The following is a 57,039-nucleotide window of genomic DNA, read 5'->3' as shown; positions in this document are numbered from 1 at the left end:
ACCAGAAGTGGGGTATCCACTCCACCTACAGCGACAACCTGCTGATGCTGACGCTGTCACGCGGGGGGCCGATTGTCTGGATGAGCGAAGCGGACGCCAAAGATCTGGGTATCGAAGATAACGACTGGATCGAAGTGTTCAACGGCAACGGTGCCCTGACGGCACGTGCGGTGGTGAGCCAGCGTGTACCAGCCGGGATGACCATGATGTACCACGCGCAGGAACGTATCGTTAACCTGCCGGGTTCAGAGATCACCGAGCAGCGCGGCGGTATTCACAACTCTGTGACCCGTATTACGCCGAAACCGACGCATATGATCGGCGGCTATGCCCAGCTGGCCTACGGCTTTAACTACTACGGCACTGTAGGATCAAACCGCGATGAGTTCGTGGTGGTACGTAAGATGAAGAATATTAACTGGTTAGATGGCGAAGGTAATGACCAGGTACAGGAGAGCGTAAAATGAAAATTCGTTCACAAGTCGGCATGGTGCTGAATCTGGATAAATGCATCGGCTGTCATACCTGCTCAGTCACCTGTAAAAACGTCTGGACCAGCCGTGAAGGTATGGAGTACGCCTGGTTCAACAACGTGGAAAGTAAGCCGGGCACCGGCTTCCCGACCGACTGGGAAAACCAGGAGAAGTGGAAGGGCGGCTGGATCCGTAAAATCAACGGCAAACTGCAACCGCGCATGGGTAACCGTGCGATGCTGCTCGGTAAAATCTTTGCTAACCCGCATCTGCCGGGCATCGACGATTACTACGAGCCGTTTGATTACGACTATCAGAACCTGCACAACGCGCCGGAAAGCAAACACCAGCCGATCGCCCGTCCTCGCTCGCTGATCACCGGTAAGCGCATGGACAAAATTACCAGCGGTCCAAACTGGGAGGAAATTCTGGGCGGCGAGTTCGAAAAACGCGCCAAAGACCAGAACTTCGAGAACATGCAGAAGGCGATGTACGGCCAGTTCGAAAACACATTCATGATGTATCTGCCGCGCCTGTGCGAACACTGCCTTAACCCGGCGTGCGTGGCGACCTGCCCAAGCGGCGCCATCTACAAGCGTGAAGAAGATGGCATTGTGCTGATCGACCAGGACAAGTGCCGCGGCTGGCGTATGTGCATCACCGGCTGCCCGTACAAAAAAATCTACTTTAACTGGAAGAGCGGTAAGTCTGAGAAGTGTATCTTCTGCTACCCGCGTATCGAAGCCGGTATGCCGACCGTCTGCTCTGAGAGCTGCGTAGGGCGTATCCGCTACCTCGGCGTGCTGCTGTACGACGCGGATGCGATTGAAAATGCCGCAAGCACTGAGAACGAGAAAGATCTGTATCAGCGTCAGCTGGACGTCTTCCTCGATCCGAACGATCCGAAGGTGATCGAGCAGGCGCTGAAAGACGGTATTCCGCAGAGCGTGATTGACGCCGCACAGCAGTCCCCGGTGTACAAAATGGCGATGGACTGGAAGCTGGCGCTGCCGCTGCACCCGGAATACCGCACGTTGCCGATGGTCTGGTACGTGCCGCCTCTGTCTCCTATTCAGTCTGCGGCTGACGCAGGTGAACTGGGCAGCAACGGCATTCTGCCGGACGTGGAAAGCCTGCGTATTCCGGTTCAGTATCTGGCCAACCTGCTCACCGCAGGGGATACCCAGCCGGTGCTGCTGGCGCTGAAACGTATGCTGGCGATGCGTCACTTCAAACGTGCGGAAACCGTTGACGGCGTTAACGATACCCGCGCGCTGGAAGAGGTCGGCCTGACCGAAGCGCAGGCGCAGGAGATGTACCGCTATCTGGCAATCGCTAACTACGAAGATCGTTTCGTGGTGCCGAGCAGTCACCGCGAGCTGGCTCGCGAGGCCTTCCCGGAGAAAAGTGGGTGTGGCTTTACCTTTGGCGACGGTTGCCACGGGTCAGACAGCAAATTCAACCTGTTCAACAGCCGCCGCATCGACGCGATGGATGTGACCAGCAAAACGGAGCCGCACCAATGATTGAACTCGTCATTGTTTCGCGTCTGCTCGAGTACCCTGATGCTGCGCTTGTGCAGCATCAGCAGGAACTCTTTGATGCACTCGCGTCATCTGAAAACCTGGATAAAGAGGATGCCCAGACGCTGGGCATTTTCCTCCGCGACCTGCTGGCGCGCGATCTTCTTGATGCGCAGGCGGACTACAGCCAGCTGTTTGACCGTGGTCGTGCCACGTCTCTATTGCTGTTCGAACACGTTCACGGTGAATCCCGCGACCGTGGTCAGGCGATGGTGGATCTGATGGCCCAGTACGAGCAGCACGGTTTGCAACTCGACAGCCGCGAGCTGCCGGATCACCTGCCTCTGTACCTGGAATATCTGGCGCAGCTGCCGAAAGAGGAAGCGCTGGGCGGGTTGCAGGACATCGCTCCCATTCTGGCGTTGCTCGGCGCGCGTCTCCAGCAACGTGAGAGCAATTATGCTGTCCTGTTCGATCTGCTGGTGAAACTGGCTAACGCCTCGGTTGACAGTCAAAAAGTGGCGGAAAAAATTGCGGATGAAGCCCGTGACGACACCCCACAAGCACTGGATGCCGTCTGGGAAGAAGAGCAGGTGAAATTCTTTGCTGACCAGAGCTGTGGCGAATCTGAAATCTCCGCGCATCAGCGTCGTTTTGCCGGAGCGGTGGCTCCGCAATATTTGAATATCTCTAACGGAGGACAGCACTAATGCACTTCCTGAATATGTTCTTCTTTGACATTTACCCGTATATCGCGGGCACCGTGTTCCTGGTGGGAAGCTGGCTGCGTTATGACTATGGCCAGTACACCTGGCGTGCTGCCTCCAGCCAGATGCTGGATCGTAAAGGGATGAACCTGGCGTCAAACCTGTTCCACATCGGGATTTTGGGTATTTTCGCCGGTCATTTCCTGGGGATGCTGACGCCGCACTGGATGTACGAAGCGTGGCTGCCGATTGAAGTGAAGCAGAAGATGGCGATGCTCGCCGGTGGCGCCTGCGGCGTGATGACCCTGGTGGGTGGGCTGCTGCTGCTGAAACGTCGTCTGTTCAGCCCACGCGTGCGGGCTACCACGACCGGAGCGGACATCCTGATCCTCTCCCTGCTGATGGTGCAGTGTGCGCTGGGTCTGCTGACCATTCCATTCTCTGCGCAGCATATGGACGGCAGCGAGATGATGAAGCTGGTGGGATGGGCGCAGTCTGTCGTGACCTTCCGCGGTGGTGCCTCTGAGCATCTGGACGGCGTGGCGTTCATCTTCCGCGTTCACCTGGTGCTGGGTATGACCCTGTTTGTGCTGTTCCCGTTCTCTCGCCTGGTGCACATCTGGAGTGCGCCGGTGGAGTACCTGACGCGCAAATATCAGGTTGTGCGTGCCCGTCGGTGATTCGCTGTATTAATACAACCCCGCATTTGCGGGGTTTTTTTTGTCCCCGATCCAGGGGGGCGTGCGGATGCCGGGTGGCGGCTGCGCCTTACCCGGCCTACGGAATTCACTATGCTCGGATCGAACCCTGGTCGAAGCTTCTCATCTTTCCCCGCATGGGAGAACCATGGGGCATTGTGCTTTTGGAGAGTGCTAAAGAATCTGGAAGTGATGGTGGTGGGGGAAGGATTCGAACCTTCGAAGTCGATGACGGCAGATTTACAGTCTGCTCCCTTTGGCCGCTCGGGAACCCCACCAGGGGTAATTCATATTTTGAGGTAAAGCTGGAGATGGTGGTGGGGGAAGGATTCGAACCTTCGAAGTCGATGACGGCAGATTTACAGTCTGCTCCCTTTGGCCGCTCGGGAACCCCACCACGGGGTAATGCTTTTAACTGGCCTGCTTCCTGTTGGAAGCGGGGCGCATCATATCAAATGAGACGCCCCTGTAAAGCATTCCTTTAGGGAAATGAAGCTGTTTGCCTGCTTTTTATCCGTAAAGGCGTAAAGCTAATCAATTCATTTTCCGAAGGATTAAAGAATAATCGTTCTGTTGCCGTACACAAAGACGCGCTGAGCAAGTACCTGATAAAGCGCACGGCTCAGTACGTTCTTCTCAACGTCACGGCCAGCTCGCATCATATCTTCTGCCGTGTAGGTGTGATCCACGTGGATCACGTCCTGCATGATGATTGGGCCTTCGTCCAGATTATCATTCACGTAGTGCGCGGTTGCGCCAATGATCTTCACCCCACGCTCGTACGCCTGGTGGTACGGACGCGCGCCAATAAAGGCTGGCAGGAAGGAGTGGTGGATGTTGATAATTTTGTTCGGGAAGCGCGCCACGAAGGATGGCGTCAGCACGCGCATGTATTTTGCCAGCACCACGTAGTCCGGGTTATGTGCTTCAATCGCAGCAGCCATCAGGTTGTCGTGCTCTTCGCGGGTATGACCTTCATGGCTGACCAGTTCAAACGGAATGTCGAAACGTTCAACCAGCGTACGCAGCGTCTCGTGGTTGCCAATGACGGCGGCAATTTCGACGTCCAGGCCACCGTAGTTGGCTTTCATCAGCAGATCGCCCAGGCAGTGCGCCTCTTTGGTGACCAGAATGACAATGCGGCGACGACCCGCCGGGTTTAGCTCGCGCACCGAGCCTTCCGGCAGGGCGCTGTCCAGATCGGCAAGCAGGGTTGTGTCGTTGAAAATACCTTCCAGCTCGGTACGCATAAAGAAGCGACCGGTACGGTGGTCAACGAACTCGTTGTTCTGCACGATATTCAGTTCATGCTTGTAGCAAATGTTGGTAATTCGTGCGATCAGTCCTTTTTGATCGGGACAGATAGTGCGCAGAACTTTACGTTGTAATGATTGCATCGCCGGGAAATCCTGTTTATGTATTTGCGAAGTCTGAGTTGTCAGGCATTACTGCCGCAACACTTTTTAAATTTTTTTCCTGAACGACAGGGGCAGGGATCGTTACGACCGAATTGCGGACGTGTGCCGTCAATATAATACCATTGCCCGCTGTCCTTTAAGAACCGTGAGCGTTCAATGATGGCGCCGGGTTTGTTTTGTTCGCTAAAGCGGGCGACAAAACTGACATAGCCCTCGTTGGCATCGCGGCCGGGAGCGGCATCAAAGACGGTAAGGCCCAGCCAGACGGTGTTGGCAAATCCGGCTTCAATCTCTTGTCGAAAATCGGCAGCATCACAGGACGGATGCCAGGTTTTAATCAGGTAGTCTGCGTTTTTGATCACAAAAGCAGTATACCGCGAGCGCATAAGGTGTGACGGGTCTGGTGCAACCTGCTCGCCAGAAAGATATCGCTGGCAACATAGGCTATACTCCAGAGCGCTACCACAGGGGCAGAGTTGAGACACGATTCTCTTCCTGGAACAAAAAATAAGGCGTTAAACGCTTAAGGTAGCAATATGTTAACTGAGCAGGTGCGTTGACGCTATGTCGGGAATCCAGGGGAAGTAAAACAGGGCTAATGAGAAAGGTAAAAATTGGACTGGCGTTGGGCTCAGGTGCAGCCCGGGGTTGGTCACATATTGGCGTTATCAATACCTTAAACCAGATGGGGATTGACGTTGATATTGTCGCAGGATGTTCTATCGGGTCGCTGGTCGGATCCGCGTACGCCTGCGGTAAGCTCCCGCAGCTTGAAAGCTGGGTGCGCTCCTTTAGTTACTGGGATGTACTGCGCCTGATGGATCTCTCCTGGCAGCGTGGCGGCCTGCTGCGCGGCGAACGCGTATTCAATCAGTTTCGTAAGATAATGCCCCTCGCTGACTTCAGCCACTGCCAAATGCCTTTCGGTGCCGTTGCAACCAACCTCAGTACGGGCAGGGAGTTATGGCTCACCGAAGGGGATATTCATCTCGCCGTTCGCGCATCCTGTAGCATGCCTGGGTTAATGGCACCTGTGCCTCATAATGGCTACTGGCTCGTTGATGGTGGCGTGGTGAATCCTGTCCCCATCTCTCTGACGCGCGCCATGGGGGCAGATATCGTCATTGCAGTGGATTTGCAACACGACGCTCATCTTATGCAGCAGGATTTGATGCCAGTTAATCTTCAGAGCGATGATGCGGAAGAAGAGAAACTTGCCTGGCATGCGCGTTTACGCGGCAGAATAGGGCGCCTGACTGCCCGTCGCACGGTGACCGCGCCGAACGCCATTGAAATCATGACGACCTCCATTCAAATTCTTGAGAATCGCCTGAAGCGAAACCGTATGGCTGGCGATCCTCCGGATATTCTTATTCAGCCCTATTGTCCACAAATCTCTACCCTTGATTTCCACCGGGCTGAGGCCGCCATAGCAGCGGGCTCGTTAGCCGTCGAAAAGAAAATAGATGAACTGTTGCCTTTTGTGCGTACAGCACGTTAAGCACTTTTTTGATTACTTCAGCAAAATCTGACAGGCGATAGTACCAATAGCATGCCACTATTGAGTAACTGTCAGCCAGGGGAGGAACCATGACACAGCCATTGGCCGGAAAACATATTTTGATAGTAGAAGACGAGCCCGTTTTCCGATCGCTACTGGATTCGTGGTTATCCTCACTGGGTGCAACCACGTCCCTTGCCGAAGATGGCGTCGAGGCACTGGAAAAAATGGCCAGCATGGCGCCTGATTTGATGATCTGCGATCTCGAGATGCCGCGCATGGACGGATTAATGCTGGTGGAAAACCTGCGTAACGAAGGTTATCAGACACCGATACTGGTGATCTCGGCAACCGAAAATATGGCGGATATTGCTAAGGCGTTGCGTTTGGGTGTGCAGGATATCCTGCTCAAACCGGTTAAAGATTTAAACCGACTGCGTGAAACGGTGTTGGCCTGCCTGTATCCCAATATGTTTAATTCCCGGGTGGAAGAAGAAGAACGTCTTTTCCAGGACTGGGATGCTTTAGTCAGTAATCCGCTCGCGGCCGCGAAGCTGCTTCAGGAACTTCAGCCGCCGGTGCAGCAAAATATCTCTCATTGCAGAGTAAATTATCGCCAGCTGGTAGCGGCTGACCAGCCTGGACTGGTGCTGGATATTGCGCCGCTATCAGATTCCGACCTCGCTTTTTATTGCCTGGATGTTACCCGAGCGGGAGATAACGGCGTTCTGGCGGCCTTATTACTCCGTGCGCTGTTTAATGGATTGCTACAGGAACAATTATCCCATCAGGGGCAACGACTTCCTGAGTTAGGCAGTTTACTAAAACAGGTCAACCAACTTTTTCGCCAGGCCAATTTGCCGGGGCAGTTCCCGCTTCTGGTTGGCTATTATCACAGCGGGTTGAATAACCTTATTCTGGTCTCTGCTGGATTAAATGCCACGCTGAATACCGGCGAACACCATATACAGGTGAGTAACGGTGTGCCGTTGGGAACGTTGGGTAATACTTACCTTAATCAAATTAGCCATCGCTGCACCTCCTGGCAGTGCCAAATTTGGGGTGCCGGTGGGCGGTTACGCTTAATGTTGTCCACAGAGTAAGCAGTCAGATTTTATTTTTCAGATTGCTTTACCTGTGTTTTTGCTGACAGTGCTACTATCGCTGCAAGTTTCATGCGTATTTGTCTTAATTGATCGGCAACGCGTTCTTTTCAGACCCGTATTAGTGGCTGAGACTGTATACTCAACGCGTTATTCAATGCATAAAAGTTCAAAACTTGAACAGTTCAGGAGAATTTCAATGGCTGCCCTAAATTCGAAAGTCAGAAAGGCCGTTATCCCGGTGGCGGGATTGGGTACCAGGATGTTGCCAGCGACGAAGGCAATCCCAAAAGAGATGCTGCCTCTGGTTGATAAGCCATTAATCCAGTATGTCGTGAATGAGTGTATTGCGGCAGGTATCACCGAAATTGTACTGGTGACGCATTCATCTAAAAACTCTATCGAAAACCATTTCGATACCAGTTTCGAACTCGAAGCAATGCTGGAAAAACGCGTAAAGCGCCAGCTGCTGGAGGAAGTGCAGTCTATTTGCCCTCCACACGTTACCATTATGCAGGTTCGTCAGGGCCTGGCGAAGGGCCTGGGGCACGCAGTATTGTGTGCACATCCGGTAGTGGGTGATGAGCCGGTCGCGGTTATTCTGCCAGACGTGATCCTTGATGAGTATGAGTCCGATCTTTCCCAGGAAAACCTGGCGGAAATGATTAAACGCTTCGACGAAACCGGCAGCAGCCAGATTATGGTTGAGCCAGTCGACGATGTGACTGCTTACGGTGTGGTTGACTGCAAAGGTGTTGCCCTGCAACCTGGTGAAAGCGTACCGATGGTTGGCGTTGTTGAAAAACCTAAAGCGGACGTCGCGCCGTCTAACCTTGCTGTCGTTGGCCGTTACGTACTGAGTGCTGAAATCTGGGCGCTGCTGGCCAAAACGCCTCCGGGTGCGGGCGATGAAATCCAGCTGACGGATGCTATCGATATGCTGATAGAGAAAGAGACCGTGGAAGCCTACCATATGAAAGGTAAGAGCCATGACTGCGGTAATAAGCTCGGTTATATGCAGGCATTCGTCGAATATGGCATTCGCCATAACAGCCTGGGTGAAGAATTTAAAGCCTGGCTCAAAGGTAGCGTGGGTATTAAGTAATAAACTCACGGACCAGTGAACAAGACCGGTGTGGCGATGCCCACCGGTTTTTTTATGCCTGTCGATCCGTAATTGGCTGGAGATTGTCAAGGACGTTAAATAGTGAGCCAGGCAATATGACAGAATGTAAGGAGATGTTTGGGGAATATTATGGGCATAAAAAATCCCGCATTAAGCGGGATTTTTCAGAATCTTTCCAGATTAATCCTTGATCAGGAAGTCATCCAGTTGTTTACCTTGTTCGTCCATAGCTTTCTTGATTACAGCAGGAGTACGACCCTGGCCGGTCCAGGTTTTCTCTTCGCCGTTCTCGTCGATGTAGCTATATTTAGCAGGACGTGCTGCGCGTTTTGCTTTGGTACCGGTTTTAGCCGCAGCCATGCTGTTCAGCAATTCGTTTGGATCGATACCATCGGCAATCAGCATTTCGCGATACTGTTGCAGTTTACGTGTACGTTCTTCGATTTCAGCCGCTGCTGCGCTTTCTTCTTCACGACGTTCGTTAACGACAACTTCTAATTTTTCGAGCATCTCTTCAAGCGTTTCGAGGGTACATTCTCTTGCCTGCGCACGAAGAGTACGGATGTTGTTCAGAATTTTAAGTGCTTCGCTCATTGTAGTAATCTCAAACTTATAATGGGGGTGGGTTTGTTGTCCTAATAATAGAGCGTTAATTTCACTTGTGCAATAGGTTGGAATGTAAGGAATTCAAAAAATACAAAATTAATGACGCTATTATTAATTACGCTAACTAAAATTTCATTGTTTGCTGGGGCGATGAGATATCGTTTCAAACGGCAAAAGCGCGTCATTTGCATGTTTGTTTTGTGACTTTTACCTCAGGAATTATAGTTGCGGTTGATAAATATCAGCCTTTCGTATTACTCCGGCTAAGCGCAGCGAACAGAAGAATAGTTAATAAATAGTGAATTTTAAAGATTGCAGAAGCCACTATAAAAAGAAGTGTTATCTCCGGTGTCGAGCTCGCCTTATTGTCCGTGCTAAAAGCCTTTACTGTCTGTTTTAACGCATTATTTTGCGCTATCAACGAAGAGTTTATTGGTGCAGAACAGCCTGGAGCACGCAGCCCGCCGCTGATGACAATACAAAATATGGTACAATGATCCATCGGGAATATTACACATTGATTAGGGTTCTTCGGCCAATGGCACAACTTTATTTCTACTATTCGGCAATGAATGCAGGGAAATCGACGGCGTTACTGCAATCCTCATACAATTATCAGGAGCGGGGGATGCGTACCGTTGTTTATACCGCCGAAATCGACGATCGCTTTGGGGCAGGGAAGGTAAGCTCAAGAATAGGGCTCTCGTCGCCTGCAAGGCTGTTTAACCCTGAAACGGACCTGCTTGAGGACATTCGTGCCCAGCATGCCTCTAAGCCTATCCATTGCGTGCTGGTAGATGAAAGCCAGTTCCTGACCCGTGAGCAGGTCCATGCGCTTTCAGAGGTCGTTGATGAGCTGGATATTCCCGTTCTTTGCTATGGATTACGCACTGACTTTCGCGGTGAGTTATTTGCCGGTAGCCAGTATCTGCTCGCCTGGTCGGATAAGCTGGTTGAGCTGAAAACTATCTGCTTTTGTGGCCGCAAGGCAAGTATGGTTCTTCGCCTGGACCAGTCGGGTAAGCCTTATGCTGATGGCGAGCAGGTTGTGATAGGGGGCAATGAACGTTATGTCTCGGTCTGCCGCAAGCATTATAAAGAGGCGCTGGCTGTAGGCTCGCTGACGGCGTTACAGGGCGACAATCGCAAATAAAAAAATGTCTTACGGATCCTCAGATATAAAAAAACCCGCCAGCGGCGGGTTTTTTTCACACTGTCAATCAAGCATTTTTCTTCGCTTTCTTGTCAGCCTTTACAACTGCGGGGATGTCAACTTTTACGGCAGCGACATCGCTTTCAGTGAAGTTACGACCGTAATAGGTATCCAGCAGGATCTGTTTCAGTTCGGAAATCAGTGGGTAGCGCGGGTTAGCACCAGTACACTGGTCATCGAATGCATCTTCAGACAGCTTATCTACGTGAGCGAGGAAGTCAGCTTCCTGAACGCCTGCTTCGCGGATAGATTTAGGAATACCCAGTTCAGCCTTCAGGCTTTCCAGCCATGCCAGCAGTTTCTCGATCTTCGCTGCAGTACGGTCGCCTGGTGCGCTCAGACCCAGGTGATCTGCGATTTCAGCGTAGCGACGACGAGCTTGCGGACGGTCGTACTGGCTGAATGCAGTCTGCTTGGTTGGGTTGTCGTTGGCGTTATAGCGGATAACGTTGCTGATCAACAGGGCGTTCGCCAGACCGTGAGGAATGTGGAACTGTGAACCCAGCTTGTGCGCCATGGAGTGACAGACACCCAGGAAGGCGTTAGCAAATGCAATGCCCGCGATGGTTGCCGCACTGTGTACACGTTCACGTGCTACAGGGTTTTTCGAACCTTCGTTGTAAGAAGCTGGCAGGTTTTCTTTCAGCAGTTTCAGTGCCTGTAAAGCCTGACCGTCAGAGAACTCAGAAGCCAGTACGGAAACGTAAGCTTCCAGGGCGTGAGTTACCGCATCCAGACCACCGAACGCACACAGTGATTTCGGCATTTCCATGACCAGGTTGGCGTCAACGATAGCCATATCTGGCGTCAGTGCGTAGTCAGCCAGCGGATATTTCTGACCCGTTGCGTCATCAGTCACAACAGCAAATGGCGTCACTTCTGAACCGGTACCGGAAGTGGTGGTGACGGCGATCATTTTCGCTTTCACGCCCATTTTCGGGAACTTGTAGATACGTTTACGGATATCCATAAAGCGCAGCGCCAGTTCTTCGAAGTGGGTTTCCGGATGCTCGTACATGACCCACATAATTTTCGCGGCGTCCATTGGGGAACCGCCACCCAGTGCGATGATCACATCAGGTTTGAAGGAGTTAGCCAGTTCAGCGCCTTTACGTACAACGCTCAGGGTTGGGTCAGCTTCAACTTCAAAGAAGACTTCAGTTTCGACGCCAGAAGCTTTCAGAACAGAGGTGATCTGGTCTGCATAGCCATTGTTGAACAGGAAACGGTCAGTCACGATGAGCGCACGTTTGTGGCCATCAGTAATCACTTCGTCCAGCGCGATTGGCAGAGAGCCGCGGCGGAAGTAGATAGATTTCGGAAGTTTGTGCCACAACATGTTTTCAGCTCGCTTAGCAACGGTTTTCTTGTTGATCAGGTGTTTTGGACCAACGTTTTCAGAGATGGAGTTACCACCCCAGGAACCACAACCCAGAGTCAGGGAAGGTGCGAGTTTGAAGTTATACAGATCACCGATACCACCCTGAGAAGCAGGGGTGTTGATCAGGATACGTGCCGTCTTCATCTTCTGACCGAAGTAAGCAACACGCTCTGGCTGGTTATCCTGGTCGGTGTACAGGCAAGAGGTGTGGCCGATACCGCCCATCGCCACCAGCTTCTCTGCTTTTTCTACCGCGTCATCGAAATCTTTCGCACGGTACATTGCCAGTGTCGGGGATAGTTTTTCGTGAGCAAACGGCTCACTTTCATCAACGACTTTCACTTCACCAATCAGAATCTTGGTGGTAGCAGGGACGCTAAAGCCGGCGAGTTCAGCGATTTTATACGCTGGCTGACCTACGATAGCTGCGTTCAGTGCACCATTTTTCAGAATCACGTCCTGAACGGCTTTCAGTTCTTTACCTTGCAACAGGTAGCCGCCGTGGCTGGCGAAACGTTCACGAACGGCGTCGTATACCGAATCAACCACGACAACAGACTGTTCAGATGCACAGATAACGCCGTTATCGAAGGTTTTCGACATCAGCACAGAGGCAACTGCACGCTTGATATCTGCCGTTTCGTCGATCACAACAGGAGTATTACCTGCGCCTACGCCGATGGCTGGTTTACCGGAGCTGTATGCTGCTTTAACCATACCAGGACCGCCGGTCGCCAGGATTAGGTTAATGTCCGGGTGATGCATCAGGGCATTGGACAGTTCAACAGAAGGTTGGTCGATCCAACCGATCAGATCTTTTGGCGCACCCGCAGCAATGGCAGCCTGAAGCACGATATCCGCTGCTTTGTTGGTGGCGTCTTTCGCACGTGGGTGCGGGGAGAAAATGATTGCGTTACGTGTTTTCAGACTGATAAGAGATTTGAAGATGGCGGTAGAGGTTGGGTTAGTGGTTGGAACGATACCGCAAATAATGCCGATGGGTTCAGCGATAGTGATGGTGCCAAAAGTGTCGTCTTCTGACAGCACACCGCAGGTTTTCTCATCTTTATAGGCGTTGTAGATATACTCTGAAGCAAAGTGGTTTTTGATCACTTTATCTTCAACGATACCCATACCGGATTCGGCAACGGCCATTTTAGCGAGAGGGATTCGAGCATCTGCAGCAGCCAGAGCGGCCGCGCGGAAGATTTTATCAACCTGTTCTTGGGTGAAATTGGCATATTCACGCTGGGCTTTTTTCACGCGCTCGACGAGGGCGTTCAGTTCAGCGATATTGGTAACAGCCATAATGCTCTCCTGATAATGTTTAAACTCTTTTAGTAAACCAGCGCTCGATACGTCTGACAGTATAGTCAGAGCCGATCCCACTTGCGTAACACACAGTAAAACAAAGGATTACTCACTGCTTCCGCTCACTAATTTACTAAAAGAGCCTTACCTTAGCATCATACCTTTTTGATAGGTGATCTCCCTGGCGGCGTAACCAAGATTACTCACTTCTGAGTACGAAAATTATGATCAAGATCAATTTTGTCCTAAGCTGATACCTTTCAGCAGGGTTATTTTGTGCTAATTATTCCAGTGTTAAATAATTAAGTAACTATTGGAAGTGGCGCTATCATTGATTATACAAATGTTTAACATCATGAATTGATAACGTTTTAGAACAGATTTCTGGTGAAGTGTGCGGCTAAAAAGCGTATCTTCAGCGCGGATTTATCATTACACGCTGTCTCTCCCTGACCATGCTCAATTGCGGAGCTTAATGTGATTCAAACGCTCTTTGATTTCCCTACATATTTCAAGTTTTTTATTGGCTTGTTTGCCCTGGTCAACCCGGTAGGGATTATCCCTGTCTTCATCAGTATGACCAGTTATCAGACAGCTGCCGCGCGAAATAAAACCAACCTGACGGCAAACCTGTCGGTGGCGATTATCTTGCTTACGTCTCTTTATCTGGGGGACGCCATTCTTCAGGTCTTCGGCATCTCGATTGATTCGTTCCGAATAGCAGGCGGGATCCTGGTGGTGACGATTGCCATGTCGATGATCAGCGGCAAGCTGGGGGAGGATAAACAGAACAAGCAGGAAAAATCAGAGACAGCTATCCGCGAGAGCATCGGCGTGGTGCCACTGGCACTGCCGCTGATGGCGGGCCCGGGGGCAATCAGCTCTACCATTGTATGGGGAACACGCTATCACAGCCTGATGCACCTGATTGGCTTCTCTGTCGCCATTGCCCTGTTCGCACTTTGCTGCTGGGGCGTATTTCGTATGGCGCCATGGCTGGTTCGCTTGCTGGGACAAACGGGCATCAACGTGATTACCCGTATCATGGGTCTGTTGTTAATGGCGTTAGGCATCGAATTTATCGTTACCGGTATAAAAAGTATATTCCCCGGATTAGTACACTGACTTTCGTTTGAAAGAGCGGAGCCAGCGGCTCCGTTTTTTTACGTGAATATCAGCAAATCATATAAATAAAGTTGAAATACGCACCAGCCATAATAAGTTCTACTAATAACCCTCTTTTGTTGATTTTCAAGAGGTTGTTTATTTTCAGTTTGCTTCTCTGCCCATAAATCCTTCAAACGCTCTGTTATTTTACTCACATGATACTCTGGGGCTTGCTGACAGATAACCGAAATGATATTAGTAATTTCGACGCTGACCCAGACGAATGTGCTAAATAATAACCAGATGTTAAATTTTCGTGAAAAATCGTTCGAATTTGTCATGTCATCGCACCAGTCACGAGAGAACTCTACAACTGAATGTATTGTAAGGGTTTTACTTGTTTTTGGCGTGAAAGGTGGTCGGCGGCATAGCTACGCCTGACTCCGTAAAAGAGAAATGCTTAACAAATTTGCAAAATGTATTGGCGAGAGTTGGCACCATTTGGTACTTTCCGGCCTTATATTTTGCGGCATTAAACAAGTTGATGAGAACTATTTTCATATAGACCTCACTTAAGCTTTCCAGCACACCTCACTGACAGGGGAGAGGTGTAAAGAATCGACGCAAGATCGCCGTACGAGCGGTCAGTAATAATGAAGTCGATGATAGCAAGAAGTAAAAAAAGAACCTGACAGCAGCAAAAAAAACTCCTGCGCTGTACAGGCCCCAACAGGGGATTACACAACTGGCGAAGGCCAGTCATAATAATGAGTGGAGTATCAACACAATGTCCATCATCACAAAAAAAAGTCTGGTAGCGGCGGGGATTTTAACTGCGCTAATCGCGGGCAACGCTGCAATGGCTGCGGACGTTCCTGCTGGTGTTCAGCTGGCTGAGAAGCAAACGCTGGTACGTAATAACGGTGCGGAAGTGCAGTCTCTTGATCCGCACAAAATTGAAGGTGTTCCAGAGTCTAACGTTAACCGCGATCTGTTTGAAGGTCTGCTGGTGACTGACGTAGACGGCCACCCGGCTCCGGGCGTGGCGGAAAAATGGGACAACAAAGATTTTAAAGTCTGGACCTTCCATCTGCGTAAAGATGCCAAATGGTCTGACGGTACGCCGGTTACCGCCGAAGATTTCGTCTATAGCTGGCAGCGTCTGGCGGATCCGAATACCGCCTCCCCGTACGCGAGTTACCTCCAGTATGGCCATATCGCCAATATTGATGACATCATCACGGGTAAAAAGCCAGTAACCGACCTGGGCGTAAAAGCCATCGATGCCAACACTTTTGAAGTGACGTTGAGCGAACCTGTTCCGTACTTCTATAAGTTGCTGGTTCACCCGTCCGTTTCTCCGGTACCAAAATCCGCGGTAGAAAAATTTGGTGAAAAATGGACGCAGCCTGCGAATATCGTGACCAACGGTGCATATAAGCTGAAGGACTGGGTCGTTAACGAGCGTATGGTGCTGGAGCGCAACCCGCAGTATTGGGATAATGCCAAGACGGTTATCAATCAGGTCACCTACCTGCCAATCTCTTCTGAGGTAACGGACGTAAACCGCTACCGCAGCGGCGAAATCGACATGACCTATAACAACATGCCGATTGAACTGTTTCAGAAGCTGAAAAAAGAGATCCCGAAAGAAGTTCACGTCGATCCGTATCTGTGCACCTACTATTATGAAATTAACAACCAGAAAGCACCGTTCACCGACGTACGTGTTCGTACCGCACTGAAGCTGGCTCTGGATCGCGACATTATCGTGAATAAAGTGAAGAATCAGGGCGACCTGCCGGCTTACAGCTACACCCCGCCTTACACCGACGGTATGAAGCTGGTTGAACCTGAATGGTTCAAATGGTCCCAGGAAAAACGTAACGAAGAAGCGAAAAAGCTGCTGGCTGAAGCGGGCTATACCGCCGACAAGCCGCTGACGTTTAGTCTGCTGTACAACACCTCCGATCTGCATAAAAAACTGGCTATTGCCGTCGCGTCAATCTGGAAGAAAAATCTCGGCGTGAACGTGAAGCTGGAAAATCAGGAATGGAAAACCTTCCTCGATACGCGCCATCAGGGAACCTTTGACGTGGCACGTGCAGGATGGTGTGCGGACTATAACGAACCGACCTCATTCCTGAACACCATGCTCAGCGACAGTTCGAACAATACCGCACACTATAAGAGCCCGGCGTTTGATAAGCTGATTGGCGATACCCTGAAAGTGGCAGATGACGCCCAGCGCGCCGATCTGTACGCGAAATCAGAACAACAGCTCGATAAAGACTCTGCGATCGTTCCGGTTTACTACTACGTTAACGCCCGCCTCGTGAAACCATGGGTAGGGGGTTATACCGGTAAAGACCCGTTGGATAATATTTCCGTTAAGAATCTTTATATTATCAAGCATTAATGGCAATACGTGGGGCGAGCGAGCTTGCCCCACTGTGTCTATTTTGTAACATTCATCAGGCACACGCCAGAAGGTACGGGCAATGTTGAAATTTATCCTGCGTCGCTGTCTTGAAGCGATTCCAACGTTATTTATTCTAATTACAATTTCCTTCTTTATGATGCGTCTTGCGCCGGGCAGTCCTTTTACCGGTGAACGCACGCTTCCGCCAGAAGTTATGGCCAACATCGAAGCGAAATATCATTTAAACGATCCTATCACTACGCAGTACTTCAACTATCTGAAGCAACTTGCACACGGTGATTTTGGTCCGTCATTCAAATATAAAGACTATTCCGTTAACGACCTGGTGGCGTCCAGCTTCCCAGTATCGGCTAAATTAGGGGCTGCTGCATTTATCCTGGCCGTTGTTCTCGGTGTCACTGCGGGCGTTATCGCCGCACTAAAACAAAATACCCGATGGGATTACGCCGTAATGGGGGTCGCAATGACCGGGGTGGTTATCCCCAGCTTCGTTGTCGCGCCGTTGCTGGTCATGATATTCGCGATAACCCTTAAATGGCTGCCCGGGGGCGGCTGGAATGGCGGGGCGCTGAAGTTCATGATATTGCCGATGGTGGCATTATCTCTGGCCTACATTGCCAGTATCGCCCGTATTACGCGTGGTTCAATGATTGAAGTCCTGCATTCGAACTTTATCCGTACCGCCCGAGCGAAAGGGTTGCCGATGCGCCGGATTATTTTCCGTCACGCTCTCAAGCCTGCACTGTTACCGGTGCTCTCCTATATGGGTCCTGCTTTCGTCGGCATTATTACGGGTTCAATGGTGATTGAAACCATTTATGGCCTGCCAGGCATCGGGCAGTTGTTTGTTAACGGGGCGCTTAACCGTGACTATTCGCTGGTGCTGAGCCTGACGATCCTCGTGGGCGCGCTGACCATTCTGTTTAATGCCGTTGTCGATGTGCTGTATGCCGTTATCGATCCGAAAATCCGTTACTAACTGGAGCACGCCATGATGTTGAGTAAGAAAAACAGCGAGGCGCTGGAAAACTTCAGTGAAAAGCTGGAGGTCGAAGGTCGTAGCCTTTGGCAGGACGCCCGCCGTCGTTTTATGCATAACCGTGCCGCCGTTGCCAGCCTGGTCGTGCTGGTGCTTATCGCGCTTTTCGTAACCCTTGCGCCAATGCTCTCTCAGTTCACCTATTTCGATACGGACTGGGGCATGATGTCCAGCGCGCCGGATATGGAATCCGGGCACTATTTCGGTACCGACTCCTCCGGGCGTGATTTGCTGGTGCGTGTGGCGATTGGCGGCCGTATCTCCCTGATGGTTGGCATCGCAGCGGCGCTGGTGGCGGTAATTGTCGGCACGCTTTACGGTTCGCTTTCCGGTTACCTCGGCGGGAAAGTGGACTCCGTGATGATGCGTATGCTTGAAATCCTGAACTCCTTCCCGTTCATGTTCTTCGTCATTCTGCTGGTGACCTTCTTTGGTCAAAATATCCTGCTGATCTTCGTGGCGATAGGGATGGTGTCCTGGCTGGATATGGCGCGTATTGTGCGCGGCCAGACGCTGAGCCTTAAACGTAAGGAGTTTATCGAAGCCGCACAGGTTGGTGGCGTTTCTACCGCCAATATTGTGGTGCGTCATATCGTTCCTAACGTGCTGGGCGTAGTGGTGGTATACGCCTCCCTGCTGGTGCCAAGTATGATCTTGTTTGAATCATTCCTGAGCTTCCTGGGATTAGGTACGCAAGAGCCGTTGAGTAGCTGGGGCGCTCTGTTAAGTGACGGCGCAAACTCCATGGAAGTGTCACCGTGGTTACTGCTGTATCCGGCGGGCTTCCTGGTTGTAACCCTGTTCTGTTTCAACTTTATCGGCGATGGCCTGCGTGATGCCCTCGACCCGAAAGACCGTTAAGGAGCGCCGTCATGACCATTATTGAAACGGCAACCGCGCCACAGGCGCAACAGCGGACCAGCGCACTGCTGGACGTTAAAGACCTCCGCGTGACGTTTAAAACCCCCGACGGTGATGTGACTGCCGTTAACGATCTCAACTTCGACCTGCGTGCCGGTGAAACGCTGGGCATTGTGGGCGAATCCGGTTCCGGTAAATCCCAGACCGCATTCGCGCTGATGGGCCTGCTGGCGTCAAACGGCGTGATCGGCGGTTCGGCGACGTTTAACGGGAAAGAGATCCTGAACTTGCCGGAACATGAGCTGAACAAGCTGCGCGCCGAGCAGATTTCAATGATTTTCCAGGACCCGATGACGTCCCTGAACCCCTATATGCGGGTGGGTGAACAGCTGATGGAAGTGCTGATGCTCCACAAGGGGCTGGGCAAAGCCGAAGCGTTTGAAGAGTCCGTCAAAATGCTGGATGCGGTGAAAATGCCTGAGGCACGCAAGCGCATGCGCATGTATCCGCACGAATTCTCCGGCGGTATGCGTCAGCGCGTCATGATCGCGATGGCATTGCTTTGTCGGCCAAAACTGCTGATCGCTGATGAACCAACCACCGCTCTCGACGTGACCGTCCAGGCGCAGATCATGACGTTGCTGAACGAGCTGAAGCGCGAGTTCAACACCGCCATCATTATGATCACCCACGATTTAGGCGTCGTTGCCGGGATCTGCGACAAAGTGTTAGTCATGTATGCAGGCCGCACGATGGAATACGGTAATGCTCGCGATGTGTTCTACCAGCCAGCCCATCCGTACTCTATCGGGCTGCTGAATGCCGTACCGCGCCTCGATGCGGAAGGGGAGTCGCTGCTGACTATCCCGGGCAACCCGCCAAACCTGCTGCGTTTGCCAAAAGGCTGCCCGTTCCAGCCACGCTGTCCGCATGCGATGGAAATCTGTAACAGCGCACCGCCGCTGGAAGCGTTTGCCCCAGGCCGTCTACGCGCCTGCTTTAAGCCGCTGGAGGAGCTGGTATGAACGCAATCGACGAAAAAAGAAATGTGCTGCTCGAAATCGCTGACCTGAAGGTCCATTTCGATATCAAAGACGGTAAACAGTGGTTCTGGCAGCCTGCCAAAACCCTGAAAGCGGTGGATGGAGTCACGCTACGCCTGTACGAAGGGGAGACCCTGGGCGTGGTGGGCGAATCCGGCTGCGGCAAGTCGACGTTTGCGCGTGCGATCATCGGCCTGGTGAAAGCCACCGACGGGAAAGTGGCCTGGCTTGGCAAAGATCTGCTGGGGATGAAGCCGGATGAATGGCGCAATGTGCGCAGTGATATCCAGATGATTTTCCAGGATCCTCTGGCGTCCCTGAACCCGCGTATGACCATTGGCGAAATCATTGCCGAGCCGCTGCGCACCTATCATCCGAAGATGCCGCGCCAGGAAGTTCGCGATCGGGTGAAAGCGATGATGCTGAAGGTGGGTCTGTTGCCTAACCTCATCAACCGCTACCCTCACGAGTTTTCCGGCGGTCAGTGCCAGCGTATCGGTATCGCACGCGCGTTGATCCTTGAACCGAAACTGATTATCTGTGATGAGCCGGTTTCGGCGCTGGACGTTTCCATCCAGGCCCAGGTGGTTAACCTGCTACAGAAACTGCAACGGGAAATGGGGCTGTCGCTGATCTTCATCGCCCACGATCTGGCGGTGGTAAAACACATTTCAGACCGTGTGCTGGTCATGTATCTGGGCCACGCCGTGGAACTGGGCACGTATGATGAGGTGTACCATAATCCGCTGCACCCTTATACCAAAGCGCTGATGTCTGCGGTTCCCGTTCCGGATCCCGATCTGGAAAAAAATAAAACCATTCAGCTTCTGGAAGGTGAACTGCCTTCGCCAATCAACCCGCCTTCAGGCTGCGTATTCCGTACGCGATGCCCAATAGCCGGGCCGGAATGTGCAAAAACACGGCCGGTTCTGGAGGGCAGTTTCCGACATGCGGTTTCCTGCCTGAAAGTAGACCCGTTATAATCGCAAGGGCTGACATGATGTCAGCCCTTATTTTTTAGAGGTTAATGTGTCGCGATTATTCACGTCGGCCCGTCAGCGGCTTTATCACCTTTTATTTGATCCAGAAACGGTTTCCGGTCGCCGTTTCGAGGGTCTGTGTGGCTTATTTGCGCTGATTAGCGTCATTATTATCTTTATCGAATCCGGTGCCGGAACGCAGTACCACATGACGTATGAGGAGTGGCACGTTTTTGTCTGGCTGGAATTGATCGTCACGCTGGTGTTTACCGCAGAGTATATGCTGAGGGTCATTAGCTGGCCAAATCCGGCGAAATACGTTTTCAGCTTCTGGGGATTTATTGATTTAGCCACTATCCTGCCGCTGTATGTCATGTGGCTGTGGCCTGAGATCAGCCTGAATTATGTGTTTGCCTGGCGCGCAATGCGGGCGATTCGTGTGTTACGAATTCTGAAGCTGCTGCGCTTTATGCCGTCGCTGAGGGTTTTTTGGGTCGCCATTGTCAGCGCCCGCCACCAGCTTATTCTCTTCTATTCGTTTATTGCTATCGTGATGATCGTTTTTGGCTCCCTGATGTATTTAATCGAAGGGCCAAAATACGGGTTTACCACGCTTAATGCGTCGGTTTACTGGGCTATCGTCACGGTGACCACCGTGGGCTATGGCGATATTACCCCGCATACGCCGCTCGGACGTATTGTGGCATCGATTCTTATCCTGATCGGTTATTCGGTAATAGCGATACCGACGGGGCTAATTACCACCCATATGAGCAGCGCCTTCCAGAACAGCAAGCAGCAACGCAAATGTCCGAATTGTCAGCAGGGAAATCATGAACCCGGGGCGCGGTTTTGTCACCGCTGTGGAAATGCTTTGCCGGATTAAATAAAAAAGGCTGCGCGGGCAGCCTTTTTTATTATTCGCGCCAGAGAATATGGCACAGCTTATGGTCTTTCTCGCGGCACAGCAGGACGCGGGCAAAGATGTCGTTAATTTCTCCGCCGTCTTCATCTGCCAGGCCAATTACCACCTCAGCGAAGAAGTCCGGGTTGAGATCAAAATCGACGTGTTCGGCCCAGTCTTCAGACGGATCGAACAGCTCAGCACCGCCACGCTCTTCAAATTGCAGGTTGAAAAGAATGACGTCAGCAGGGTCGAGATTATCGACCGCCAGCTCGAGAAAAATATCGTAGGCCTGTTCGAGCGTTTCGTCTTCGGTCAGGCGATTGTTCAGATCCATTTCCATGATGACTACCTGTTAAACATCGTTGGGCACGTTTTACAGCAACGGACTAAAGAAGTAAAACAGTCGTTCGGCAATTCGCTGCCACAGCGGACGTTTCGCCCACAGTCTGGCGTCCAGCAGGCGTGAGCGGGAGATATAATCATCCTGAACCGCCGCCAGATCGCCGCCGAAACCGGCGTCATCAATGACCAGCGTAATTTCAAAATTCAGCCACAGACTGCGCATATCGAGGTTGACGGTACCCACCAGGCTCAGCTCTCCGTCTACCAGCACGCTCTTGGTGTGTAACAGACCGCCTTCGAACTGATAGATTTTAACGCCCGCGGCCAGCAGCTCACTAAAGAACGCGCGACTTGCCCACCCGACCAGCAGCGAATCGTTCTTGCGCGGCATAATAATGCTCACATCCACTCCGCGCTGTGCCGCTGTACAGATGGCGTGCAGAAGGTCGTCGCTGGGGACGAAATAGGGCGTGGTCATGATCAGATATTCCCGCGCTGAGTACGCGGCGGTAAGCAGTGCCTGGTGGATCAGATCTTCCGGGAAGCCAGGACCGGAGGCGATAGTGTGGATAGTGTGCCCGCTGGCTTCCTCAAACGGCATGATATTGCCATCCGGCGGCGGGGGAAGAATGCGTTTACCGGTTTCAATTTCCCAGTCGCACGAATAGACGATGCCCATAGAGGTTGCCACCGGGCCTTCCATGCGAGCCATCAAATCGATCCATTGCCCCACGCCGGAATCCTGTTTAAAGAAGCGGGGGTCGACCATGTTCATGCTGCCGGTGTAGGCGATATAGTTATCGATCAGGACCATTTTCCGGTGCTGACGAAGATCCATGCGGCGCAGAAAGACGCGCATAAGATTCACTTTCAGCGCCTCGACCACCTCGATACCGGCGTTGCGCATCATGCCTGCCCACGGGCTACGGAAAAAGGCCACGCTGCCGGCGGAGTCCAGCATCAGGCGGCAGTGGATACCGCGACGTGCAGCGGCCATCAGCGATTCGGCGACCTGGTCCGCCATGCCGCCCGGCTGCCAGATATAAAACACCATCTCGATATTATGCCGGGCGAGCTGGATATCACGGATCAGCGCCTGCATCACGTCATCGGAAGAGGTCATCAGTTGCAGCTGATTGCCTTTTACCCCAGCAATGCCCTGGCGGCGTTCGCACAGCTTGAACAAAGATGCGGCCACGCTGCTGTTCTCTTCGGCGAAGATATGCTTGCAGGCTTTAAGGTCGGCAAGCCATTTTGCCGTGGAGGGCCACATGGCACGGGCGCGTTCGGCCCGGCGTTTACCCAGATGAAGTTCACCGAAAGAGAGATAGGCGATGATGCCCACCAGCGGCAGAATGTAGATAATCAGAAGCCAGGCCATGGCGGAAGGTACCGCTCTGCGTTTCATCAGAATGCGCAACGTCACCCCGGCAATTAACAGCCAGTATCCTAAAATGACCAGCCAACTCACCACGGTGTAGAAGGTTGTCATAAATAAAAAATCCTTTTGAAAGCGTATTGTTATGAGTTTACGCATCAGGATTCATCTGGCAAATAAAAACGGCAGATAAAAGCGCTGGTTTGCCGCCTGCTTAAGCATATAATGGCATCTCTGTTAGAGAAAGAGTTGTAGACATGAAGCGCAGTAGAACTGAAGTAGGGCGCTGGCGCATGTTGCGACAGGTGAGTCGTCGTAAGGCTCGTTGGCTGGAAGCACAATCCCGCCGCAATATGCGTATCCACGCCATCAGAAAATGTGGCCTGAACAGACACCGTAACGCGCTGCTGTTCGCGGTCCAGGATATCTGAAAAGCATGAGGGGCACCGTAAAGGTGCCCATTAAACATCCAGACTATCAATTTTTGCAGTCTCCTCCCGTCTGCTTTCCACGATATACTACGTCCCCATAACGTCATGATATTAAAAGATGAATCCTTATCTCTGGATTTTTATTGCACTTTTGGCGCTGGATGCGCTCAGGGAAGGTTTAGGACTTTCGTCATTTTCCTCATTGGCAGATTATGTTTTTGCGTGGGGAATACATTGGCTTTATTAAAGGAAAAAAGGATGAACGTAAAAGTGATGGCAGCACTCTTCGGGATTGCAGTATTAAGCGGTTGTGCCAGTAGCAAAACCTCACCCGAACGGCACGCGTTTTATTTCGTGTCGCATCAGTCCAGCTTTACTGGCGGCAATTACACCTCCAGCGTGCAGAAAAATTATCACCTGAACGTAGCGCAGTTCCGCGAGCTTTATGCCCGGGGCAAAGCTGACCGTGCGGAAGGGCGGACTCAGGCTGAAGCCAGTGAATACGCGCAAAGCATTCGCGATCAGCTGAAAGAAAATGCGAAGTCGCAGGAATTGTACGCAGGCAACGCGAAGGATAAATGGTCTTCGGACATGGACAGTAAAGACGCCATATTATTTGGTAACGAACTGGCCGCGACTTATCTTGATGGCTATAACGGCGTACAATAGCGCAACTGATTCAGGGGATACCGTTATTACCGGTATCCCCGCTGTTTTTGAGCAAAAGGAGTGAGACGTGTTTGCGGAGTTTGGTGTACTGAATTTCTGGACCTATGTTGTCGGCGCATTTTTTATCGTGCTGGTTCCAGGACCGAACACTTTGTTTGTGCTGAAAACAGGGATTGGCCACGGCGTTAAGAAAGGCTATCTGGCAGCCACCGGTGTGTTTATTGGTGATGCCATGCTGATGTTTCTGGCGTGGGCGGGCGTCGCCGCGTTGATCCAGACCACTCCGGTATTATTTAATATTGTCCGCTATCTTGGGGCGTTTTATCTGCTGTGGCTCGGCGGAAAAATGCTCTGGTCCGTTATGACACGTCAAAAAAATGCGCACGAAAGTAGCGCCGAACCGGCAAGCGCGATCCTTAAGCGTTCGCTGGTGCTGAGCCTGACGAACCCGAAAGCGATTCTCTTTTACGTATCGTTCTTCGTGCAGTTCATTGATGTCAATGCGAAGAATACCGGCACGTCGTTCCTGATCCTCGCCACCACACTTGAGCTGATCAGCTTCATGTACATGAGCTTCCTGATTTTCTCAGGCGCGTTTGTCACGCGTTACCTGAAAACCAAAAAGAAACTGGCGAAGCTGGGGAACGGGTTGATAGGCCTGCTGTTTGTTGGATTTGCGGCGAGGCTGGCGTCGCTGCACTGAATGAAGAAAAGGCTCCCGAGGGAGCCTTTCATTTCAGAACACTTTTTTATACGGACGAACCGTGACTTTCTCGTAAACGCCGGCTGCGACGTACGGGTCTGCTTCTGCCCAGGCCTGCGCGGCTTCCAGAGATTCAAACTCGGCAATCACCGTGGAGCCGGTAAAACCCGCTGCTCCCGGATCGTTGCTGTCAACGGCAGGCATCGGGCCTGCGGTCAGCAACCGACCTTCATCCTGTAGCAGCTGTAAACGCGCCAGATGGGCAGGGCGAACGGAAAGACGTTTTTCCAGAGAATCAGGTACATCTTCAGCGTAAATCACATAAAGCACGGCAAAGCTCCTTAACCGGTAAAAGTGACATTTACGTTATGTGAAAGCACAAATGACTGCAATGTAAAGATAATAACAATGTTAAAACCCTGATCTGGATGCCCCTTTTTTGCCCTCTTATACGCTTAAATTGCGCCAGGACAAAGTGTCTTATTGAATATGATTGCTATTTGCATTTAAAATCGAGGTTCGGTTTTTTTAACGTTGATGATTATGACTTCGATGACCCTTGATTTACCTCGCCGCTTTCCATGGCCGACGCTGCTTTCCGTCGTTATTCACGGTGCTGTCGTGGCGGGTCTGCTCTATACCTCGGTTCATCAGGTTATTGAAATGCCAGCGCCAGCGCAGCCAATTTCTGTGACCATGGTATCGCCCGCGGATCTTGAACCGCCGCAGGTTGCGCCGCCGCCGCCACAGCCCGTTGTTGAACCCGAGCCGGAACCCGAGCCGATTCCTGAACCGCCAAAAGAAGCGCCGGTGGTGATCCATAAGCCAGAGCCGAAACCTAAGCCGAAGCCAAAACCCAAGCCGGTCAAAAAGGTGGAAGAGCGTCCGAAACGCGAAGTGCGTCCGGTTGAGCCACGCACCACGCAGCCGGTTGAAAATGCCGCCCCGTCACGTCCGCTGATGAGTAACACCACGACCGCGACAAAACCGACGGTAACGGCGCCAGCGGGCCCGCGCGCGCTGAGCCGTAACCAGCCGCAGTATCCGGCACGTGCTCAGGCGTTACGTATTGAAGGGCGTGTACGGGTAAAATTTGACGTTACGGCTGATGGACGTGTGGATAACGTGGAAATCCTGTCCGCACAGCCGGCGAATATGTTTGAACGCGAAGTTAAATCGGCCATGCGCAGGTGGCGTTATGAAGCCGGTAAACCCGGCAATGGGTTGATTGTAAATATTGTCTTCCGCCTGAACGGCGGGGCACAGATGGAATAAAAGAAGCCTCCGCAAGGAGGCTTTTTTTTACCTGAGGATCAGCTCCGTGGGAGCTGGCGGGGCTTACCGTCGCTATCCACTGCCACGTAGATGAACAGGGCCTCCGTCGCCTTATAGCGCTGACCAATCGGTTCAGAAGAGACTTTTTTCACCCATACTTCAATGTTAATGGAGATAGACGTATTGCCGCGTTTTACGCAGCGTGCGTAACAGCACACCACGTCCCCCACCGCGACAGGGCGCAGGAAGGTCATGCCATCGACCCGGACGGTTACCACGCGCCCGTGTGCAATCTCTTTTGCCAGGATTGCACCGCCCATATCCATCTGCGACATTAACCAGCCGCCAAAAATATCGCCATTGGCATTCGTATCCGCAGGCATTGCCAGTGTGCGTAAAACCAGTTCGCCCTGTGGGGCGTCATTTGTTGTCATTGTTTTTAAACTCGTAACTGAAGACTTCAGGCGGGATGCTACTATGATTTCTGGCTGGAGAGAATAGGGTTAGCGCCCGCAGCGCGGGCGCCTGAAGGTCAGAAGGACATGGTTACGCCAGCGTAATAGGCGCGGCCCGGTTCGTTATAGGTAGATGCACCGTAATTTTCACGGTAAATCTGCTTGTCAAAGAGGTTGCTGATGCCGGCATTCAGGCGCAGGTTTTTGGTCAGCTGATAGTTACTGCCGATACCCACGATGGAATACGCGCCGATCTCTCTGTTGGACATCGCATTTTCCTCTTTGCGGATTTCAGCGTTTTCTCTGGGCTTCTGGCGGCCGTACATCGTCCAGCTTACGTTGGCTGAAAGCTTGCTGTTAACCTCCCAGTCCAGCATGGTGTTGACGGTATATTTGGGGATAATCGACAGCGGATTACCGGTGTCTTTACTTTCAGACTGAATCATATACGTCGCATTAGTACGCCAGGTTAGCGTGTCGCGAATAACAGGGACGGTTAGGTTGCCTTCCAGACCTTCAACAACGGCCTTACCGCCGTTCTCCCATTGCAGGATATTTGCGCCGCTGCTTGTCTGCCCCAGCACATCCGTTCCTGAAACGATCTTGTTTTTGTAATCATTGCGGAACCAGGTAATTCCAGCCTCGTAGCCTTCCAGGGCAAAGGCCAGGCCGATCTCTTTGTTCACGCTGATTTCCGGATCCAGATCCGGGTTACCTAACAGATAACAGCTTCCTTCGGAAACGTTATTCGGGCAGCCATTGCCGCGGGTGGAAAGCAGATAGCCTTCGCTGGATTGATACAAGTTTGGCGCTTTAAATACCCGAGCGATACCCGCTTTAACCTTGAACATATCACCCAAATCCTGAGAGAGGTTCAGGCTCGGACTCCAGTTGCTGCCAAATTGATTGTGATAATCAAAGCGGAGCCCTGGGATCAGGTTGGTGCCCTGACGCGCTTCAATATTGTCCTCAAGATAGATGCCGGTGAGGTCAGCGCTGTTTTTGCTGTTGCGCTCAGAAGCCGTGCCGGGAACGCCGTTAATCACTTCTCCCGACACATTTGTCGACTGCATTGAGGCCGGATCGTTCAGTTCATCACGGTTCCATTCTGCACCCACGGTTAGCGTCTGTTCGACCAGCCAGAAGAAAGGAATGTTCAGTTCACCCGTTGAACGGTATGACTCCAGCCGGCTGGTATCGTATTTATCGCTATTGATCATCCCTTCAACTTTGCCCGTAGAGCCTTCTTCCAGTCGGGTGTTGTTGGTCTTTTCATAATAAACCCCGAACTTTGACTGACCCCAGTCCCAGATGCCGTTGTGCGTAATGCCATAAGACTGGCGGTACATTCGGTTGGTTTCGTGTCCATACAGGGACGACACCAGACCGTCAGGGCTGACGTTGCTGTTGCTGTATTGAGTATCACCCGCGTAGATATTGCCCTGGCGGCTGTAGCTGTAGTCGAAATCGATAATCTGCTCTGGCGTGAGTTTCCAGGAGAGCAGGGCATTAATGTCCTTGTTACGTACGCCCTCTCGCCCGGCGGCGTAAGAGCCGTTTTGCGCGGTGTTGATGTCCTGAGCATCTGCGTCGGTTTTGTTGATGTTCCCGTACAGGCGCATCGTTAACGCATCGCCCGCGAGGGGGCCGCTCAGATCAAAATTAGCGCGTTTCGTCGCCCCCTCTTTATCATTTTCAGGCTGGTTAGTGTACAGGGAGAGGGAGCCGTGCCAGTCGTTGGACGGGCGTTTGGTAATGATGTTGACGACGCCGCCGGCAGCCCCCGAACCATAGCGGGCGGCAGCTGGTCCCCGGAGCACTTCAATACGCTCAACCATCTCTGGCGGAACCCAGTTGGTGTCCTCGCGGGTGTCGCGCTCCCCGCGCCAGCTGTAGCGCACCGAGTTACGTGACGTCACCGGCACACCGTCAATCAGAATCAGCGTGTTCTCTGGCCCCATACCGCGGATGTCGATCTGACGGTTGTTACCACGACTGCCTGTCGCGCTGTTTCCGGTGAGGTTAACCCCGGGCATTTTGCGAATAATTTCCGAAAGATCGTTAACCGGTGGATCCTTTTCTATGTCCTTTGCCGTGATGATGGAAACCCCCGGCTGTTGCTTTAGGGCCTCTTCAGCGGTTGCCTGAACGACCATTGTTTCACCATCGGCGAGAGGATCTTCCGCTGCATGCGCGCTCTGGTATAGCGTTGAAAGAATGGCGAGCGTAAGTGTAGCCGGGGCAAATCTTATTATGTTATTCATCAACTCATTTCCATTTGTTAAAAATGCGATGAAGAATATTAATGATAGTGATTCTCATTACAATAAAGCGACAGCAATCTCCATAAAATCTTCATGATTCAGACATTTTCGCAAGAAGATTGTGGAGAAAAGAGAAGGCGGGAAAAGAGGCCAGACCGCGTGACGATCTGGCCAGAAGGATCAGTGCTTGTCATCCTGAGGAATAATACTTTGAAGCGTTCTGTTTTATCGTGTTTTATTTTGCTTGAAAATATCCACGTCAAAACCGCGCTGTTGCTCACTTCTTTGTTTATAACGCTTTAACGTGTTTTATTTTGTATGGTTGCAATTTATGTGTTTTGTGTACACTGCTGAGTACACGGCTCAGGGGTGTACATGATGCTCACAGATACAAAACTTCGCAAAGCGCTCGGAATGAAGTGGTCAACAAAAACTGGCCACCGCGTTAGAGTTTTTCCAGTATCGGTTTTCTGATTCGTTTGGCGGTAACCCACCATTATATTCGTGCGGTCTTAGTGCGCTGTAATATCCAACGATATAGTCCGTTATTGCGTGAGCTGCATCGCTGAAGCTTACATAGCCCGTCGCCGGCACCCATTCGTTCTTCAGACTCCTGAAGAAGCGCTCCATTGGGCTGTTATCCCAGCAGTTTCCACGCCGACTCATACTCTGCCTGATCCGGTATCGCCACAGTAACTGCCGGAACTGCCTGCTCGTATAATGGCTGCCTTGATCGCTGTGGAACATCACCCCGACGGGCTTACCACGGGTTTCCCATGCCATTTCCAGTGCTTTCATGGTGAGCCTGCTGTCCGGCGAGAACGACATGGCCCAGCCCACTGGTTTTCTTGCGAACAGGTCGAGAACAACGGCGAGGTACGCCCAGCGCTTACCCGTCCAGATATAGGTCACATCACCGCACCACACCTGATTTGGTTCCGTTACGGCGAACTGTCGCTCAAGATGATTCGGGATAGCAACGTGCTCATGACCGCCACGCTTATACCGGTGAGTCGGCTGCTGGCAACTGACCAGCCCCAGCTCTTTCATGAGTCTGCCAGCAAGCCAGCGCCCCATCTGGTAGCCTCTCTGGGTTGCCATTGTGGCGATGCTTCTTGCTCCGGCAGAGCCGTGGCTGATGCCATGCAGTTCAAGTACCTGACTGCGTAATACAGCCCGTCTGCCGTCTGGCTTTTCAGGACGGTTTTTCCAGTATTTGTAGCTGCTGCGATGAACCCCGAACACATGGCAGAGAGTGGCCACAGGATAACGCGCCCTGAGTTTCCCGATTATCGAGAACTGTTCAGGGAGTCTGACATCAAGAGCGCGGTAGCCTTTTTTAATATTTCATTTTCCATTTCAATACGTTGTAGCTTTTTCCTGAGCTCACGGATTTCAATTTGTTCCGGGGTAATGGGGGAGGCTTTTGGTGTTTTGCCCTGCCGTTCATCACGTAATTGTTTCACCCATCGCGTCATTGTGGAAAGGCCGACATCCATAGCGCTGGCTGCATCTGCCACGGTGTAGTTCTGGTCAACGACCAGTTGAGCGGATTCGCGTTTAAACTCTGCGCTGAAATTTCTTTTTTTCATTATGACACCTGTGTTGTTCTGAGGTGAGCATATCACCTCTGTTCAGGTGGCCAAATTCAGTAAACCACTTCAAAACTCCCGCGCACGCTTTCACAGGCCAATACCGCGCTGACAAACTCATTCCTGTCGATGATCGACTCTGTTAACCAGGCAACAGGTGCGAGTAACGGCCTGGTGGCAGTCATCGATTCAATGACTGCTGCACTCGACCGGCTGGTGGGTAAAGCGGCGTCGGCAGATGCTCAGATATCGGATCTGAACAGCACCGCTGAAATGTTTACCCGCCGCGCGCGCACCTGGTCATGGCTTGGGCTTGATGGCTGGGAGGCGCAAAACAAAGCGCTGGCCGGGCTGAGTAATAAAGCCGCCATGCTGGTTGGCGACCTGGCCGCTGTGTCCAAAGCATCACAGACCGCGGCTAACACAAAGCCGATCGAGATTAAAACTACCGCCTCAGCTACAGGCAGCAAAGCGAAAGGCGGAAAGTCTGCGGCACAGAAAGAAGCTGAGCAATACGCCAAAGCTCAAGAATCTGTTAACCAAAAACTGGATGAACTGAGGCAGAAGGCCGATCTGTCAGCTGGCAGTGTCGGTGAGCTGTCCAGAGCTCAGGCCGTGCTTAATGCACAGCAATCACTTGGTAACACAGCTACGCAGGAACAACTTATTCTGGCCGGGCAACTGGCAGGAAAAGCCTGGGACAATGCCAACGCATTGCGTGAGCAGGCCAAGGCTGAACGGGAGCGCACAGAGGCTGCCAATAAGTTCAGTGCCATCCAGGGTAAAACCAGCAAAACTGCCGGGCTGGATAGCCAGTATCAGAAAGACATCGCTGATATCCAGCAATACGCCCAGCTCTATCCGCAAAAAATCGGAGATGCCGAGGCCGCGCGCGCGGCTATTGAGCAGCAGTATCGTGATCAGCGTAACGCTGCGATGTGGGAAGAATGGGCGCAACAGAACGCGGCCACTCAGGCAGCGGCGGCGGCTTTCGACTCCCTCGGTTCAGTGGCCAGCAATGCGCTGACTGGCATTGTCACCGGAAGTATGTCGGCCAGCGATGCAATGCGCAGCATCGGCATGACCGTGCTGAACAGCGTTGTTAACTCGTTCGTTCAGATGGGCATTGAGTGGGTTAAGTCGGCAATCATGGGGCAGACGGCCACTACCGCGGCGGTTGCAGCATCCACCACCGCACAGGTGGCAGGCATCGCAACCACGACGGCGACTTCGACGGCTGCGGCAGCGGCTACTACTGCGGCATGGACTCCGGCGGCCATCATGTCCTCCGTAGCTTCATTCGGTGGCGCAGTAGCTATTGGTCTTGGCGCGATGGCTGGCATCCTTGCGCTGTCTGGTAAGCGTAAAAACGGTGGACCAGTATCGGCTGGCGGGATGTATCAGGTCGGCGAAGGTGGAATGCCGGAGATTTATCAGGCCAGTACCGGTAAGCAATACATGATACCGGGCGACAATGGCAGGGTGATCAGCAATAAGGAGATGGCTGCCGGTGGAGGTGGAGGGGTGGTTATCAACATCCAGAACTATACGTCATCATCGGTCGATGCGCAGGCTGGTATGGATGCTAATGGTGGAGTGACTGTGGATGTAATTGTCGCTGACCTGAACAACGGCGGGCCAATCAGTAACGCCATAACCAGCAACATGAACGTTAAACGCACGCCAAGAGGTCAGGGCTGATGCCAATTATCGACTATCCCGACTGGCTGCCGTTGGCGCAGAAGGCCAGCAAAAATATGACACTCGATACCGGGTTCCAGACCGATCAGCCAGCGGTCGGCCCGGCTATCTTTGAGAACCAAACCGACGACCTGAAAGTGACCTGGTCGCTGACGTGGATCTTCACCCTGGCGCAGGAGCGCGCATTCCAGCAGTGGCTACGCAGTCCGAACTATCTCAACCGGGGACTGAACTGGTTTCGGATGAATATCAATCTGGGCGGTAGTGGACTGCAACTCCAGGAACTTCACTTCACGCAGATGCCGGTGCAAACCAGTATCGACGGCGGGGTGGTGACCTGGACGGGAACCGTTATTGCTAACCACCTGTACAACGCCGACGACGAGTTTGACGACGTAATTGTTGAGCTGCCTCCACCGTGGGATTCGTGGCTGGATATCGTGGTTACTGGTTATCCGGACGGACGCGATCCGGAATCACTACCGAGGGTGCCGTAATGCCAAGCTTCAGGGAGTATAAGCAGCAGCGGCCGACGCGCGGACTGTACGACACCATTACGTTCTACCATCCATCATTTGGTTACGTCCGCCTGGTCGATAAGCAGTTCTTCCCGAAAACGCTTGGCGGACAGACATATACGCCAGCGCGATTTGAAATCGAAGAGAGCCAGCAGAGCGGTACGCCGGTGATCGATGCGACGGTGAAGTTAGGACGGCTTTCGTCGGACATCAAAGCGCTGTTGAAGCAGTGGAAGGGAGCGGCCCGGCTAACAGCTATTACGGCCACGCGGCAGATATTCGACAGCGGCGATGTGTCTGTGCCGATTAAATCCTGGCAGCTTTATGTCAAGACGGTGGATATCGATGCCGACGCCGCATCGGTCACTCTGTCTGTGACCAACCCGCTCAATAATAATATTGGAAAATTATACGATCCCCGCGAATACACTGGACTCCAGTACCTATAAGGCATGCTCATGACTAAAGATGAATTTATTCGGCTGGTCATTGGTGTGCCGTGGGCTAACCGGGCCTGCTCGTTTGAGAAAGTCGACTGCTGGGGATTGTGCGTGTTGTTTTACAGGCATGTGCTCGGCATTGAGCTGCACCAGACGCCGGACTACGAAGCCGGGGCCGACTTCTTCACCTGCTATCAGGGCGACGTCGTCTTTTGGCGCCAGGTCGATAAACCGGTAGAGGGCGGGATATTCGTGGGGTATCGCGGCGCGCAACCGGCGCATGTTGGTCTGGTACTGAACAGGCAGGCGCTGCACTCCCGCGGCGAGAATGGAAGCGTGCGCATGGACTCGTTGCTGGTCATTCAGCGGGCATTCACCAAAGTGGAGTACTTTTCGTATGGCGCTGGTTGAGATATCGAACTTTCCAGGAACGCCTAAGCTGCGTTGCAGGGTGCCAAACGGCACCCTTTTTTATGACTGGCTGGCGGCCAATGACGCTACCTTTCACCGCGATCTGCTTATCGTCCGCAACGGCGTAAAGCTGGGTGACGATGATGAGCTGGCGTTTGAACTGAGTGAGCTGGACCACATCCAGATATTCGACCAACCAAAAGGCATTGTCGGCGATATCCTGAGCCCGATCTTTAAAGTGGTGGGTCAGGTGTTTTCGTTCCTGGCACCGAAGCCCGCTATCGCAAACAACGGCGGTAATACCGTCGACTCGCCCAACAATAGCCTGACCGGTCAGACAAATACCGCCCGCGTTTACAAGGCCAAGCCGGATATCTATGGCCAGATTCGTTCGTTCCCGGATCTGATTCAGGAGTCTGTATTCGAATACGTTCACCAGACGTCTACCGACGGCGGCCTGAAGTACGTTACAGAGTGGATGTGCATCGGAATCGGTAAATACGATTACGAGTCGGTGCGCTACTCAGAATCCAGCCTGGGCTCTCTGGCTGGGGCCGAATTCCAGTTCTTCCAGCCTGGAGAGGTCATTCCTCAGATCGTCGAAGGTTACGGGTTCGATGACGTCGACGGGCAGGAGGTTCCCGGGCAGAACGAAGCCAGCGACTTCCCGATTGAAACAGCAACGGCAAACACAGTGGTCAGCGGAACGTATTCCGGCGGACAGATAGCGATGAAAATCGTCAAGCAGGCTGAGTTTGACTATTTCATGGGGCTGGTGCTGCCGCACGCGGTGACTTTCACCATCAACGTGACGTACAGCACGGCCTCCGGCACCGTGACTACCGATGCGACATTCTCCGGCACTCTGATCTCCGCCGTTGAAACAAACGATGGCGCAGTGGTGAACCCGGTGCGCTGGTACACGTTTACGATGAACCAGCTTGAGGGTCCGCAGGACATCCCGGCGAATGCCACGATCAACACCACGAAGTTCGTCCTCAACGATAACGAGGCGCTGGTGGTTGGGCCGTTCTTTTCCCCGGTCGAGTCAACGCAGCTGTGGCTTCATACCCAGTCCAGCCTGGGCGGGAAGAAAGAGACGAACTGGAAGGTGGTCATCTGGAAAATTGACGACGACTACAACCAGGTACCGGGAACGCAACAGACCTTCACGTACCGACAGACGACGCCGCACCAGTCGACGAGTGAGGTGTTTTATCGCACTGACAAGATCACTCCGACCGGAGGATTCGGGAAATACGCGGTAAGTTTCCAGCGCACCGATAATTCCAGCGACGCTTCTCTGCTGAAGGTTGAGGAGATCCACAGCATCAACATCCGTACGAACGTCGTTCACCCTACCGACACACTGGTGCGGGTGAAGGTGAGGGCGACCGAGAATGCGCTGGGAAGTCGTGAGCGCAAATATAATGCGCTGGTGACGCGGCACACCATCACGTACGACCTGGACACGCAGACGGTGGATTACACGCTGCGTCCGTCGCGCTCGTTCGCTGATGCGGTGACGCATACCTGGTTGATTATGGGTGAACAGCCGGTAAGCAGCATTGACCTGTATGGTCTGTACTCTATTGCTGAGAGCCTGCCTGACGAGCGTCTTGGCTACTTCGATTACACGTTCGATGATGAGAATGACTCGCTTGGCGATCGCGTACAGGCGATCTGTAATGCTGCGTCGGTTGTGGCGTACTGGGACGACGGCGTGATGACGTTTACCCGTGATCAGAAGGTTGACTACCCGGCGGCAGTATTCAACCGGGCCAACATGAAGACTGACGAGTACAAAATGACGTACGAAGCTACTCTTCCAGGCGGTTATGACGGCGTGCAGGTGTCCTATGTTCACCCGACCACGAACAACAAGACGTACATCAACTACCGCGTGCTGAACGGCGCCATCGTCGAGCAGGAAGCTGAGAACCCTAACAAGCTGGAGATAGTCGGTTTCCGTAATGAGTACCAGGCGCGGGAACGCGCACTACGTGAAACGAAACGCCTGATCTACTCCCGGGTGAAGATGAACGCCAAAGTGTTCGAAGATGGCATTATCCAGGTCGGAAGCGTCATTCAGATGCCGGACATTTACGACAGCAACCAGCAGGGTGGTTACGTCACCGGCCGATCCGTGAATGACTTCGATACCAGCGAGCCGATCACCTTCACAGGTTCGATGTACGTGCTGGTGACCGACAGCCTGGGTAATCCGACTCTGCGCTATCCGGCGACGGCCCGCGGTGACACGAAGTACGGCTTCACTGCAGCAATACCCGATATTCAGCTCAACATATGGAACGGAGACACTGTACAGCTCCCATCGCGCTATCTCATTGCGACGGTTGAGGAGCTGGACAGTCAGCTATGGACGGTTAACAGCATCAAACCGAACACCGATAACACGGTATCTCTTACCGTCGCGGAATACAGCGACGCCATCTACCAATAAGAACCGTCCCCGACCAACCAGACCCGGCCACCGCGCCGGGTTTTTTTATGGAATCAATATGGCTACTACACCTACTAACCTGCCAGTACCGAGCGAATCTCCGTTCGATTTCAAATTCAACATAGGAAAAATCGACGAGGTTGTTACCTCTATGGGGTGGACCTATACCGATCGCTTTGGTCAGAAGCACTACACCATTGAGGGCATCAACTATCTTTCCCAGCAGGCAATGGCCGCCTTCGGTTACGTTATCCTTACCGGGAAAACATTCACCACCGGCGCGACTATCAACAACCCTAATGAGGTGCTGCTGAACACCGCCGACGGCGAATATTACAAATGGACTGGTACGTTTGCGTCCGGCCCGAAAGTTGTTCCGGAAAACTCTACCCCTGCCAGCACTGGTGGTATTGCGCCTGGGTCCTGGCTTGGCGTTGGTGATGCCTCTCTTCGTGCAGCACTGGCCGCGATGGATGGCGAGAAGTTAATTGGTGAGTGTCCAGACATTGCTACGCTTCGAACTATAGAGCCATCCTATGACAAGCAACGCATCACCCTACGGGAGCACACCGCAAATACCGGCTATGGTGGTGGTCAGTTCCGGGCCGTAATGTCAGGATCGTCGTACGCTGACAACAACGGGACAATCATCAAAACTAGCGGTGGCGCTGCATGGGTGCGGGTAAACGTCGGTTATATATCACCGTATATGTTCGGAGCGCTACCGAGGGTTGATGCCACTACCCCTACAGCACATACAGCCATTAATGCGGCGGCGGCAGCCGCTGTGTCACAAAACGCCATATTTGATGGTCTCGGAGCTACATTTAATGTAACCGGGGAATGCACAATCAACAACAGCAACTCCATAATTTTTCAGAATATGGTTCTTGTCGTTACTGATGTCGCTGCGTCTTTCAATGTTGTGCGCGTGCGCAACGCAGACCACACTATACGACGAATACGTATTGAGGGGGGCAACTCTAAAGTTCTTGGTATTAATGTAGAATCTACCGCAACAGGTACTATTGTTGAGAGCTGTAAAGTAACCAATACTGGGCTAACCGCGATATACAGCACCGCCTCGCGAGTTGTTGCCAGGAATAACCAGACAGACTCTTGCGGTCTTTTAGGAACAGGCAACTACCGTTGCAGTATCTGGTTCAACGAGAACGAACATGCTGTTATGGAGGGGAACATTTGCACCAATTGCGCTTGGGGAATCCTAATGAGAAATACCATAGGAACATCTCAAGGTTACTTTAATACCATGCGTAACAACATTGTTGTTTCCGCTTCAGGTACGACAGCAGACTGCCAGGGGATATCAGCATCTGCCCAGATCCACCTGAGCACCACTGATAATATTGTGCGCGGTTTCCCGAATAACGCAATTGACCACCAGAACTGCTTCGGCATGATTATAACCGGAAATCAGATTCACCAATGTAACGATGGAGTGTTTATCGGAGACAGGTCTTGTGGCCGCATCATCATTTCAAATAACAATATTGAGGCCTGCTTTACAGGCATCCGGTATTACAACCCGTCAAACTCAACCCCTGAGTATCAGAATCAGACTTTTGCCGATGTTCAGATAACAAATAATGTCATCTATACGTCTACATCACGAGCTATCTGGGTGATTATGACTGGAACAACTTCGGCTAATTTCATGACAAATGTCAACGGTAATATAGTTGACGGGAACGGCTCCGCGGGTCTTGGTATTGTTATGGATACTGTGACATACGGAAGTGTTAGCCAGAACCAAGTACGAAGAGTCAGGGGCCATGGTATTGACTTAGCATCCTGTGAGGGGCTGCGGGTTATGGGTAATAGCATTGCGGATGCCGGGTTTACCACAACCGGCACGTACAACGGCATTAATCTAAGCAATTGCAACCGCTGCAATGCATCTGATAACTACGCAGTAGGGCCTTCTATGATTTATTCTGTGGTACTTGGTGGCGGGGCTTATAACATGGCGTATACCAATCACGCGCGATCAACCTCAGGAGCGACGGCAGTTAGCATTTCCGGTGGTACTGGGAACGTAGAATCATTGAATATTAAGTCATAACTAATGCGCCCCTAATGGGGCGCAACTATTCAGATTGGCATACCATATTTGGCATTCATTTCTCTGTCCGGCTGGATTTTTATCTCAATGTTACGAGGTATCAACCCATTGGACTTAAGAGTTTCTGAAATAGCTTTTCCTCTTGTTACCGGGAACGGCCAGTTGTCATTGTTATCACCCTTGGGCACATGTAGGGTCATTGTGCGTTGGTTTCCATTAACTGCGTTTTGCACCTGCTCAATCATATCTTGACCTATCGCGTAAGCAACTGAAAAAGGAACGTTCCCACTATTTGACTCTCGCAAAGAATGAGATTGGTCCGTGGTCTTGTTAATTAAGAACAGCATAACTATTGGAGCGAAATAGTGAACAGCCTTAAAGCGCTCAATGAAGTACCCCAAGCCCAAACTGGCAGCAACTATCAAGTACATAAAAGAACCCCACATTGCCACAGGTCGAGTAGCATAGTTAGCACTAGCCTTTGCGCACACCAGAATAAGAGCCAATGTAGTGATGGCACCAGAGATAACCGATACCCAGAAAGCGTATCTTTTACCTTCAGTACTTTCATCTGAATTTCTTCTTAGCAAGAACACTGCACCGCAAACAAATCCAACAGTCAGCACAACGAAAAATGTGCGATCTGTTAATTTAAGCAGTGAGTAAAATGCATTGACTGTACCTGAAATATCCAGATGATCTTTTGCCATTCGGTCCGCTCTTCCTCCGTTCATTTCAAAGAGAGCAGAAATTACCCACATCGCCAGAGTAATGCAGTGGAAAGGGTTATCCTTAATCGTCTCAACAATTTTAAATCTTTTGCTAATGAGGTTCTGAAGAAGTACCACACCGCACATTACTGCTAGCACAACACTGGCAAAAATGTTCGAAAATACACATAGGTAAATGGCGAATATCAGAACACCAGAAAAGATCGCTCTTTCGTAAAAGAATGGCTTTAAGGTTGACGACATTCTTAAAACGTAAAGTGCCAGCGTGCCGTTTATTAGGGCTGGAACAATATAGTGATAATAACAGGTAAGATTTTGCTCCCACAACAGGTATGGACTGTTATTATTATTTAGAGTTCTGAATAGGCCGAACAGGCACAGTAAGTAGAAGATCACTAAAACTGAACTTGTGTAAGTTGATAACCCTGCGGTCTTCCTCATCAAAAGATAGAATTGATAAAGGAATAACACAACAAGAACTGCAACTAAAACCGCTGTCAAATAAGCAATAGCTTCAAGGAATGTAAACCCAAGAGGCATAACGACAGATGAGGCAATGTTACCAAATAGTGGGAAAGATACCTCAGGAACTACCTTGATAGGGTTAAAACCGCCCCATTGCGGATATGCTTGCCTACCGGAAGAAAGGTTGATCCACTCATCGCCAGAAGTAATAGTTACCGGATGAATAACCGTAAAAAACACAGCCACAACTGCGAATACAAATGTGAATAACAACCACTTTATGTGAATCTCTTTTCCCAAAGTCTGACTAATCATTTCTCGTCCTTCCGAATATCATTGAAATCTTTTTTGGTGATGTATCGAGGCCTTCCTTTAACTTCAACATAAATTCTGCCGATATATTCCCCAAGCACACCTATGCCTATCAACTGAATCCCGCCCAAGAAAAGTATTGAAACCAGCATTGATGGATAGCCACGAACCGGATTGCTGAACGCTAACGTGTCGACGATCATCCATGCACCATAGATGAAGGCCAGGCCAGCAACGAATAACCCGATATACGTCCACATGCGCAACGGGAACGTAGAGAAGCTTGTGATACCTTCAAGTGCAAGGTTCCACAGCTTCCAGCCATTAAACTTAGAATCCCCGGCAACACGTTCTGCGCGGGCATATTCAACAACATCAGTGCGGCCGCCAACCCAACTCAAAACGCCTTTCATGAAAAGGTTGCGTTCTGGCATTAGCTTGATGTTTTCAACCACATCTCGAGACATCAGGCGGAAGTCGCCAACGTTTTCCTCGATCTGCGGATTGCTGATTTTGTTGTGCAGCTTATAGAACCACTCTGCGGTCTTACGCTTGAGTCGCCCATCGGTGGACCGGTCAGAGCGCTTAGCCAGCACCATATCCGCCCCGGCCTGCCATTTCTCTATCAGGTGCGGTATAACCTCAATTGGGTCCTGCAAATCAACATCTATCGGGATAATAGCTTCACCGCTTGCATGGTCCAGGCCTGCAAACAGCGCAGGTTCTTTACCGAAATTGCGGGTAAAGGAAAGAGGAATGACAAGCGGATCGGCCACAGCGAGCGCATTTATTATTGATTCTGTCGCATCTTTACTGCCGTCGTTGATAAAGACTATCTCTACTTCATGCTGTTGTAGCTCTTCAAACTCCCGCACGGTTTTGTAGAAGATTGGAATAGCATCTTCTTCATTAAATACCGGAACGACCAGAGAAATTTTCATTTCGCATCCCTAAAGACAATGAACTTTGAATAGATAAATCCGCACACCAGACTGATGGCGGAGAACACAATTAACGTGATGATAGGAGCCATGCCAGACTTATCAGCGCACCATCCAACAATCGCGCTAAGTGAGCCCATGAATCCTACGTAGAGCATGTAGCGTAGAGTGGTAGTCGAGGACTTAAACGTGAACCTGGCGTTTGCAAAGAAACTGAATGACACTGCCACGACGAATCCTGCGAAGTTGCCAAGTGCCTGACCTGTATGGAATGCGTAGATGCAAACGGCGAACACAACCCAATGAATGAGCGTGTTGATAACACCTATAGATGTGTACTTAGCAAAGAGCTTTAACATTATATAAATCAGTCAATTCGGAAAGGTCTGAAGTTTAGCACCACTGTGAAACTTGATCGACCCTCATATTTGACGATACTGTATATGCATACAGTTATTTTGTGAGGTGATTATGCCACGCACAGCAGACATTCATGCCGCGTTTGTTGCGGCCATAGAGTTAAACCCCAAGGGGTATCGTTACCTGAGCACAGACGCATTCATAGAGAAATTGCGGCAGTTCAACTGGCACTACACGCGCGAAGAAGCGAATGCCTGGATAGAGCGATACCAAAAAGACTTTGCTGACAAGACGACAGACGGTAGCGATAACAGGTACTGGATCCTGCGTAATATGGGGAGGGTCCAGTAATGGGGTTTGCATCACCTGCAAGCGATTATGTCGAGCGCCAACTTTCACCCGAGGTGATTTGCAACATCGGCGCAGAAAGTAGGGTGCTTGAAACTGATTCAGGATTTGCAGTCATTGAGCCAGCAGCCAAGTGCGCGCCCGGGGATGTGCTGCTTATACTTTGCGATGGTCATACGCAGTTTGCCAAGTTGATGGGAAAGTCGCTCATTACAGATGATGGAGAGGCAATAGAAGGAAACGCACTGCAAGAGGTCGAAGTTCTTGGCCGAGTGACGTTCTTCATCAACCGCGCAATAGACGACGGATTGCCGATATGATTACCAGTCTCAAGAAAGCGGCTCGACCAGATCCGGCCCCTGGTTCTTCACATTGCCCACGGCGCGCGAAACGGCATGCCATATAAACTTGTCGGCGGGCACTGTCCCGTCGGCTATTATCTCTTCCGCTTCATTCCCGCCTACGTCCTGGCGCATCCACTCGCGCGCCGCTTCCGGCGACAGAACCAGTGGCCGACGGTCATGAATATCGACCAGGCCTTTATCTGCGGCTGACGTCACTATCAGAAATCCTTCCGCTTCATCACCGCGCTCGAACGGCGTGCTGCCGATCGCCGCCATGAATATGGGCTGGCCGTCGGCACGGTGAATGAAGTAGGGTTGTTTCTTGTCGCCTTCTTTCTTCCATTCGAACCATCCATCCGCAAAACAGATCGCCCGACCATGCTGCCAGAGAGACTTAAACATTCTGCTGGTGGCTGCGGTTTCGACGCGCGCGTTTATCAGGGGTGCTTTATCCCACCACCCGGGCGCGTAGCCCCAGAACACCGGATCGAGATGTAACTGCTCATCGCGTTCGCTCAGCAGCAGCACTTTGGTGCCGGGCGCCACGTTGTACCGGCCAATTGGTTCCGGGTCATATGCAATGTCGCGATCGCCTTCATCGGCCAGGTAAGCCAGATATTCTTCACGGGTTTGGGCTTGTGCAAAACGTCCACACATAGAAACCTCCAGTCGGATGTCAGACTGAAAGTATAGGGCAGGGAGAAAAAGTAGCGCGCGCTGGTTAAGTCTTACAATCGGATCGGTGGTGATTATGCTGATGGTATGGGAAGGCGTAAAGCGGGACGTTGCGAAACTGGAAGGAGCTACGCAAAACGCATCTGAAAAAAAAGCACGCTTCGTACAAAGTGTACATTAAAGCGTGCTTTTGTTCGTGATAACACATTAAATCACAAGATAACTATATGATTTATATGTATTCTTAGAATAATTCATTACTTCTCATCCTGCGGCATATGGCGATAAATATAAACGCCGCTGAGCAGGGTGAAGATAAGGGTCAGCGCCGTCAGGCCAAACACCTTGAAGTTGACCCAGATATTCTGCGGCAGCCAGAATGCGATATAGATATTCGCCAGACCACACAGAATAAAAAATAGCGCCCAGGCGATATTCAGACGCCCCCACACAGCCTGCGGCAGCGTCAGTTCTTTCCCCAGCATGCGCTGGATCAGCGGCTTCTTCATCACCCACTGGCTGATGAGCAGCGCGCCCGCAAACAGGCCGTAAATCACTGTGACCTTCCATTTGATAAATTCATCATTGTGGAAGAACAACGTCAGACCACCAAACACCGCCACCATCAGGAAAGTGATGAGCGCCATCTTTTCAACTTTGCGATAGCGAACCCAGCTGTAAATCAGCACCACAGCCGTTGCCACAATCAGCGCCAGCGTGCCGGCATAGATGTCGTACAGCTTATAAAAAGCGAAAAATACGATCAGCGGTAAAAAATCAAGAAACTGCTTCATTCTGCGATCCCGGTTACTGACGAATTAACATGTACAGGCGGAACAAATAGACCAGCAGTACAGCTGAAATCAGATTGCTCAGCGTATTGGCGACAACCGCGCCGACGTTTGGCGTTAATACCGCAAAATTCGGCGCAAACAGCAACAGTAGAGTCTTGGCCAGCAACCAGCTGATAACGGCCGGGGCGACCAGACGCATATTCGCCCACGCGAGCCTTATACTGCTGCGCATGGCGGTGAAAATACCCATTTTGTCCTGCACAACCATTACTGGCGCAAATGAAAGCACGATAGCCAGCAGCACGCCCGGAACGACAACCAACATTATCCCCATCTGGACCAGCAGCGTAGTCAGGAAGATGAGGATAAACAGTTTCGGCAGCACCGGAGCACTGGCCCCGATGGCACGTAACGCGCTGACGCGTTGGCCGGCAGACACCAGCTGGATCATCAGCAACACGCCACCCGCCAGAATGGCGTTGCCGATTAGCCCCGAGAAGGTAGATGCCGCAGATGCACGCAGCAAGATTTGCTGTTGCTCTGGCGTCATATTCTGCACAAGGTCAAATAACCCTGCGCTGCCTGCAAGATGATCCCCCTGGCTCAGCGAGGCAATCTGTTCATCACTGGGTGAGAACGCATGACCCAGCACCACCGTAATAAAGGCGCACAACAACGCGATCAGTAAAAAAGTAACGAACTGATTGCGGAAAAAATTTCCCGTGTCACGGTAGACAGACTTCGCCGTGATAGACATGCACTCTCCTTGAGTATTGCAGGTGTTAATTAGCCGGCAATTGTACACCGGATAACACGCTGGTGGCAGCATCAAGGCTTGTATGGAAAAGCATATCTTTGTAAAGCGGCGGTAATCCATAGCGGGCGCGGGCGCGATTGCATGCCTCATTGACCTGTCCATCCTCTCCCGACATCGCGAAAGTGTGGCACGGGCTGGGGCGATCCGCGTAAATGGAACAGCGGGTGGATACCCCTGGTTCACCTTGCAGTGCCACACAGCGGCTCTGTTTTTGGTTGGTGCCGCGCATGCAACGCAGGAAAGGGGTCAAGGGTTCAGTGAGATCAACCGGAACGGTGCCGCCGCCATCGCTGGCTTCAGCCCAGTAGAAAGAGACTCGAAAATACGCACAACAGGCTCCGCACGTCATGCACGGGTTATGATCACTCATGGCACACCTGCAAAAGTAGAACGCATCAAATCAGACTGTGAGAGCGATAAATTATCCAGCCGCTACAGGAAGCGCAAGAGAGGAAAAACAGAAAATTTTGTAACTATGAAATGCCAAAAATTGACGCGGCAACAACTTATTGCTTTATGAGGCGTCACCAAAAATTAACCTAGATCAATGAATGTTAACTTACTGGTTTTAATGTGATCTGTGTTAGATCACTTATTACTCATTTGTGAGTATATTCTCCTCCGCAATTAAAACCACAACGATGGAGCGGATATGAAAAAATTAGCGGTGGCAGCCCTTATCTTAAGCAGTCTCTCTGGCGGCGCGTACGCGCATGAAGCAGGTGAATTCTTTATTCGTGCTGGTTCGGCAACGGTGCGTCCAACGGAAGGTTCCGACAATGTACTGGGTATGGGCGGGTTTAACGTTAGCAATAACACCCAGTTAGGCCTGACATTCACGTATATGGCTACGGATAACATTGGCGTTGAGCTTCTGGCCGCCACGCCATTCCGTCACCGCGTCGGTTTAGGGCCGACTGGGGACATTGCTACGGTGCACCATTTACCACCAACCCTGATGGCGCAGTGGTACTTCGGCGATTCCAGCAGCAAGTTACGCCCTTATATTGGTGCAGGCGTTAACTACACCACCTTCTTTGATGAGAAATTTAACGATACCGGTAAAGAGGCTGGGCTATCCGATCTCAGCCTGAAAGACTCATGGGGCATGGCGGGGCAGGTTGGTCTGGATTATCTGATTAACCGTGACTGGCTGATCAACGCCTCGGTCTGGTATATGGACATTGATACAGACGTGCGCTTTAAAGCTAGCGGTGAGCAGCAGAGTATCAGTACCCGTCTGGATCCGTGGGTATTTATGTTCTCAGCGGGTTATCGTTTCTGACAGAAGATATATCCCCGGTCAGCCGGGGATTGCTGTATGGTGGTTGTTCCACATACCTGGCTGGAGGGGATATCCCCAACATCAAATTTGAGTGTCCGGTTTGTGCAGGTAAACAGTTTCAGTTCACGACGTTCAGCCCAGCACATAGCCTACCTCACGGTGCTATCTGTTCCGTTTGCGGAACACGTCTCACCACTCATTCATGCCTGCCGAAACTCAGACGACGACGGTGGCCAAAGCCAGTAAACTAGATAAGGCCTCTGAGAGGCCTTTTTCAATCGTGAAATCACTTCTGAATTAAATAACGAATCGTTGGTCCGTCCTGCTGGATATCCAGCACGGTATAGCCGTGATTTTTGGCATCAAGCGGAATGTTATTGATCGACTGGGGGCAATCGCTCACCACTTCCAGAATTTCACCTTTCTTAAGCTGCGGTAACGCCTCAAGCGTGGCAACGGCCGGGTAAGGGCAGGGTTCACCCACCATATCGAGACGATAATCAGGCACGATCTCTTTCATGCGGCATTCTCCTGAGTTTCAGTTTTGACGGTGGCACGCCGGAAGAAGCGCTTTTCTTGCGCAATAACCAGTAAGAAGGCGATAAGCAGCAGGGCGTAGGTCACCATGAGCCCCCCGAGTGGACCAAAGGTATTCAGCAAATTGACCCTGTCCCAGTTGGTTGCCAGTACTGGAGAGACGTCATCCCAGTAGTACGCCAGGAGGGTTGAGCCAATCACGTTACCCAGACCAACCCACCAGTAATGCACCTGGCCTTCCACGGCGCGATACATCCAGCCAGTTTCGCACCCGCCCGCCAGTACGATGCCAAAACCAAACAGCAGCCCGCCAATGACCGCATTAGGACCGGCCCACATGATTTTCGGCTCAACGCCGAGCTGAACATAGCTAAAGATCCCGATCGCGCTCACGGCCATCCCGGCAATAATGGCTTTCGCCATCATGGTACGTCCGGTGATCCACATATCGCGAAACGCGGAGGTAAAGCAGATCTGCGCGCGTTCAATCAGCAGACCAAAGCCGACGCCGAACAGCATGGCCAGACCGAGTTTGGGCTGATTCATCGCCGTGCAAATCGCCCAGGCAACCATAGCAAAAAAGACCAGCATACCGAGGCGGAAGCGACGACGCGCCTGATCGGGTTTTTGCGTTAACGGAGATGCAGCGCTAACTTTCGTCATTTTCACCGGAATGCGGAACAGTGGCAGCAGGGTGAACTTTGCACCGAAATATGAGCCTATGGCGGTGGCGACGGCAAAGAACCAGGCATGCAGCGAGAACTGCGGAATACCGGTAAAGAACGCGGCCAGATTACAGCCCATCGCCAGGCGGGCGCCAAACCCGGCAATGATACCGCCGACTACGGCCTGCATAATGCGGATGCGGCTTTTCGGCATGCGCAACTTAACGTTGTTGGCCCACAGCGCGGCCGCAAAACATCCGCCAAACATGCCAATGATCATCATTCCGTCGATGCGGGTCAGCGGTGAGCCCTCAAGATGGATCAGTTTGAAGTAACCCCACTCTTCGGCATGAACGCCTGCCAGCTGTAATAGCTGCCCACCCCAGCGGGTAAACTCGCCCGTAACAGCCCAGAAGGTGCCGGTAATACCGAAATAATAGGTAGAGAGAATGCCTGCCGCGATAACGGCCGGAACAGGTGACCAGAACTTAACCAGGTAAGTCTGTTTGAAGGAATGCCAGGACATGAATAACCTCTGAACTCAGAAGGGTAACGCTAAAAAGAGCCCAGATCATACGCTTACGCGAAAGTTTGAAAAGTCATTCACACCGAAAATATCGACAGGATCAATTTTGACCTGCTTCTTTCAGGAAGAGATAAGGGAAAACCGCCTGACGCCGGGGCCAGACGGTGTTAACGGTTACGCCTTGTGTGTGGCCGCTTTCATGGATGTGACGAATGCGTGTAACTCAGCCAGCATCTGCTCTGGCTTATCCACATTCTTCTCGATGATTTTCACGATAGCCGAACCGGAAATGGCCCCGGCGGCTTTCGCGTCAATCGCCGCAGTAACCTGATCCGGAGAGGAAATCCCAAAGCCCTGAAGCGGCGGTGCAGCATGGTATTCTGCCAGCTTCTCCACCAGATGATGCAGCGGAAGCGCGGCTTTGTTTTCCGCACCGGTGACGCCCGCACGGGAGAGCAGGTAAGTGTAACCCCGTCCGTAAGAGGCAATCTGGCGCAACAGATCGTCATCAGCATTCGGTGGACAGATGAAAATCGGCGCGACGTTGTGGCGCATCGCCGCCTGACGGAACGGCGCAGACTCTTCAACGGGCACGTCAGCCACCAGCACGGAGTCAACGCCCACGCGGGCGCACTCTGCGTAAAACGCATCAATACCGCGGCTGAACACCAGGTTGGCGTACATCAGCAGGCCGATCGGAATGGTCGGGTGCTTCTGGCGAATCGCCGCCAGCATTTCGAAGCACTGGCCCGGCGTCACGCCCGCAGCAAACGCGCGAAGCGTCGCGTTCTGGATGGTCGGGCCATCCGCCAGCGGATCGGAGAACGGAATCCCCAACTCCAGCGCGTCGGCACCAGCGTCAATCAGGGTATCGATAATCTTCAGCGACAGCTCCGGACCGGGGTCGCCCAGCGTCACGAAGGGAACGAAAGCGCCTTCCTGGCGGGCTTTCAGTTGTGCAAATGCGTTGTCGTAGCGTTCCATCAGATTTCCCCTCGTGCTTTCAGAATATCGTGAACGGTGAAAATATCTTTGTCACCGCGACCGGAAAGGTTTACCACCAGTAGCTGCTCTTTTTCCGGGTTTTCCTTCATCATTTTCAGCGCGTGTGCCAGCGCGTGGGAAGACTCCAGCGCCGGGATGATCCCTTCATTGCGGCACAGCGTTTTGAAGGCCTCCAGCGCTTCGTCATCAGTGATGGAGACATAATCCGCGCGGCCGGTGCTGTTGAGGAACGCGTGCTGCGGCCCTACGGACGGGAAATCCAGCCCGGCTGAAATTGAGTAAGACTCCTCAATCTGCCCTTCATCGGTCTGCATCATCGGGGCCTTCATGCCGAAATAGATCCCCACGCGACCATGCTTCAGCGGCGCACCGTGCTCGCCCGTTTCAATGCCGTGGCCGGCAGGCTCAACGCCAATCAGCCCAACGCTGGTTTCGTCGATAAAATCGGCAAACATGCCGATGGCGTTAGATCCGCCGCCAACGCAGGCGATTACCGCATCCGGCAGGCGACCCTCTTTTTCGAGGATCTGCGCTTTAGTCTCTTCACCGATCATGCGCTGGAATTCACGCACGATGGTCGGGAACGGGTGTGGGCCTGCCGCGGTACCGAGCATATAGTGGGCGGTTTCGTAGCTGCCAGACCAGTCGCGCAGCGCTTCATTACAGGCATCTTTCAGCGTGGCAGAACCGCTGTGCACAGGGATCACTTCCGCCCCCATCAGACGCATACGGAACACGTTCGGCGACTGGCGTTCCACGTCTTTCGCCCCCATATAGATGCGGCACTTCAGGCCGAGCAGGGCGCTGGCGAGGGCAGAGGCCACGCCGTGCTGGCCTGCGCCGGTTTCGGCGATAATTTCGGTTTTACCCATACGTTTGGCGAGCAGAGCCTGGCCAAGCACCTGATTAGTTTTATGCGCGCCGCCGTGCAGCAGATCTTCACGTTTAAGGTAGAGCGTGGTTCTGGTGCCTTCGGTCAGGTTGCGGCATTTGGTCAGTGCCGTCGGACGACCGGCGTAGTTTTTCAGCAGGTCAGTAAACTCCGCCTGAAACGCCGGATCTTTCTGCGCACTCACGAACGCTTCTTCCAGCTGGCGCAGCGCGGGCATCAGGATTTGTGGGACGTACATCCCACCAAACTCACCAAAATACGGGTTAAGTAATGTCGTCATCTTCTCTTCCTTAATATGCACGCAGAGTTTTAAATACCGATGCCAGCTTGCTGGCGTCTTTTATGCCCGGTTGGGACTCTACGCCTGAATTGAAATCGAGGCCGGCGCAGCCGGTTTTGGCTGCTTCCACACAGTTATCGGGGCTTAATCCCCCCGCCAGCAGGACATTGTCCAGCACTTCGCCACGCAGCAGTGACCAGTCGAAACGCTGCCCCGTGCCGCCCTGGCCGTTGTCGAGCACGTATTTATCAACATGCGTAAGGTTACGCGCGGGCAGGATGGCGCCAACGCTTTGCGCTTTCCAGATCTGAACCTGAGGTGCCAGAACATGTCGCAGAGCATCGATGTATGTCTGATCTTCATCGCCATGTAGCTGAACCGCGCTCAGGGATAACGCGTCCGCTTTCGCCGCAACGTCGTTAATATCCGCATTGCGGAACACGCCCACGTAGCTCAGTGGCGCAGCCGCAATCACCTTGCGCGCCTGTTCTTCATTAACGGCGCGAGGAGAGGACTCAACAAAGATCAGACCACCATAGATTGCGCCCGCCTCATACGCCGCCTGCGCATCCTGTTCACGGGTCAGGCCGCAAACTTTGTTCTCACCCAGCAGCACGCGGCGCACGGCCGCATTAAGATCGTCGTGTTCCATCATCGCGGAACCGATCAGGAAACCGTTGGCAAAGTGGCTGAGTTCGCGCACCTGAGCGTAGCTGTTGATTCCGGATTCGCTGATCACCGTGACGCCCGCACCCAGACGCGGCGCAAGCTGGCGCGTACGGTTGAGGTCAATCGACAGGTCGCGCAGGTCGCGGTTGTTAATGCCGACCACTTTGGCTTCCAGCGCGATGGCGCGCTCCAGCTCCTCTTCGTTGCTCACTTCGGTAAGCACGCCCATATTCAGGCTGTGCGCGACGGCGGAGAGCTGGCGATACTGTTCGTCATCCAGCACGGAGAGCATCAGCAGGCAGGCATCGGCCTGGTAAAAGCGCGCCAGCCAGATCTGATACGGGTCGATAATAAAGTCTTTGCACAGAATCGGCTGCGGCGCGATGCCGCTGACTACGGGCAGAAAATCGAAGCTGCCCTGGAAATATTTCTCATCCGTCAGCACAGAAATGGCAGACGCATGATGCTTGTAGATACCGGCAATACGCGCCGGGTCGAAATCGTCACGGATCACGCCTTTGGACGGAGACGCTTTTTTACACTCCAGAATAAACGCGGTACGCGCGCCCTGGAGGGCATCATAGAAACGACGGCTGCTCGGAACGACGTCATTCTGAAAACTGGCGAGCGGCTGCTGTTGCTTACGGGCTTCCACCCAGATGGCCTTATCGGCGACGATTTTCGCTAAAACGGTCTGCATTATTTACCCTCTTGCCGCAAGTGCGGTAACGCGATCGTAAGCTGCACCGGAGCGCAGTACGTCCAGAACTTTTTGGGCGTTGGCTTTCAGATCTTCCTCGCCATGTAAACGCATCAGCATGGCTACGTTGGCCGCCACGGCGGCCTCATGGGCGGCCTCACCTTTACCTTGTAATAAGCGCGTGAGAATGTCACGGTTTTCTTCCGGCGTGCCGCCCGCCAGGGCGTCCTGATGGTACGGGGTCAACCCGAAATCAGCGGCCTCAAGCTGATAGTTCAGCACTTCGCCGTTATTCAGTTCGGCCACCAGCGTGGGCGCATGCAGGGAAACTTCATCCATCCCGCCGCTGTGTACCACGGCGGCGCGTTGGTAACCGAGGACGCGCAGCGTCTCCGCAATCGGCAGGACCAGCTCCGGACTGTAAACGCCAATCAGCGCCAGCGGCGGGTGCGCCGGGTTAATGAGTGGACCGAGCACATTAAACAGCGTCCGGGTTTTAAGCTGCTGGCGAACGGGCATCGCGTGGCGGAAACCGGTGTGATACTTCGGCGCAAACAGGAAACAGACGCCCAGGTCATCCAGCGCTTCACGGGAACGCTCGGCGTTCATGTCCAGGTTGATACCGAAAGCCGCCAGCAGGTCGGACGATCCGGAACGGCTGGACACGCTGCGGTTGCCGTGCTTCGCCACTTTCAGTCCGCATGCCGCCGCCACAAAGGCGCTGGCGGTCGAAATATTGATGCTGTTGCTGCCGTCGCCACCGGTCCCAACGATATCGGCAAACGGATAGTCCGGGCGCGGGAACGGGGCGGCATTTTCCAGCAGCGCGGTTGCCGCACCGGCGATCTCCTGCGGGCTTTCGCCGCGCACTTTCATGCTCACCAGCGCAGCGGCCAGCTGCTCAGGCTTCAGCTCGCCGCGCACAACGGCGGAGAAAAGCTGGTGGCTCTCCTGCTGGCTCAGGGTCTGGGCCTGATACAGTTTTTCCAGAATCGGTTGCAGGGTGTTGGTCTGCTCCAGCTTTTGCAGCGCCCAGTTGAGCGTTTGCTCCAGCAGGCGCGCGCCGTTAGACGTCAGGATAGATTCCGGGTGGAACTGCATCCCGCAGACGCGATCCGCATCGTGACGCACCGCCATCACCATCCCTTCAAACGAGGCGTTAATCGTCAGCCCGGCCGGAATATTGCTGCCGACCAGTGAGTGGTAACGCGCCACCGGAAGCGGGTTCGGCAGACCGGCAAACATCGCCTGACCGTCATGTTCAATGCTTGACGCTTTACCATGCAGGATCTCCCCCGCCTGACCCACGTAACCACCGTAGGCTTCGACAATCGCCTGGTGGCCGAGGCAGATGCCGATAATCGGCAGCTTGCCGCGCATACGGGTCAACAGCTCAGGCATACAGCCCGCTTCGCTCGGTGCGCCTGGCCCCGGGGAGAGCATCAGCACCGGGTTTTGCATGGTCGCCAGACGGTCAATCAGCGTCTGGGCCGGAACGTGGTTGCGATAGATAACGACGTTGTGTCCATTCGCACGCAGCTGATCTGCCAGGTTGTAGGTAAAGGAGTCGATATTATCGAGCAGCAGAATGTCAGCCATCAGAAAATCTCCTGTGCATGGTGTGCGGTAGCAATGGCGCGCAGTACCGCGCGCGCTTTACTGCGGGTTTCGTCGGCTTCCGACTGCGGAACAGAATCCAGCACAATCCCGGCCCCGGCCTGGACGGTAGCAATGCCGTCCTCAACGTAGGCGGAGCGAATCACGATGCAGGTATCGAGGTCACCGTGAGCGGTGAAATAGCCCACCGCGCCACCGTAGCTGCCGCGACGGCGGCCTTCAGCTTCGGCAATCAGCTGCATGGCGCGGACTTTCGGCGCGCCGCTCAACGTGCCCATGTTCATGCAGGCGCGGTAGGCGTGCAGGACGTCGAGGTCGTGGCGCAGCTCACCCACCACGCGGGATACCAGATGCATGACGAAGGAGTAGCGGTCGACTTTGGTCAGGTCTGCCACATAGCGGCTGCCCGGCGTACAAATACGCGCCAGGTCGTTACGTGCCAGGTCAACCAGCATCAGGTGTTCGGAGAGCTCTTTGTGGTCGGTACGCATTTCCAGTTCGATGCGGCTGTCGAGATCGCGGTCCAGGGAGCCATCGGCACGACGGCCGCGTGGACGGGTTCCCGCTATCGGGTAGATCTCAATCTGGCGGCTGGTGGCGTCGTACTTGAGGGAGCTTTCCGGTGACGCGCCGAACAGAGTGAAATCATTGTCCTGCATAAAGAACATGTACGGGCTTGGGTTGCTCTTTTTCAGCACATCGTAAGCCGCCAGCGGCGACGGGCAGGGCAGTGAAAAGCGACGGGACGGCACCACCTGGAAAATCTCCCCGGCACGAATCGCTTTTTGCATCTGACGGACCACCGCGCCGTACTGATCGTCGGTCTGACTCACCTCGCAGGTCATCTTTTCAACACGCTGCACCGGGAGCGCGGGCGGTGCTTCTGACATCTGCTGTTGCAGTTGGGCGATGCGCTGCGTGAGGCGATTTTTCTCAGACACAGATGGCGTGAACAGGCTTGCCTGAATGCGGGTGTATTTTTTCTGATGGTCGATCACCAGCAGGGTTTCGGCCAGGTAGAAGCAGTAGTCCGGGCAGCGGTTACCCTGCTCGGTTTCCGGTAAATCTTCAAAGCCAGCAACCAGGTCGTAAGCAAACAGCCCGCCAAAGAACATTGCTTCGCGCTCATCTTCCGGCACAATGACCAGATTTTGCAGCAGGCGGAAGGCGTCGAAAACGGAGAGTGAGCAGAGGCGGGCATCTTCATCCAGCAACTGGCTTACCGGCGGGAAATGCAGAATTCGCAGGTCCGGATGACGCTCATTTTCAATGCCTGAAGGCAGAGCCGCATCCAGCAGCGGCAGCAGCGACGCGCCATTCTCGGATAAAGCCTTAACAGTGACAGTGTCACCCGATGCGGTAATGCGCAGCGCGCTGTCAACCAGCAGCAGGCTTTTGAGATCGTCTTTGCTGTCGATATCAGCAGATTCCAGCAGCAGCGTCGCAGGACGTGCACCGCACACCTGATGAAAGAGCGCGGTAGGGTTATGGCGATAGGCCGCCTCGCAGGTCAGCAGTTCGAGGTGGGGTTTGGCTGTTTGCATGTAGTTATTCTCATATTCTGTTCAAAAAAAAGCCCGCTTGGGAGCGGGCCGGGTATCTGTTTGCTTTTCGCAGACGCGTGACACTGCCCGAAGATCAGGAAGTACGCCACCAACCGTGCAGAGCGAAATGTGCTGTCATTTTCAGATACCTTTCTCGTGTGAACTTGCGTACTAGTTAACTAGTTCGATGGCGTGTTGTCAACCCCTGATTTCAGTATTTCGCGGTAAGTCGGTATCATAGGTGCTTCGGATGTCTCCAGACTGTAATGGGAAGTGCTTTGAGCGATACCACCTACGCCGTAATTTATGATTTACACAGCCATACGCAGGCTTCAGATGGCCTGCTGACGCCCGAAGCCCTGGTCCATCGCGCCGTTGAAATGCGTGTCGGCACGCTGGCAATAACCGATCACGACACAACTGACGCCATCCCCGCCGCGCGCGCCGAGATTGCCCGAAGCGGGCTGGCGCTAAATCTGGTGCCCGGGGTCGAGATCTCCACGCTCTGGGAAAACCACGAAATTCATATCGTTGGCCTGAATATTGATACAGAACATCCGGCAATGTGCGCATTTTTGCAAGAACAAAAAGCACGACGCAATCAACGCGCGGAGTTGATAGGCGAACGTCTTGAGAAGGCGCATATCCCCGGTGCGCTGGAAGGTGCGCGCAAGCTGGCGAACGGTGGGGCGGTCACGCGCGGCCATTTCGCCCGTTTTCTGGTTGACGCCGGTAAAGCGACGACCATGGCGAATGTGTTTAAAAAATATCTTGCGCGCGGGAAAACCGGATACGTTCCTCCCCAGTGGTGTACAATAAAACAAGCTATTGATGTGATTCATCATTCTGGTGGTAAGGCCGTATTGGCCCATCCGGGGCGGTATAATCTTTCTGCTAAATGGCTGAAAAGGCTGCTGGCCCACTTTGCCGAATCCGGCGGTGAGGCGATGGAAGTTGCCCAGTGTCAGCAGGCACCCAATGAGCGTTCGCAGCTCGCGACCTACGCCCGTCAGTTTGGCCTGCTTGGGTCACAGGGTTCAGATTTCCATCAACCCTGCGCGTGGATTGAACTGGGGCGCAAGCTCTGGTTACCCGCTGGCGTTGAGCCCGTCTGGCAGCTCTGGGAACAGCCACAGCAAATTGAAGAGAGGGAAGTATGAGTCAGTTTTTCTATATCCATCCGGATAACCCACAGCCACGTCTGATTAATCAGGCTGTGGAAATCGTCCGTAAAGGTGGCGTTATTGTCTACCCAACCGATTCTGGCTACGCGCTGGGCTGTAAAATCGAGGATAAAGGGGCGATGGAGCGCATCTGTCGCATCCGCCAGCTGCCAGACGGCCACAACTTCACCCTAATGTGTCGCGATCTCTCTGAGCTGTCGACCTATGCGTATGTCGACAACGTGGCCTTTCGCCTGATCAAAAACAACACGCCGGGAAACTACACCTTCATTCTGAAAGGGACAAAAGAGGTGCCGCGTCGTCTGTTGCAGGAAAAACGTAAAACCATCGGCATGCGCGTGCCGTCGAACCCGATTGCCCAGGCGCTGCTGGAAACCCTCGGCGAGCCGATGCTGTCTACCTCGCTGATGCTGCCGGGCAGTGAGTTTACCGAGTCCGACCCGGAAGAGATCAAAGATCGTCTGGAGAAAGTGGTGGAGCTGATTATTCATGGCGGCTATCTAGGCCAGCAACCGACCACCGTGGTGGATCTCACCGAAGACGCGCCAGAAGTGATTCGTGAAGGCGTGGGCGATGTTAAGCCTTTCTTGTAAGGGTGTAAGCAGATATACTACGCGGCCATCAAAGCAGGGCGCTGCCCTGTTTTTGACCTGATTCGACGCCTGTGAAGGCGACACCTGAGGAAGCTCAATGAGCGAGAAGTTACAGAAAGTGCTGGCGCGTGCCGGCCACGGTTCGCGCCGTGAAATCGAAGCCATTATTGAAGCAGGTCGCGTGAGTGTGGACGGTAAAATCGCCACACTCGGTGACCGCGTTGAAATCGTACCGGGGCTGAAGATCCGCATTGACGGCCATCTTATCTCCGTGAAAGAGTCCGCTGAACAGATCTGCCGCGTGCTGGCTTACTACAAGCCGGAAGGCGAACTGTGTACCCGCAACGATCCGGAAGGCCGCCCGACGGTGTTCGACCGTCTGCCAAAACTGCGTGGCGCCCGCTGGATTGCCGTAGGGCGTCTGGACGTGAATACCTGTGGCCTGCTGCTGTTCACCACCGATGGTGAACTGGCAAACCGCCTGATGCACCCGAGTCGTGAAGTGGAGCGTGAATACGCCGTTCGTGTTTTCGGCCAGGTTGATGAGAACAAACTGCGCGATCTGTCGCGTGGCGTTCAGCTGGAAGACGGCCCAGCGGCGTTCAAAACCATCAAGTTTACCGGTGGTGAAGGCATTAACCAGTGGTACAACGTTACCCTTACAGAGGGACGTAACCGCGAGGTGCGTCGTCTGTGGGAAGCGGTCGGTGTCCAGGTAAGCCGTTTGATTCGTGTCCGCTATGGCGACATCCTGCTGCCGAAAGGCCTGCCACGTGGCGGCTATACCGAGCTGGATCTGACGCAAACCAACTACCTGCGCGATCTGGTTGGCCTGACGCCAGAAACCACATCGAAAGTGGCGGTAGAGAAAGATCGTCGTCGTATGAAGGCGAACCAGATCCGCCGTGCGGTTAAACGTCACAGCCAGGTTAGCAGCAATCGCCGCTCTGGCAGCCGTAATAACAATGGTTAATCTAAAAGCCCGGTGAATATACCGGGCTTTTTTCTTCAGTAATCAATCCCTATTTGCGCTTTGATACCCGCATCGAACGCATGCTTAACCGGACGCAGCTCGCTGATGGTATCGGCCAGCTCCAGAATGTCCCGATGACACCCGCGCCCCGTGACGATCGCCGTCTGGTGTGCAGGGCGGTTCCTGAGGGCCTCCAGCACGGCTTCCAGCGGCAGGTAGTCATAGGCCACCATATACGTGATCTCATCCAGCAACACCATGTTCAGCGACGGGTCAGAGAGCATTCTTTTGGCATGCTCCCAGACGGCGAGGCAGGCTGCGGTATCTGTTTCCCGGTTCTGGGTATCCCAGGTAAAACCGGTCGCCATCACCTGAAACTCAACGCCATGCGGTTCGAGCAGATTACGCTCGCCGTTGGGCCATTCACCCTTGATAAACTGGATCACGCCCACTTTCTGACCGTGCCCGACTGCGCGGGTGGCGGTACCGAATGCGGCGGTGGTTTTGCCTTTGCCGTTGCCGGTGAACACGATGAGGATCCCGCGTTCGTCCTGGGCGGCTGCCACACGTGCATCAACCTGTTCTTTCAGACGCTGCTGGCGCTGCTGATGACGGT

57 protein-coding genes, 2 tRNA genes, 1 pseudogene and 1 other annotated feature (2 of these 61 only partly in view) are annotated in these 57,039 nt (G+C 52.8%); of the genes and pseudogenes, 32 read left to right on the top strand and 28 right to left on the bottom strand.

Translation table 11 applies throughout. The features are described 5' to 3' along the window. The 4 genes in view from L3069_RS12300 to narI are tightly spaced (each overlapping or abutting the next) and all read left to right on the top strand, a layout consistent with a single transcriptional unit that may run on beyond the window. Positions 1-467 carry the final stretch of a nitrate reductase subunit alpha gene (locus L3069_RS12300; protein ID WP_038416181.1) on the top strand. It extends 3,277 nt beyond the left edge of the window, so 467 of the gene's 3,744 nt are visible here — the last part of the coding sequence; the start codon falls outside the window, past its left edge; the stop codon is at positions 465-467. Continuing rightward, the gene (narH, locus tag L3069_RS12295) at positions 464-1,999 is read left to right on the top strand and encodes a nitrate reductase subunit beta (protein ID WP_032624103.1); all 1,536 of its coding nucleotides are present in this window, start codon (positions 464-466) and stop codon (positions 1,997-1,999) included. The genes L3069_RS12300 and narH overlap by 4 nt, the downstream gene beginning before the upstream one ends. After that, positions 1,996-2,706 carry a nitrate reductase molybdenum cofactor assembly chaperone gene (narJ, locus tag L3069_RS12290; RefSeq protein WP_022648360.1) on the top strand — a complete coding sequence of 237 codons (711 nt, stop codon included), beginning with the start codon at positions 1,996-1,998 and terminating at the stop codon, positions 2,704-2,706. Before narH ends, narJ begins: the two co-directional genes overlap by 4 nt. Further along, positions 2,706-3,383 (top strand): respiratory nitrate reductase subunit gamma, encoded by a 678-nt coding sequence (gene narI / locus L3069_RS12285; protein WP_038416180.1) that lies wholly within the window; start codon positions 2,706-2,708, stop codon positions 3,381-3,383. Before narJ ends, narI begins: the two co-directional genes overlap by 1 nt. Positions 3,384-3,594: 211 nt before the next feature. Here narI and L3069_RS12280 read toward each other — a convergent pair. From L3069_RS12280 to L3069_RS12265, 4 genes are all read right to left on the bottom strand, one after another. Continuing rightward, positions 3,595-3,679: transfer RNA gene (locus tag L3069_RS12280), tRNA-Tyr, on the bottom strand. A gap of 34 nt (positions 3,680-3,713) precedes the next feature. Further along, positions 3,714-3,798 (bottom strand) — tRNA-Tyr (locus L3069_RS12275). Between the two features lie 157 nt (positions 3,799-3,955). Beyond that, positions 3,956-4,798: a formyltetrahydrofolate deformylase gene (gene purU, locus L3069_RS12270; RefSeq protein WP_003856715.1), complete on the bottom strand. Its 843-nt coding sequence runs from the start codon at positions 4,796-4,798 to the stop codon at positions 3,956-3,958. A 41-nt stretch (positions 4,799-4,839) separates the two neighbouring features. Next, positions 4,840-5,304, bottom strand: a complete 465-nt coding sequence (locus L3069_RS12265) for a YchJ family protein (protein ID WP_038416179.1) — start codon at positions 5,302-5,304, stop codon at positions 4,840-4,842. A gap of 113 nt (positions 5,305-5,417) precedes the next feature. On the opposite strand from L3069_RS12265, the gene rssA reads away from it, so the two are divergent. From rssA to galU, 3 genes are all read left to right on the top strand, one after another. After that, positions 5,418-6,320: a patatin-like phospholipase RssA gene (gene rssA / locus L3069_RS12260; RefSeq protein WP_022648357.1), complete on the top strand. Its 903-nt coding sequence runs from the start codon at positions 5,418-5,420 to the stop codon at positions 6,318-6,320. Positions 6,321-6,409: 89 nt separating this feature from the next. Then, on the top strand, positions 6,410-7,423 hold the full coding sequence (gene rssB / locus L3069_RS12255) for a two-component system response regulator RssB (RefSeq protein WP_003856721.1): 1,014 nt from the start codon (positions 6,410-6,412) through the stop codon (positions 7,421-7,423). 199 nt (positions 7,424-7,622) lie between these two features. Continuing rightward, positions 7,623-8,528: a UTP--glucose-1-phosphate uridylyltransferase GalU gene (gene galU, locus L3069_RS12250; RefSeq protein ID WP_022648355.1), complete on the top strand. Its 906-nt coding sequence runs from the start codon at positions 7,623-7,625 to the stop codon at positions 8,526-8,528. Positions 8,529-8,729: 201 nt separating this feature from the next. On the opposite strand, the gene hns is transcribed toward galU, so the two are convergent. Next, positions 8,730-9,143, bottom strand: a complete 414-nt coding sequence (hns, locus tag L3069_RS12245) for a histone-like nucleoid-structuring protein H-NS (RefSeq protein ID WP_003856724.1) — start codon at positions 9,141-9,143, stop codon at positions 8,730-8,732. 550 nt (positions 9,144-9,693) lie between these two features. On the opposite strand from hns, the gene tdk reads away from it, so the two are divergent. After that, positions 9,694-10,308, top strand: a complete 615-nt coding sequence (gene tdk / locus L3069_RS12240; protein WP_038416178.1) for a thymidine kinase — start codon at positions 9,694-9,696, stop codon at positions 10,306-10,308. Positions 10,309-10,375: 67 nt separating this feature from the next. On the opposite strand, the gene adhE is transcribed toward tdk, so the two are convergent. Continuing rightward, the gene (gene adhE, locus L3069_RS12235; protein WP_032624107.1) at positions 10,376-13,057 is read right to left on the bottom strand and encodes a bifunctional acetaldehyde-CoA/alcohol dehydrogenase; all 2,682 of its coding nucleotides are present in this window, start codon (positions 13,055-13,057) and stop codon (positions 10,376-10,378) included. 480 nt (positions 13,058-13,537) lie between these two features. On the opposite strand from adhE, the gene L3069_RS12230 reads away from it, so the two are divergent. From L3069_RS12230 to L3069_RS12200, 7 genes and pseudogenes are all read left to right on the top strand, one after another. Then, positions 13,538-14,185, top strand: a complete 648-nt coding sequence (locus L3069_RS12230) for a YchE family NAAT transporter (RefSeq protein WP_017384236.1) — start codon at positions 13,538-13,540, stop codon at positions 14,183-14,185. A 769-nt stretch (positions 14,186-14,954) separates the two neighbouring features. Continuing rightward, the gene (gene oppA / locus L3069_RS12225; protein ID WP_023300277.1) at positions 14,955-16,586 is read left to right on the top strand and encodes an oligopeptide ABC transporter substrate-binding protein OppA; all 1,632 of its coding nucleotides are present in this window, start codon (positions 14,955-14,957) and stop codon (positions 16,584-16,586) included. A gap of 82 nt (positions 16,587-16,668) precedes the next feature. Next, the gene (gene oppB, locus L3069_RS12220; protein WP_003856738.1) at positions 16,669-17,589 is read left to right on the top strand and encodes an oligopeptide ABC transporter permease OppB; all 921 of its coding nucleotides are present in this window, start codon (positions 16,669-16,671) and stop codon (positions 17,587-17,589) included. Positions 17,590-17,601: 12 nt separating this feature from the next. Continuing rightward, positions 17,602-18,510, top strand: a complete 909-nt coding sequence (gene oppC / locus L3069_RS12215) for an oligopeptide ABC transporter permease OppC (RefSeq protein ID WP_015570372.1) — start codon at positions 17,602-17,604, stop codon at positions 18,508-18,510. 11 nt (positions 18,511-18,521) lie between these two features. Next, a complete protein-coding gene (locus tag L3069_RS12210; RefSeq protein ID WP_017384234.1) occupies positions 18,522-19,535 on the top strand; it encodes an ABC transporter ATP-binding protein in 1,014 nt (337 codons plus the stop codon). After that, positions 19,532-20,536: a murein tripeptide/oligopeptide ABC transporter ATP-binding protein OppF gene (oppF, locus tag L3069_RS12205; RefSeq protein WP_022648351.1), complete on the top strand. Its 1,005-nt coding sequence runs from the start codon at positions 19,532-19,534 to the stop codon at positions 20,534-20,536. Before L3069_RS12210 ends, oppF begins: the two co-directional genes overlap by 4 nt. 14 nt (positions 20,537-20,550) lie before the next feature. Then, positions 20,551-21,419: pseudogene (locus L3069_RS12200) on the top strand (ion transporter). Positions 21,420-21,450: 31 nt separating this feature from the next. On the opposite strand, the gene L3069_RS12195 reads toward L3069_RS12200, so the two are convergent. Both L3069_RS12195 and cls read right to left on the bottom strand, forming a co-directional pair. Beyond that, on the bottom strand, positions 21,451-21,780 hold the full coding sequence (locus L3069_RS12195) for an HI1450 family dsDNA-mimic protein (RefSeq protein WP_006810881.1): 330 nt from the start codon (positions 21,778-21,780) through the stop codon (positions 21,451-21,453). A 33-nt stretch (positions 21,781-21,813) separates the two neighbouring features. Further along, positions 21,814-23,274 carry a cardiolipin synthase gene (gene cls, locus L3069_RS12190; RefSeq protein WP_022648349.1) on the bottom strand — a complete coding sequence of 487 codons (1,461 nt, stop codon included), beginning with the start codon at positions 23,272-23,274 and terminating at the stop codon, positions 21,814-21,816. A 143-nt stretch (positions 23,275-23,417) separates the two neighbouring features. On the opposite strand from cls, the gene L3069_RS12185 reads away from it, so the two are divergent. The 4 genes from L3069_RS12185 (at position 23,418) to leuE (ending at position 24,963) form a co-directional block, all read left to right on the top strand. Next, positions 23,418-23,591, top strand: a complete 174-nt coding sequence (locus L3069_RS12185) for a YciY family protein (RefSeq protein WP_017384232.1) — start codon at positions 23,418-23,420, stop codon at positions 23,589-23,591. A 118-nt stretch (positions 23,592-23,709) separates the two neighbouring features. After that, positions 23,710-23,838, top strand: coding sequence for a KPN_01571 family protein (locus L3069_RS27450; protein WP_209662595.1), 129 nt, complete (start codon positions 23,710-23,712; stop codon positions 23,836-23,838). Positions 23,839-23,849: 11 nt separating this feature from the next. Next, positions 23,850-24,260, top strand: coding sequence for an Exc2 family lipoprotein (locus tag L3069_RS12180; protein ID WP_022648348.1), 411 nt, complete (start codon positions 23,850-23,852; stop codon positions 24,258-24,260). Between the two features lie 67 nt (positions 24,261-24,327). Beyond that, positions 24,328-24,963: a leucine efflux protein LeuE gene (gene leuE, locus L3069_RS12175; RefSeq protein ID WP_023296748.1), complete on the top strand. Its 636-nt coding sequence runs from the start codon at positions 24,328-24,330 to the stop codon at positions 24,961-24,963. Positions 24,964-24,996: 33 nt separating this feature from the next. Here the strand turns inward: leuE and L3069_RS12170 are convergent, their stop codons facing one another. Then, positions 24,997-25,293 carry a YciI family protein gene (locus L3069_RS12170; RefSeq protein ID WP_003856755.1) on the bottom strand — a complete coding sequence of 99 codons (297 nt, stop codon included), beginning with the start codon at positions 25,291-25,293 and terminating at the stop codon, positions 24,997-24,999. Positions 25,294-25,515: 222 nt separating this feature from the next. On the opposite strand from L3069_RS12170, the gene tonB reads away from it, so the two are divergent. Further along, positions 25,516-26,238, top strand: a complete 723-nt coding sequence (tonB, locus tag L3069_RS12165; RefSeq protein WP_032622462.1) for a TonB system transport protein TonB — start codon at positions 25,516-25,518, stop codon at positions 26,236-26,238. A gap of 38 nt (positions 26,239-26,276) precedes the next feature. Here the strand turns inward: tonB and yciA are convergent, their stop codons facing one another. From yciA to L3069_RS12150, 3 genes are all read right to left on the bottom strand, one after another. Then, complete coding sequence (yciA, locus tag L3069_RS12160; protein WP_022648341.1) at positions 26,277-26,672, bottom strand: acyl-CoA thioester hydrolase YciA; 396 nt, start codon at positions 26,670-26,672, stop codon at positions 26,277-26,279. Between the two features lie 98 nt (positions 26,673-26,770). Beyond that, positions 26,771-28,957, bottom strand: coding sequence for a TonB-dependent siderophore receptor (locus L3069_RS12155; RefSeq protein WP_236901866.1), 2,187 nt, complete (start codon positions 28,955-28,957; stop codon positions 26,771-26,773). 423 nt (positions 28,958-29,380) lie between these two features. Next, a protein-coding gene (locus L3069_RS12150) for an IS3-like element ISEc52 family transposase (protein WP_085929673.1) occupies positions 29,381-30,549 on the bottom strand; the annotation gives its coding sequence in 2 pieces (ribosomal slippage) (positions 29,381-30,300 and positions 30,300-30,549; 1,170 coding nt in all). Positions 30,550-30,723: 174 nt separating this feature from the next. Here L3069_RS12150 and L3069_RS12145 point away from each other — a divergent pair. From L3069_RS12145 to L3069_RS12120, 6 genes are read left to right on the top strand one after another with little or no spacing between them, the layout of a single operon-like run. Continuing rightward, positions 30,724-32,250, top strand: coding sequence for a hypothetical protein (locus L3069_RS12145; protein WP_227022516.1), 1,527 nt, complete (start codon positions 30,724-30,726; stop codon positions 32,248-32,250). Continuing rightward, the gene (locus L3069_RS12140; protein ID WP_038416175.1) at positions 32,250-32,747 is read left to right on the top strand and encodes a hypothetical protein; all 498 of its coding nucleotides are present in this window, start codon (positions 32,250-32,252) and stop codon (positions 32,745-32,747) included. The genes L3069_RS12145 and L3069_RS12140 overlap by 1 nt, the downstream gene beginning before the upstream one ends. Then, on the top strand, positions 32,747-33,217 hold the full coding sequence (locus tag L3069_RS12135; protein WP_038416174.1) for a hypothetical protein: 471 nt from the start codon (positions 32,747-32,749) through the stop codon (positions 33,215-33,217). Before L3069_RS12140 ends, L3069_RS12135 begins: the two co-directional genes overlap by 1 nt. Before the next feature lie 9 nt (positions 33,218-33,226). Then, positions 33,227-33,619 carry an NlpC/P60 family protein gene (locus L3069_RS12130; RefSeq protein ID WP_045621603.1) on the top strand — a complete coding sequence of 131 codons (393 nt, stop codon included), beginning with the start codon at positions 33,227-33,229 and terminating at the stop codon, positions 33,617-33,619. Further along, positions 33,606-36,083: a host specificity factor TipJ family phage tail protein gene (locus tag L3069_RS12125; RefSeq protein ID WP_038416173.1), complete on the top strand. Its 2,478-nt coding sequence runs from the start codon at positions 33,606-33,608 to the stop codon at positions 36,081-36,083. Before L3069_RS12130 ends, L3069_RS12125 begins: the two co-directional genes overlap by 14 nt. 58 nt (positions 36,084-36,141) lie before the next feature. Next, complete coding sequence (locus L3069_RS12120; protein WP_051979825.1) at positions 36,142-38,166, top strand: NosD domain-containing protein; 2,025 nt, start codon at positions 36,142-36,144, stop codon at positions 38,164-38,166. 29 nt (positions 38,167-38,195) lie between these two features. On the opposite strand, the gene L3069_RS12115 is transcribed toward L3069_RS12120, so the two are convergent. From L3069_RS12115 to L3069_RS12105, 3 genes are read right to left on the bottom strand one after another with little or no spacing between them, the layout of a single operon-like run. After that, positions 38,196-39,677: a hypothetical protein gene (locus L3069_RS12115; protein ID WP_038416172.1), complete on the bottom strand. Its 1,482-nt coding sequence runs from the start codon at positions 39,675-39,677 to the stop codon at positions 38,196-38,198. Continuing rightward, positions 39,674-40,615, bottom strand: a complete 942-nt coding sequence (locus L3069_RS12110) for a glycosyltransferase family 2 protein (RefSeq protein ID WP_038416171.1) — start codon at positions 40,613-40,615, stop codon at positions 39,674-39,676. The genes L3069_RS12115 and L3069_RS12110 overlap by 4 nt, the downstream gene beginning before the upstream one ends. Further along, on the bottom strand, positions 40,612-40,974 hold the full coding sequence (locus L3069_RS12105; RefSeq protein WP_006808936.1) for a GtrA family protein: 363 nt from the start codon (positions 40,972-40,974) through the stop codon (positions 40,612-40,614). The genes L3069_RS12110 and L3069_RS12105 overlap by 4 nt, the downstream gene beginning before the upstream one ends. Before the next feature lie 112 nt (positions 40,975-41,086). Here L3069_RS12105 and L3069_RS12100 point away from each other — a divergent pair, with 112 nt between their 5' ends. Beyond that, the gene (locus L3069_RS12100; RefSeq protein WP_038416170.1) at positions 41,087-41,326 is read left to right on the top strand and encodes a hypothetical protein; all 240 of its coding nucleotides are present in this window, start codon (positions 41,087-41,089) and stop codon (positions 41,324-41,326) included. After that, the gene (locus tag L3069_RS12095) at positions 41,326-41,643 is read left to right on the top strand and encodes a hypothetical protein (protein WP_038416169.1); all 318 of its coding nucleotides are present in this window, start codon (positions 41,326-41,328) and stop codon (positions 41,641-41,643) included. Before L3069_RS12100 ends, L3069_RS12095 begins: the two co-directional genes overlap by 1 nt. Before the next feature lie 9 nt (positions 41,644-41,652). Here L3069_RS12095 and L3069_RS12090 read toward each other — a convergent pair whose 3' ends face one another. The 4 genes from L3069_RS12090 to L3069_RS12075 form a co-directional block, all read right to left on the bottom strand. Continuing rightward, the gene (locus L3069_RS12090) at positions 41,653-42,324 is read right to left on the bottom strand and encodes an SOS response-associated peptidase (protein WP_038416168.1); all 672 of its coding nucleotides are present in this window, start codon (positions 42,322-42,324) and stop codon (positions 41,653-41,655) included. A gap of 275 nt (positions 42,325-42,599) precedes the next feature. Beyond that, on the bottom strand, positions 42,600-43,136 hold the full coding sequence (locus tag L3069_RS12085) for a septation protein A (RefSeq protein WP_038416167.1): 537 nt from the start codon (positions 43,134-43,136) through the stop codon (positions 42,600-42,602). 13 nt (positions 43,137-43,149) lie between these two features. Beyond that, entirely contained in the window at positions 43,150-43,893 is a 744-nt protein-coding gene (locus tag L3069_RS12080; RefSeq protein WP_023300270.1) for a YciC family protein, read from the bottom strand. A 25-nt stretch (positions 43,894-43,918) separates the two neighbouring features. After that, entirely contained in the window at positions 43,919-44,323 is a 405-nt protein-coding gene (locus L3069_RS12075) for a YkgJ family cysteine cluster protein (protein ID WP_038416166.1), read from the bottom strand. A 282-nt stretch (positions 44,324-44,605) separates the two neighbouring features. Here L3069_RS12075 and ompW point away from each other — a divergent pair, with 282 nt between their 5' ends. Then, a complete protein-coding gene (gene ompW, locus L3069_RS12070; RefSeq protein ID WP_023300268.1) occupies positions 44,606-45,238 on the top strand; it encodes an outer membrane protein OmpW in 633 nt (210 codons plus the stop codon). A gap of 286 nt (positions 45,239-45,524) precedes the next feature. Here the strand turns inward: ompW and yedF are convergent, their stop codons facing one another. From yedF to trpL, 8 genes are all read right to left on the bottom strand, one after another. Next, positions 45,525-45,758, bottom strand: coding sequence for a sulfurtransferase-like selenium metabolism protein YedF (gene yedF, locus L3069_RS12065; protein WP_003856774.1), 234 nt, complete (start codon positions 45,756-45,758; stop codon positions 45,525-45,527). Beyond that, positions 45,755-46,966 carry a selenium metabolism membrane protein YedE/FdhT gene (yedE, locus tag L3069_RS12060; protein WP_038416165.1) on the bottom strand — a complete coding sequence of 404 codons (1,212 nt, stop codon included), beginning with the start codon at positions 46,964-46,966 and terminating at the stop codon, positions 45,755-45,757. The genes yedF and yedE overlap by 4 nt, the downstream gene beginning before the upstream one ends. Positions 46,967-47,140: 174 nt before the next feature. Beyond that, a complete protein-coding gene (gene trpA, locus L3069_RS12055; RefSeq protein ID WP_022648335.1) occupies positions 47,141-47,950 on the bottom strand; it encodes a tryptophan synthase subunit alpha in 810 nt (269 codons plus the stop codon). Then, on the bottom strand, positions 47,950-49,143 hold the full coding sequence (trpB, locus tag L3069_RS12050; protein WP_022648334.1) for a tryptophan synthase subunit beta: 1,194 nt from the start codon (positions 49,141-49,143) through the stop codon (positions 47,950-47,952). Before trpB ends, trpA begins: the two co-directional genes overlap by 1 nt. A 10-nt stretch (positions 49,144-49,153) precedes the next feature. Next, the gene (gene trpCF / locus L3069_RS12045) at positions 49,154-50,512 is read right to left on the bottom strand and encodes a bifunctional indole-3-glycerol-phosphate synthase TrpC/phosphoribosylanthranilate isomerase TrpF (RefSeq protein WP_032624116.1); all 1,359 of its coding nucleotides are present in this window, start codon (positions 50,510-50,512) and stop codon (positions 49,154-49,156) included. 3 nt (positions 50,513-50,515) lie between these two features. Further along, on the bottom strand, positions 50,516-52,111 hold the full coding sequence (gene trpD / locus L3069_RS12040) for a bifunctional anthranilate synthase glutamate amidotransferase component TrpG/anthranilate phosphoribosyltransferase TrpD (RefSeq protein ID WP_022648332.1): 1,596 nt from the start codon (positions 52,109-52,111) through the stop codon (positions 50,516-50,518). After that, on the bottom strand, positions 52,111-53,673 hold the full coding sequence (locus L3069_RS12035) for an anthranilate synthase component 1 (RefSeq protein ID WP_038416164.1): 1,563 nt from the start codon (positions 53,671-53,673) through the stop codon (positions 52,111-52,113). Before L3069_RS12035 ends, trpD begins: the two co-directional genes overlap by 1 nt. 23 nt (positions 53,674-53,696) lie before the next feature. After that, positions 53,697-53,791 (bottom strand) — a sequence feature (Trp leader region). Further along, the gene (trpL, locus tag L3069_RS12030; protein ID WP_071524153.1) at positions 53,768-53,812 is read right to left on the bottom strand and encodes a trp operon leader peptide; all 45 of its coding nucleotides are present in this window, start codon (positions 53,810-53,812) and stop codon (positions 53,768-53,770) included. It overlaps the preceding feature by 24 nt. A 139-nt stretch (positions 53,813-53,951) precedes the next feature. Here trpL and rnm point away from each other — a divergent pair, with 139 nt between their 5' ends. The 3 genes from rnm (at position 53,952) to rluB (ending at position 56,423) form a co-directional block, all read left to right on the top strand. Further along, entirely contained in the window at positions 53,952-54,833 is an 882-nt protein-coding gene (gene rnm / locus L3069_RS12025) for an RNase AM (protein ID WP_032622438.1), read from the top strand. Continuing rightward, positions 54,830-55,450 carry an L-threonylcarbamoyladenylate synthase gene (locus L3069_RS12020; protein ID WP_003856793.1) on the top strand — a complete coding sequence of 207 codons (621 nt, stop codon included), beginning with the start codon at positions 54,830-54,832 and terminating at the stop codon, positions 55,448-55,450. The genes rnm and L3069_RS12020 overlap by 4 nt, the downstream gene beginning before the upstream one ends. A gap of 97 nt (positions 55,451-55,547) precedes the next feature. Then, complete coding sequence (rluB, locus tag L3069_RS12015) at positions 55,548-56,423, top strand: 23S rRNA pseudouridine(2605) synthase RluB (RefSeq protein ID WP_003856794.1); 876 nt, start codon at positions 55,548-55,550, stop codon at positions 56,421-56,423. Positions 56,424-56,458: 35 nt separating this feature from the next. Here the strand turns inward: rluB and cobO are convergent, their stop codons facing one another. Beyond that, positions 56,459-57,039, bottom strand: the 3' portion of a protein-coding gene (gene cobO, locus L3069_RS12010) for a cob(I)yrinic acid a,c-diamide adenosyltransferase (RefSeq protein ID WP_023300262.1). 10 nt of this gene lie beyond the right edge of the window; only the last 581 of its 591 coding nucleotides appear in the window; its start codon lies off the right edge, out of view; the stop codon is at positions 56,459-56,461.

The organism is Enterobacter cloacae complex sp. ECL411 (assembly GCF_021869665.1).
Lineage (GTDB): Bacteria > Pseudomonadota > Gammaproteobacteria > Enterobacterales > Enterobacteriaceae > Enterobacter > Enterobacter intestinihominis.
This window is presented reverse-complemented; position numbering and strand designations above follow the sequence as displayed.

Coding starts and splice junctions, on each gene's coding strand:
- L3069_RS12110 (WP_038416171.1), bottom strand. CDS start 40,615: ATGAAAATTTCTCTGGTCGTTCCGGTATTTAATGAAGAAGATGCTATT.
- tdk (WP_038416178.1), top strand. CDS start 9,694: ATGGCACAACTTTATTTCTACTATTCGGCAATGAATGCAGGGAAATCG.
- narJ (WP_022648360.1), top strand. CDS start 1,996: ATGATTGAACTCGTCATTGTTTCGCGTCTGCTCGAGTACCCTGATGCT.
- yedF (WP_003856774.1), bottom strand. CDS start 45,758: ATGAAAGAGATCGTGCCTGATTATCGTCTCGATATGGTGGGTGAACCC.
- L3069_RS12115 (WP_038416172.1), bottom strand. CDS start 39,677: ATGATTAGTCAGACTTTGGGAAAAGAGATTCACATAAAGTGGTTGTTA.
- L3069_RS12105 (WP_006808936.1), bottom strand. CDS start 40,974: ATGTTAAAGCTCTTTGCTAAGTACACATCTATAGGTGTTATCAACACG.
- trpCF (WP_032624116.1), bottom strand. CDS start 50,512: ATGCAGACCGTTTTAGCGAAAATCGTCGCCGATAAGGCCATCTGGGTG.
- narH (WP_032624103.1), top strand. CDS start 464: ATGAAAATTCGTTCACAAGTCGGCATGGTGCTGAATCTGGATAAATGC.
- L3069_RS12100 (WP_038416170.1), top strand. CDS start 41,087: ATGCCACGCACAGCAGACATTCATGCCGCGTTTGTTGCGGCCATAGAG.
- L3069_RS12080 (WP_023300270.1), bottom strand. CDS start 43,893: ATGTCTATCACGGCGAAGTCTGTCTACCGTGACACGGGAAATTTTTTC.
- L3069_RS12095 (WP_038416169.1), top strand. CDS start 41,326: ATGGGGTTTGCATCACCTGCAAGCGATTATGTCGAGCGCCAACTTTCA.
- cls (WP_022648349.1), bottom strand. CDS start 23,274: ATGACAACCTTCTACACCGTGGTGAGTTGGCTGGTCATTTTAGGATAC.
- L3069_RS12185 (WP_017384232.1), top strand. CDS start 23,418: ATGAAGCGCAGTAGAACTGAAGTAGGGCGCTGGCGCATGTTGCGACAG.
- yciA (WP_022648341.1), bottom strand. CDS start 26,672: ATGACAACAAATGACGCCCCACAGGGCGAACTGGTTTTACGCACACTG.
- narI (WP_038416180.1), top strand. CDS start 2,706: ATGCACTTCCTGAATATGTTCTTCTTTGACATTTACCCGTATATCGCG.
- rssB (WP_003856721.1), top strand. CDS start 6,410: ATGACACAGCCATTGGCCGGAAAACATATTTTGATAGTAGAAGACGAG.
- L3069_RS12020 (WP_003856793.1), top strand. CDS start 54,830: ATGAGTCAGTTTTTCTATATCCATCCGGATAACCCACAGCCACGTCTG.
- oppB (WP_003856738.1), top strand. CDS start 16,669: ATGTTGAAATTTATCCTGCGTCGCTGTCTTGAAGCGATTCCAACGTTA.
- rluB (WP_003856794.1), top strand. CDS start 55,548: ATGAGCGAGAAGTTACAGAAAGTGCTGGCGCGTGCCGGCCACGGTTCG.
- L3069_RS12085 (WP_038416167.1), bottom strand. CDS start 43,136: ATGAAGCAGTTTCTTGATTTTTTACCGCTGATCGTATTTTTCGCTTTT.
- L3069_RS12210 (WP_017384234.1), top strand. CDS start 18,522: ATGACCATTATTGAAACGGCAACCGCGCCACAGGCGCAACAGCGGACC.
- L3069_RS12090 (WP_038416168.1), bottom strand. CDS start 42,324: ATGTGTGGACGTTTTGCACAAGCCCAAACCCGTGAAGAATATCTGGCT.
- L3069_RS12155 (WP_236901866.1), bottom strand. CDS start 28,957: ATGAATAACATAATAAGATTTGCCCCGGCTACACTTACGCTCGCCATT.
- adhE (WP_032624107.1), bottom strand. CDS start 13,057: ATGGCTGTTACCAATATCGCTGAACTGAACGCCCTCGTCGAGCGCGTG.
- galU (WP_022648355.1), top strand. CDS start 7,623: ATGGCTGCCCTAAATTCGAAAGTCAGAAAGGCCGTTATCCCGGTGGCG.
- L3069_RS12135 (WP_038416174.1), top strand. CDS start 32,747: ATGCCAAGCTTCAGGGAGTATAAGCAGCAGCGGCCGACGCGCGGACTG.
- oppC (WP_015570372.1), top strand. CDS start 17,602: ATGATGTTGAGTAAGAAAAACAGCGAGGCGCTGGAAAACTTCAGTGAA.
- L3069_RS12180 (WP_022648348.1), top strand. CDS start 23,850: ATGAACGTAAAAGTGATGGCAGCACTCTTCGGGATTGCAGTATTAAGC.
- trpD (WP_022648332.1), bottom strand. CDS start 52,111: ATGGCTGACATTCTGCTGCTCGATAATATCGACTCCTTTACCTACAAC.
- oppA (WP_023300277.1), top strand. CDS start 14,955: ATGTCCATCATCACAAAAAAAAGTCTGGTAGCGGCGGGGATTTTAACT.
- L3069_RS12035 (WP_038416164.1), bottom strand. CDS start 53,673: ATGCAAACAGCCAAACCCCACCTCGAACTGCTGACCTGCGAGGCGGCC.
- L3069_RS12125 (WP_038416173.1), top strand. CDS start 33,606: ATGGCGCTGGTTGAGATATCGAACTTTCCAGGAACGCCTAAGCTGCGT.
- L3069_RS12075 (WP_038416166.1), bottom strand. CDS start 44,323: ATGAGTGATCATAACCCGTGCATGACGTGCGGAGCCTGTTGTGCGTAT.
- tonB (WP_032622462.1), top strand. CDS start 25,516: ATGACCCTTGATTTACCTCGCCGCTTTCCATGGCCGACGCTGCTTTCC.
- rssA (WP_022648357.1), top strand. CDS start 5,418: ATGAGAAAGGTAAAAATTGGACTGGCGTTGGGCTCAGGTGCAGCCCGG.
- L3069_RS12130 (WP_045621603.1), top strand. CDS start 33,227: ATGACTAAAGATGAATTTATTCGGCTGGTCATTGGTGTGCCGTGGGCT.
- purU (WP_003856715.1), bottom strand. CDS start 4,798: ATGCAATCATTACAACGTAAAGTTCTGCGCACTATCTGTCCCGATCAA.
- yedE (WP_038416165.1), bottom strand. CDS start 46,966: ATGTCCTGGCATTCCTTCAAACAGACTTACCTGGTTAAGTTCTGGTCA.
- L3069_RS12140 (WP_038416175.1), top strand. CDS start 32,250: ATGCCAATTATCGACTATCCCGACTGGCTGCCGTTGGCGCAGAAGGCC.
- L3069_RS12120 (WP_051979825.1), top strand. CDS start 36,142: ATGGCTACTACACCTACTAACCTGCCAGTACCGAGCGAATCTCCGTTC.
- hns (WP_003856724.1), bottom strand. CDS start 9,143: ATGAGCGAAGCACTTAAAATTCTGAACAACATCCGTACTCTTCGTGCG.
- trpB (WP_022648334.1), bottom strand. CDS start 49,143: ATGACGACATTACTTAACCCGTATTTTGGTGAGTTTGGTGGGATGTAC.
- L3069_RS12195 (WP_006810881.1), bottom strand. CDS start 21,780: ATGGAAATGGATCTGAACAATCGCCTGACCGAAGACGAAACGCTCGAA.
- ompW (WP_023300268.1), top strand. CDS start 44,606: ATGAAAAAATTAGCGGTGGCAGCCCTTATCTTAAGCAGTCTCTCTGGC.
- trpA (WP_022648335.1), bottom strand. CDS start 47,950: ATGGAACGCTACGACAACGCATTTGCACAACTGAAAGCCCGCCAGGAA.
- oppF (WP_022648351.1), top strand. CDS start 19,532: ATGAACGCAATCGACGAAAAAAGAAATGTGCTGCTCGAAATCGCTGAC.
- L3069_RS27450 (WP_209662595.1), top strand. CDS start 23,710: ATGAATCCTTATCTCTGGATTTTTATTGCACTTTTGGCGCTGGATGCG.